Raw genomic sequence first — 43,767 nt, forward strand, 5'->3', positions numbered from 1 at the left:
GTTGCTCGGAGCATCCCTAGACAAGGATCAGCCTGACAACCCGATTAACTATTTTCATCGTATTCCGGCCCATGCTAAACGCTTAACCACCTACCGAACGATGATGAATATTTTCACCGCCTGCCACCCTGAAGACCTTGATACCGCCTACCACTACTTGCTCAAGCACGAAAAAACCAGGCACGACATTATTAATGATGACACCTTTGCGACAGTGATAGAAAAAGCATTTGCATATTATAAAGACGTCATCGCGCCTGCGTATCGTCCGCGCCTGTTGGATACACAGTCAGCCGCCTTACTGCACTCATTTTCAGCGCAATTAAAGCGCCTTGATGTAAAAAACAAGTTCATCACCTGCCTGCTGCTCAACCCGATAGTTGACAGTGTTGGATTTCGCTGTCAACGGGATGCCTACAAAACGATATATGCGTGCCTGTTTGGAGACGAACACGGCCCCCGACTTGCTGAATATATCAACTTTCTGGGGGTGCAGGCTTTTTGTGAAAAACTTGACTCAAGGATTCAACAAGCTGCTCATGATAGGGAGTATGACCCGATGAAAGAAGACACACACGCGAGCCAGGAAGCCTTGCAAATGTCCGATGCAGCGAACCATACGGCCAAATCCGAAACGTTAAACACATCGGATCAAGCGCCGGAAGCTATCGATTTTGACGAGATCAAGGCACGCGCAGAAGCGTATGCACTACACTTAAGAAGCCATAGCGAGTCTATCGCAGAAAGCCTTTCCGGCTTTGAATGCTACAACGTGGCAGTGGATGAAATAGAACGCTGTATCGAGTTCCTGGAAAATATTGAGTTGAACAGATCATTCTTTGAGCGCCGGGTGAACTGTGTCACAAGCTACCTGCCACTCAACCAGCCAATTTACGCAACGACGTGCTTTGGCATTATTCCTTCGCTACTGGCCCGCTCAGCATGGCTTCGGCCTCCAACTGCCATGCACCCGCATTATAAAAAATTGCTGAATCCGTTAAAACTCGACCACTTCTTTCCCAACTTACATGTCTCTTTTGCCGACAAAGATACGTTTGTTAGTCAAACCGCAGCGATCTCGGACGCGGTGATTTTTACCGGCACCCCGGAAAATGCAGCCAAGGTCAGAAAATCTTACTTGAAACGGACGCTCTTCATTCTTAACGGCGCAGGTCATAACCCCTTGGTAGTGGCAGCCGATGCCTGCATCACGACGGCCGTGGAAAGCGCTTTGAGAGTCGTATTATATAACCAAGGCCAGGATTGCGCTGGGCCTAATAGTATTATGGTGCACGTTGAGGCCTACCCTGAATTCATTCGACAGCTGCGCAAAGAACTGACCCGATGTGAAGGCCTTGTAGGCGATTACAAGTGCAAGAAAAATATTGTCGGACCCAACAGTGATCCCGACCATACGCTGAAAGTCATGAAAATGTTCAGAGACTGTCGTGAACACTGCACCTATGGTGGCGAAATAAACCCTGTCAGCGGGTTGATCAGACCGACAATATTCGAGCGACCCTTGTCTTTAGGCGGCAACTACAAAGAGTTTTTTGCACCCGTATTTTTTGTACAACTTTATAGCGACGATGCTGAACTGGCGTCCTATTTTGAACACCCACTTTACTCACCAAACTCTATGTACATCTCCTTGTTTGGCAGCAGCGATTATATCAGCGGCCTCATTGAGCAAGGAAAACACGACCCCTGCACAGTGCTAAGTAATACCGACCTGCACATTGTCGAAAAAGGTTACGCCCCTTATGGTGGACAGGGTGTCGCGGCCTCGTGTCTTTATGTAAACGGCGTGCGCATCGCCAAACCGACCTTACCGCAACGTGATATCCACGAACATCTGGTTGCGCACCCACACCACTAACGTGGCTTTCAATGACCCAGTCAGTCAGAGGCATGAGTGATGAACAGAGTGTTGTTGGCGGCGCTTATCCTCGGCGTCTCCATTGTCGGTTTGAGCATTGGTTCGACCGTACCGGTGGTGGCGTTGCGCCTTTACCAGGCAGGGGCATCAAATGTACACATAGGCATCATGTCTGCGCTGCCGGCGGCGGGGATGATGTTATCAGCATTTATTGTGGAACGGCTCTGCAAACACTTGAGCCGCCGCCATATCTACCTGTATTGCTTCAGCCTTTCCACACTGAGTATTGCTGCACTGGAAGTGCTTCCCTCATCGCTGGCAATTCTGGCAGTCGCCAGGCTGACGATGGGGCTGGCAGCGGGGACCATCATTATTCTGGGAGAGTCATGGGTCAATGAAATTGCCATGGACTCGTACCGGGGGAGGATTGTCGCGATCTACACGACATGCTTCACGGTCTTTCAGCTGCTTGGGCCAGCGATGGTGTCAGTGTTTGGCACTGCCGGAGCGCAGGTGAACGGCGTAGTCATCGCCGGACACTTTGTAGCGCTGGCGGTTATCTGGTTCATTCTACCCAGCCACATGACCGGGCCGGGTGACAGCAAAGACAAAACATTCTCGGTACTTGGCTTTATTCAAGTCGCACCCGCCTTGTGCATGGGAATCATTTTTTTCTCGTTTTTCGACAGCGTCATTCTATCGCTGTTCCCGGTTTATGCTGCTGACCATGGCTATACGATCAAACTCGCGGCATTGATGGTGACCGTTATCCTGCTGGGAGACGCGATGTTTCAGTTTCCACTGGGCTGGCTGTCGGACAAAGTTTCAAGGCCTGCGGTTTATCTTGGATGTGGCGTACTGTCTCTGGTCATCGGAATGAGCATGTCCTGGTTGATGAATTACCCGTTGCTCATATGGCCATGTCTAGCAGTGCTGGGTGCAGTGGCAGGCGGTGTTTATACCTTGGCAATCATTCTCATCGGCGAGAAGTTCACGGGCCGAGACCTGATAACCGCCAATGCAAGTGCCGGCCTCCTATGGGGAGTAGGTAGCTTACTCGGCCCTTTGGTCAGCGGAGTAGTAATGACAGGCAACGCAAATGGCCTGCCATTGACACTATCAGCAGCAGCACTACTGTTCGTCTTCTTTGCGCTGCAGTTGCTGAGGAAAACCGCTCGGGTCAAGGCATTGCCATAAGTGTAAGTACAATGGAGGCCTAACACTCACTGAGGCAATGCACCTGACTCACAGTCAACTCACTGGGCGGTTTTGTGATCCAGAGCGGCGTAAAAGTTGGCGCTTTGCTGCAGGTATTTAGTGGTGTAGGTCTGGGTGGCGTGAGCTTTCTTGTCGCTTACTTCCACACTTGCGCTGGCGGGCAGCACGACGCTTGCCGAAATGGCTGATGCAGCGATGATGGAGAAAAGATTGAAGTTCATGTCGGTCACCCCTCGTTGTCTGTCTGTGCATGGGTTTGAAGCGTTGGCCGTCTTTGGCCGTGACTCAAACTTACGCCCGAGGGGTGGCTCAGCAGAAATCTTTTGTAGCACTAACCCATATCACCAAGAATGATGACGGCTCCAGCCCCTGACTCTGGAGGGCTGAAGCCGACGGGCCTTACTTGTCAGTCAGAAAATACAGATACGACGGTGTATCCACATCGAGTTTCTGCACCGTGTCGCCGAGCATCCCGCTTTGCGGATCGCGGCGTACGGTCACGATCTGGTTGCTCTTCTGATTGGCAAACAGCATGAACTTGCCGGTCGGGTCAAAGGCAAATTCGCGAGGCTCCTTGCCTTCGAGGGAACGACGCTGAATTTCTTCAAGCTTGCCGCTGGCCTGATCGATCCGGAACACCACGACCTGATTGGCTTCACCACGATTAGTCACATACAGAAACTTGCCATCCGGCGAGGTGTGCAAGGCGCCTCCACCGTTTTTCTGCTCAACACCCTTGTTCTTCAAATCGACCAGTTGGGTCTGCTTGAAGGCACCGTCATGGTAGTCAAACACGGCGACCTGGGCGGTCATTTCCAGCACCAGCCAGGCATGTTTGCCATCAGCACTGAACAGGGTATGGCGTGGTCCTGTACCGCCTGGCAACTGCACGAAAGGCTCTTTGGCTGGCTGCAGCGGCTTGGTCTGGCTGGCGTCGTAGCGGTACACGAACAGCTTGTCGGCGCCCAGGTCGGCAGTCACCACATACTTGTCATCCGGGGTCGGCACGGCCAGATGCACATGCGACGACATCTGCCGCTCACTGTCGACCTTGCTTCCAGGCCCCAGCGGCAGGACCTGAACGGCCTCGCTCAACTTGCCGTCCTTGCCCACTGGCACCACTGTCAGCGCGCCACCGGGGTCAGGGTTTACTGCGTAGTTGGCAACGAACAGGTAGCGACCGTCGCGGCTCAGACTGGAGTGCGTGGGTTCTTCGCCACGGCTTTGGACCTGATTGACGGGCGTTATCTGACGGGTTTTCGGGTCGATGGCAAAGCTGCTGACCTTGCCGATCACATCCTTCTGGCCCGGTCCGTTCTCGTTGACCGCGAACAGATAACGCTGGTCTCGAGATAACGTCAGCCAGGAAGGGTTATCGGATTTGACGACCTGCAGCGGCTTGGCGTCGATCATCCCGGTTTCGCTATTGAAGCCAAAACGGTAGATCCCTTCACTCTTTCCTTGTGTGTAGGAACCCATCAGCAACTCAGTGTCGGGCATAGGCTGGGCCTGCAGGGAAAATGCGCTCATGGCACTGGCAATCGCCAGCCATGGCAGAAGTTTATGGGGCATGGGGGCATCCATCTTGTTATCGAATGTAGTGCCTGTTACGGCACTGTCGGGTCTATGACAGCGCCAGCCCGCATTTAATCAATCCTGCGCAGAATCATCTTCGTCCGAAGGGGTGAAAGCGTCGAGGCAGATGATCCGGTGATCGGCATTGCCATCGTTGACGACCCAGCTTTGCAGGGATTCATCGAATGTTGCAGCTTCGACCTGGGCTTTGCTGAAACGCCATACCTTGCGCTCGCGGCCGTCCATGCATTCAACGTTCAGTTCATCACCCAAGGAGAAGTCCCAGGCGTGCAGACCGTCGATTTCCAGCATGGTGGTGGCTTCGAGGGCGGCGAACAGCGTGGTTGGCGAAGTGGTCATGATGGTTATCCTGCCTGCAAAAGCGCGAATGATAGGGCAAAGGCAGGGGGAGATACACCGCTGATCGCCTTGCTACTCGGTCAAGAGCGCACAGAACGGCATGCCAGCGCGGGACGCAGGCATGCCGAAGACCAGCATCACAATTTGCCGATACCGCCTGGCTGAAACACCGCTTCGCTCGGTGCCAGGCCGTTGATCAGCGGCTGACCGAACTCGGCCTGGCTGACCTCGAAGCGATCCCCCGGCTGAGTGCGCACGCCATCGGCAAACGACAGGGTCGCGGTGCCGAAAAAATGCACATGGACGTCGCCGGGCCTGAGGAACTGGGCGTATTTGAAATGGTGGTATTCGAGGTTTTCCAGGCTGTGGCACATGTTCGCTTCGCCGCTGAGAAATTCCTTTTCCCACAGCACCTTGCCGTCACGCCAGATGCGGCTGGTGCCCGTCAGGCTTTGTGGCAAATCGCCCACACGCAACTCCGGCCCGAACGAACAGGCGCGCAGCTTCGAATGCGCCAGATACAGGTAGTTGCGACGTTCCATGACGTGGTCGGAGTACTCGTTGCCAATGGCGAAACCCAGACGATAAGGCTTGCGATCATGGCCGATCACATACAACCCACTCAGCTCCGGTTCCTCGCCGCCATCTTCGGCAAACGGAGGCAGTGAAAACGAGTGGCCCGGACGCACGACAATGCTGCCATCGCCCTTGTAGAACCACTCCGGTTGCACACCGGCCTGCCCCGCCGCTGGCTTGCCGCCTTCAACGCCCCATTTGAAGATGCGCATGGTGTCAGTCATCGACGCCTCATCGCCGGCCTGCTGGTGCATCTTGTCGCGCGCCGACGCGCTGCCGAGGTGAGTCAGCCCGGTGCCACTGACCAACACGTGCGCCGGATCAGGATGGTCTAGCGGCGGCAGGATGCGCAGGTCACTCAGCAGTTGCGAATAATCATGAGTTTCGCCAACGCCACGCTGTTCGACCTGATGCGCCAGCACAGAGCCCGCCTCGATAGCCGCCAATGCCAACTCGCGGACACTCTCGACTCCCTGCACTTCACGCACCTGATCATCGTCGACCAGCCCGACACGGCGCTGACCATTGCTCAATTCAAACTGTACTAACCGCATGAAAATCTCCTTCCAGAATAGTGGGAAGCTGAAAACCTATCTCGCCTTGGCACTGGCCGCGAAGTCGGATACCGGCAGCACATGTTTGCGCTCCAGAACGTGATACACGATGCCGGTCAGCAGCAGCCCGAACACCATAACGCCGGACAGGAAATACAGACCGGACGCCAGGCTGCCGGTCATTTCCTTCAATGCACCGATCACGAACGGCCCGATGTACCCCCCAAGGTTGCCGACCGAGTTGATCAGCGCTATACCGGCTGCCGCACTGGCACCGGCAAAGAAGCGTCCCGGCAAGGTCCAGAACACAGCCGTACAGGAAAACAAAGCGAACGCCACGACACACAGTGCGGCCAGTTGCGCCACAGGTAAAGTCAGCCATGCACTGCAGAACAGGCCGATGGCACCCAGCACATACAGCACCGCCAGATGCCCGTAACGGTCATTGAGCCTGTCCGAACTGCGCGGCACGATCAGCAGGCCGATGATGCCGAAGATGTAGGGCACCGAGGACACGAAGCCAGTGGTCAGGTCACTGCCGCCGAACTGTTTGATCAGCGTCGGCAGCCACAACCCCAGACCGTAGATGCTCAGAGTCACCGGCAAATAGAACAGCGCCAGCAGCAGAACGCGCTTGTCTTTCAAGGCGTGCAACGGGTTGCCGTGACGGGTCTGGCCGTATTCTTCCAGGTCTTTTTTCAGTTCTCCGGTGAGCCAGTCTTTCTCGGCCTGATCCATCCACTTGACCTGTTGCGGACCGTCCGGCAGCCAGCGCAGCACCGGCCAGGTCAGCAGAATCGCTGGCGTGCCGATCACGATGAACAACCACTGCCAACCGTGCAGGCCAAGCACGCCGTCCATGCCCAACAGACCGCCGGAGACAGGTCCGGTGATCATCATGGCGATGGGTTGCGAGAGGATGAACAAGCCGAGGATCTTGCCGCGATGGCCAACCGGAAACCATTGGGTGATGTAGTAAAGCACGCCAGGAAAAAAGCCTGCTTCAGCGGCGCCGAGCAGAAAACGCATCACATAGAAACTGTGAGGCCCCTGCACAAACGCCATGCCAATGGTGATTGCGCCCCAGGTGATCATGATCCGCGCAAACCAGCGACGTGCACCGAAGCGCTCAAGCATCAGGTTGCTGGGAATTTCCAGCAGAAAGTAGCCGATGAAAAACAGCCCGGCGCCCAACCCATAGGCCGCGTCGCCAATACCGATGTCCGCGCCCATGTGCAGCTTGGCGAAACCCACGGCAGAACGGTCCACATAAGCGATCAGGTACAGCAGGATGAGGAATGGAATCAGTTTGAACGTGATGCGGCGTATAAGCCGCAATTCCTGGCTCATGTAGGCGGTCTCCCTTTGTTTTTGTTATGGAACCTGCGGGGATGACCTCTGTGCCTGGGTGCTGAATGACACCGCACGTGCGCCAGGATAATCCCTCGTCTACGAATGACTATATAGTAATACTATTTAAACTGACAACTCTTCCAATACGCGTTTTTTAGGCTTACCTTAGCCAACAGTATCGCCATTAAGTCTTACAATAAGAGAGCCGATCATGTCTGACTCCGATAAAAAACCGCCCCTCCGTTCTGCCCAGTGGTTTGGCACTGCCGACAAGAATGGCTTCATGTACCGCAGTTGGATGAAGAATCAGGGCATTGCCGACCATCAGTTTCAGGGCAAGCCGATCATCGGCATCTGCAACACCTGGTCGGAGCTGACCCCCTGTAACGCACACTTTCGGCAGATCGCCGAGCACGTCAAGCGTGGCGTGATCGAAGCAGGTGGCTGGCCGGTCGAGTTTCCGGTGTTTTCCAATGGCGAATCCAACCTGCGCCCCACTGCGATGTTTACCCGCAACCTGGCAAGCATGGACGTCGAAGAAGCGATTCGCGGCAACCCCATTGATGGCGTCGTACTGCTGACCGGTTGCGACAAGACCACCCCTGCCCTGTTGATGGGTGCCGCCAGCTGCGACATACCCGCCATCGTCGTGACCGGTGGGCCGATGCTAAACGGTAAGCACGAAGGCAAGGACATCGGTGCTGGCACCATCGTCTGGCAGATGCACGAATCCTACAAGGCCGGGACTATAAGCCTGGACGAATTCCTCTCCGCCGAAGCTGGCATGTCGCGCTCGGCGGGCACTTGCAACACGATGGGCACGGCCTCGACCATGGCCTGCATGGCCGAAGCACTGGGCACCTCATTGCCACACAACGCCGCCATCCCTGCTGTGGATTCGCGACGTTACGTGCTGGCCCACATGTCCGGCATGCGCGCAGTCGACATGGTCCGTGAAGACCTGCGTCTGTCGAAGATTCTCACCAAGGCCGCGTTCGAAAACGCCATCCGGGTCAATGCCGCCATTGGCGGGTCGACCAACGCTGTCATCCACTTGAAAGCCATCGCCGGACGCATTGGCGTCGATCTGGATCTGGACGACTGGACCCGCATGGGCCGGGGCATGCCGACCATTGTCGACCTGCAGCCCTCCGGGCGCTTTCTGATGGAAGAGTTCTACTACGCGGGCGGCCTGCCCGCCGTGCTGCGACGCATGAACGAAGCCAGACTGCTGCCTAACCCCGACGCACTCACCGTGAACGGCAAGAGCATCGGCGAGAACACCTGCAATTCGCCAATCTACGGCGATGACCAGGTGATTCGAGCACTCGACAACCCGATCCGCGCCGACGGCGGTATCTGTGTACTGCGTGGCAACCTCGCGCCGCTGGGCGCAGTGCTCAAGCCATCGGCTGCAACACCGGCATTGATGCAGCATCGAGGTCGTGCGGTGGTGTTCGAGAACTTCGAGATGTACAAATCGCGGATCAATGATCCGGATCTGGACATCGACGCCTCCTCGGTCATGGTGCTGAAGAACTGCGGCCCCAAAGGCTACCCGGGCATGGCAGAGGTCGGCAATATGGGCCTGCCAGCCAAACTGCTGGCCCAGGGCGTGACTGACATGGTGCGTATCTCCGACGCACGCATGAGCGGCACGGCTTATGGCACCGTAGTGCTACACGTCGCGCCGGAAGCTGCCGCCGGCGGACCGCTTGCCGTGGTCAAGGAAGGCGACTGGATAGAGCTTGATTGCGCCAGCGGGCGTCTGCATCTGGACATCCCGGAAGCCGAACTGGCTGCGCGTCTGGCCGACTGGCAAGCACCACCGCAACTGCTGCTTGGCGGCTATCGCCAGTTGTATATCGATAAAGTGATGCAGGCCGATCAAGGCTGCGACTTTGACTTCCTGGTCGGTTGCCGGGGTTCAGAAGTGCCTCGTCACTCGCACTAGTCACCCGCATTACTTGCACTAAAAGAAGCGGCGGTCCCTTGTTCTGGCGACCGCCGCAAATCTTGTGCGATGGTATGATGCCCAGCAATCACTGCCAGGACAGACTTGCGTTCCCATGGATTATCGAAAGCCTTCCGACCGAAAAAGCATGCACGCCCGCATCGTCCAGGAACTGGGCATGCAGATCGTATCCGGGCGTTTCAAGCCTGACGAAAAGCTGCCTGCCGAAGCGCTGCTCTGCGAAGAGTATGCCGTCAGCCGACCTGTGTTGCGCGAAGCCACTCGGGTACTGGTCGCCAAAGGGCTGGTCTACTCGCGACCTCGGGTCGGCACGGTGGTCAAGGCTCGCCGTGAGTGGCACCTGTTGGACCCCGACGTACTGCACTGGGTAATGCAGAGCTCACCGCAGAATGAATTCTTCCACCTGCTGACCAGCGTGCGCGCAGTCATCGAACCGGCTGTTGCAGCACTGGCTGCGCAATACGCCACGGACGCAGAAATCGAATCGATCCACGAAGCATACCTGCGTATGGAGGCGGCACCGACTCCGGAAGACCTGCTGCAACCGGACCTCGACTTCCACAGCCGCATCGCCGACGCTACGCACAACGACCTGCTCGCGCACTTGTGCAACATGCTGTCACTGGCACTGCGCGAAGCGCTCAAATACTCCAACAAACGCCCCAACCTGCACGAACTGGCCATGCCGCGCCACAAAGCCATCCTCACTGCCATCCAGAACCGCGACGCCCTTGGCGCGCGGCATGCCTCACTGGTACAACTGGACGATGCGCGCAATGCGCTGAGCGTGGTGCTGAGTGGCGGTTGATCGACTCGACTGAATGGATAACTTCCTTGAACTGTCCATTCGCCGTGTTTATTAATCAGGCACGGCGAACACTGCTGTTCTCTGATACCAGTCTCTATATCTTTTATTTACGTAGGAAACATCTACTTCAGTAGTACGACATTTATCAACCCAGCGTAAGCCCTGTCTTGAATTAGCGCAAACGGCGATCCGCCCTTTCCGAAAATATAAACTAATGCTATCTCTCCCTGCACGTTAATTAAGACATTACGCCTTTCCATATACGTCGATTAAACACATCAGACGTCAGGAAGCTGTGCAGCCTGCAGAAAAAACACCACTCAGGGAGAGTTGCATGAAACTTCTAGCCATTGTCCAGGGTGATACTACAGACCACGGAGGGGTTGTTATAAAGGGTGACCAGACAAAGCGCATCAATGGTTTCCCGGTGGCGCACAGAGGCTGTGACGTCATCTGCCCATTGCATGGCGCCAGCAAAATCATTGGTGAAGAAAACAACCTCCATATCGAAGGGAACACTATCGCCTTGGAGGGCGACCTGACCAGCTGCGGGGCTAAATTGATATCTACACAACAAAGCTTCTTCAGGGTTGGAAGACGGTCGAGTGCTGTTGAGTCTGCGCCGGCTATTTCAGTCGGTAATGATCAGAGTGTAACCAGCGAGTGTGCAGTGGATGAGGTGGAGCAGTCAGCTGATTCATGGGTGGGTCAGCGGGCGTCGCTCGCATGCGATGAGCGTTTTCGTCTATTCGATCAGAAGCGTTCCAGCCTTGGTCATCTCGGCTATGTGGTTATGCAAGACCAACGTTGCACTGCAGTCGGAGTGCTTGACCTGCAAGGCTACAGCCGCAGCCACACAAGTCCTGCGGTCATCGCTCTACAACTCGCAACCACCGCCCCTTGGCCGGTCATGGAGTAACCCCAATGTCCCTGAACGATTTCCAACGCACCAACGCTTTGGGCCCAGACACCTACTACGCTCTGCCGCAAGGAGCCTCACATACCTACGCCCCGACAGACACCCCAGCCAAAGAAGTCATTATCCAGAGCCTGGCCCTCTCCCGCCTACCCGGAGCCATGCGCAACATGGGGTGGGACACGGCAGCGGCGCTGATGCAGCGCTGGTTTGACAGTCCTGCGTGGGAGATGCCGGAGGAATGGAAGGAAGAAAAAACCAAGCCTTCACCCTTGAGCCTACATCCAGCACATTGTGATGATGGCATCGTAAAAATGGATTGGGCGATGAAATTTGAACGGTGCCAGAATGCCTTAGAAGCAGCCAAATTGCTGCTAACCACCCCGAACGGGGTAAAACAGCTAGAAGATAGATTAAAAAAAGCTGGCTGGGATGGGGAAAGTTTTTTTGAGCTAGGCTCTACATCCATGTCAGCTCTACAAATAGATGCATCAACGCAGGTAAACTTTATAAAACTTGGTGAGCCATGGGACGTACTCGATGACATGTACGGCGCCTTAGGGATAGCCACGCTAAAAATTGGTGTGACAGGAAATGCATTTACTAAAAAACACGCGATTACACTAAAATATCACCGTTACTTTCATGTAAAAAACATGGGATTCTACATAAGAGATAACTACGACTTCAATGGTTTTCAATACCTCGGCACATGGACAGAAAATCGGGTGCTTACCAAAACCGAGACCGTTATAGCCATAACTCCACAAGGCCAATTGATAATAAAATTAAAAAATGGACCATTCGCTGCCATTACTAATGGGAATTTTCGAGACTACAGAGAAGAAGTAGGTAAGGGCGGTGATTTCGTAATTTACTCAGACGTATTGTGGGAAAAAGCCGACCAGATGATTGACCTAGGATTATCAATTTGAAAATGCTCCTTAAAAAATATAGATTTTTTTTAGCTTATATCACTATATCAACCGGTCTATTGACTGCCTCTGACTGGTGGGAAAAAGGCTTGGCAGAAAATCTAGGAGATCCCGTCATTAGCCCAAACGGGTGTTATAGAGTGGAAGCATTTAAACCTTTTTGGATTTTGCCAGACATCTTTCACCCAGAACCCGACGTCAATGAGATTAATGCGCCCAAATGGTTTCCGTGGTGGGGATATCCGGCTTTTTTTAAACTTTATGACAATCGCAACGGGCAGTTAATATCCGAGACTACTATTTATGACCTGGAAGTAGCCGGTGGAGAAATAACATGGGGATCCGGGTCCAAAACTGTTTTTATAGGGATGATCCCCGTTGGACCCAACACACCTGATTGTATTGGTGATCAGCCAGACGTGTCGGGATATGATCGATGACGCCAGCGAAGCGACGCGTAACTTTTTTCCTCGCTTACATTACTATCGCAGGCAGTCTCTGGATAGCCTCTGAATGGTGGGAAAAAGGATTGGCTGAAAAATCAAGCGGCCCGCACATAAGTCCGGGCGGATGTTATCGGGTAGATATACTCCAACCATTTTGGGTCTTACCGATGATATTTCATCGAGAACCCGATCCCAACGAAGATCAACCACCCACGTGGTTTCCCTGGTGGGGTTACCCAGCCTTTTTTCGACTTTATGATCACCGCACTGGCGTATTGATTTCAGAGACGAAAATTTACGATCTGGAGTCATCGGGCGGAAAACTGTCATGGGGAAGTGGATCGGGAGATGTGATGTCCGGTTTGATCTCCATAGGACCCAATGCTCCTGATTGCAGGGGTGATCACCCTGCTCGCCTGAAGCCTCAACGACGGGAACACCAAGACGCTGACCGTTTCAATGATCGTTACCACGCGACGCGCTCAGCGTCGTATACAAGCCCGGAACAGCCAGGCAAGCATTGCCTTTCAGGAAGTTAAGACGGCTGCGAAGCGACACTCAAAAAACTGGCTGCCGATTCCCGGCAGATCGTGGACGAGTCCACTCCTACGTGACGAGAGATTGCGGACAAGCGAAGCGTCATCCGTTCCGCTTCATAGGTACCCTTTCTCGGGCTGTTCAGGACTGTGTATGACGCTGAGCGCTCCAGCATGGAAACGCACTTTTCGACACTCTGCGCCGCAAAAGGACGCAGAGTGACAGGCCGCCACGGGCTCAATGCGAAAACAGCGAGTTGCCCACCTTCCCCGCCATCTTCTCCGGTTTGATCAGGAACCGCGCCAGCGCTGGCAGCAGCCACAGGGCGCCGAACATGTTCCACAGCAGCATGAAGGTCAGCATCAGGCCCATGTCGGCCTGGAACTTGATCGCCGAGAAAATCCAGGTGCACACACCAATAGCCAGGCACAGGCCGGTGAACAGCACGGCCTTGCCGGTGGATTTCAGGGTTTGATAATAGGCCTCCTGCAAGGGCAAACCGGCGCGCAGAAAGCTTTCCAGGCGGCTGAATATATAGATGCCGTAATCGACGCCGATGCCTACGCCCAAGGCCACCACCGGCAGGGTCGCGACTTTGACGCCGATGCCCATGAACGCCATCAGTGCGTTGCCCAGCACAGACGTGAGCACCAGCGGCAGGACGATGCACAGGGTGGCGGCCCAGGAACGGAAGGTGATCATGCACATGCCGGCCACGCAGATGTATACCAGTATCAGAATGACCAGCTCGGACTGTTTGATGACCTCGTTGGTCGCCGCTTCGATACCGGCGTTGCCGGCAGCCAGCAGGAATTGCATGTCCGGTTTGTCATTCTGCCTAGCGAAGTCCTGCACGGCGTGTACGGCACGGTCGAGGGTTTCGGCCTTGTGGTCGTTGAGGAAGACCAACAGCGGGGCCAGCGAACAGTCAGTGTTGTACAGGCCATCAGCGCGGGCGATGGAGTTGTTCAGCACGTCCTTGTTACGCGACAGGCTTTCCCACTTCAGGTTGCCCTCGTTCATGCCCTTGATGACCTGTTTGGAAACAGTCACCAGCGAAATGGCCGACTGCACGCCCTGAGTGTTTTCCATTTTCCAGGCCAGTTCGTTGATCGCTGACAGGGTCGAATACGCCGAGCAGCCCTCGGGCGGTGTCTTGACCATGACCACTAGCACGTCGGAACTGGTCGAGTAATGATTGATAATGAACGCGTTGTCCTGGTTGTAGCGCGAGTCTGGGCGCAGCTCGGGCGCACCCTGGTCAAGGTCGCCGATCTTCAGGTTCTGGCTGTACCAGAGGCCCCCGCCGAAGGCCAGCACTGCCAGTGCAATCGAGACCGGCGCGACTTTGACGCTGGCAAAGTTCGACAGCAGTCGCCAGAAAGGATGCTCGGAGACGGCATCCTGCTTGCTGCGGCTGATCGCCCGCTTGCTGATGCCCACGTAGGAAATCGCCACTGGCAGCAGGATCAGGTTGGTGAATACGATTACCGCCACGCCAATGGACGCACCGATTGCCAACTCGCGAATCACACCTATATCGATGATCAGCAAGGTGATGAACCCTACGGCGTCAGCCAGAATCGCGATCATGCCTGGCAAAAACAGCTGGCGAAAGGTACGACGTGCAGCGGTCAGGGCATTGTCTGCCGCGCCGGATTGCAGGGCGATGCCGTTGATTTTTTGTACGCCGTGGGAAATACCGATGGCGAAGATCAGAAACGGCACAAGCATGGAGTACGGATCGATACCGAATCCCACCACATGCATCAAACCTAGCTGCCAGATGACCGCGATCAGTGTGGTGCTCAGGACCGCAACGGTGCTGCGAATGCAGCGTGTAAACCAGATCAGCAGCACCAGCGTGATCAGGAAGGCGATGCCGAAGAACATCACCACCATGAACAGACCATCGATCAGGTCGCCGACCTTCTTCGCGAAGCCGACGATGTGAATCTTGATGGTGGGATTCTGCGCCTGATATTTATCACGAATCTTGTCTTCAAGCTGGTGCGAGAACTGCTGATAGTCCAGCGCCAGTAACTTGCCCTGATCGGCAGGGTCCGGGTAAGACTCCTGCAACGGCACGTCAATGATGCTTGACCTGAAATCATTGGCGACCAGGCGCCCCACCTGCCCGGACTTGAGCACGTTGTTGCGCAGTTGATCCAGACTCGCGTCCGAACCGTCGTAGCTCTGAGGAATGACTTCACCGCCGGCAAATCCCTCCTCTGTCACCTCGGTCCAGCGTACGCTGGGGCTCCACAGCGATTTGAGCCCGGAGCGGTCCACTCCCGGAATGTAAAATACTTCGTCACTGATCTGGCGCAAGGTCTCCATGTAAGCCTTGGAGAAGATGTCCCCATCCACCGCTTCGACGGAAATGCGTACAGTGTTGCCCAGGTTCCCCAGGTCATTGCGGTGCTTCATCATGTTCTGGACGAACGGATGCGACAGCGGGATCATTTTCTCGAAACTGGTGGAAGGCCGAACCTGCAACGCCTGCCAGAACAGAAAGACACTGGTCAGCAGGCAAAGGAAGATCACCGCAGGGCGATGATTGAAAATCAGGCGTTCGAGAAAGGTGGCCTTGTCGTCTGAGTCTGCTGGCTGTCGAAGAGTGCTCATGCCTGAATATTCCCGCCCTGAGGTTCTTATTGTGGGGTCGTCTCGGCGCCTGCTGGCGAGGCGACGCGTACGCCACCCTGCCCTACGAGAATCAGATTGCCCTGAAGGTTGGCGGCGACACCTGCCAGCGAAATACGGTCGGGGCGATTGAAAACCTCGAATGTTTCGCCATCGTCGTGGCTGCGCATGACGCTGCCACCGTTGCCGACCAGCACCAGCGAACCATCGGTCAGCAGAGTGGCGCTGGCCAGGCCGAATTCGACAGGTCCTCGCGCGCCTTTGAGCTCGATGGGTTGCCAGCTATCACCAAAGTCGGTGGAGCGAAACAGGTTGCCGCGCAACCCATAAGCCAGCAGCGTCGAGGGCTGTGCCGTGCCGGTCACACCAAACAATGACCCTTGATAAGGACCTTCGATCTTTTCCCAGGTCTGCCCCTCGTCACCCGAGCGAAACATGCTGCCTGCTTCACCCACGACGAACAGCCCCGCCTCTTTCACCTGAGCGATGGCGTTCAGGTGGTATTGATCTTCGTTGTCCAGACGATCGCTGATGTCCTGCCAATGCTTGCCGCCGTCACCGGTGCTCAGCAAAACGCCGTAAGCACCCACGGCCAAGCCGTTGTTGAGGTCCTTGAACCAGACATCCAGCAACGGTGCTTCGCGTTTCAGGTCCTCGAACTGCTTGCTCCAGCTTTTGCCGCCATCGTTGCTCGCCAGTATCTGGGCGTCGTGCCCCACAGCCCAGCCGTGCTGCTCATCGACGAAAAAAACCGCCGTCAACAGCTGGCGGGTAGGCACGCTGGCCTGCGTCCAGGTTGCGCCCTGATCATCGGAAAACAGGATATGCCCATGATCACCGACGACCACAATGCGTGCCCCGGCATGGACGACATCCAGTAGCAGGCCGCGTGAGGCTTTGGCTGATTCGATAGCGTAAACGGCGTTATTTTCAGTGGATGCTGCAATCGGCACAGAACCGGACTCAGCCGAGGCAAACGCGCATGAAACAAGCGTCATCAACAACAGGCCGGCGCATAGCCGGGTGCGCCGATGGAAAGGCTCACGCATGGACTTCTCCCTTTTCTTATTATCAGAGGGTCGCTAAAACAGCACCGACCAGCCCTTGCAGCCCCACGCCCGTAGCCGTCAGGCCATGCCTTTGCGCAAGCTCGGCCATCCTAGGCAGCTTTGCAAATGCCTGACAATCGCCATGTCGTTATCTTTTGTTAAGCGCTGTGGATGTGATTGATCGAACATCACGAGCAATGATCGACCCGCACCGTCGAAAGACTCGACAGGTGCTCGGTTATCGAACGCCGCTGCGGCGCAAGGCAACCGGTTTGAATGCATTTGCAGGGGGCACGGGTTGTGAAAAATCACTGGTGCCAGATTCTTGATTGTCCAGATTCTGGACGTGATAGCGCCGGGCCTGAAGGTCATGAAAGACGTCCAGCGCAGACCAGGTGGTCGGCAGTTCGTAGTAGTTTTTCAAGTAGGCCATGGAGACCCGCCACAAGTGACCGCGACCGTCATATTGATCAACGATTGCAGCCTGCCAGCTGTCTTCGTCCAGATACAGCGTGCGCCGCGAGTACACATGCCGCGCCGAAGGTTTGAGCGTGCCCTCCACCACCCAGACCCGATGCAGCTCATGCCGCGTGTACGCCGGATTGAGGTGTCCGACCTGCAACAATTGGCGATAGGAGATGTCCGGGCTGGATATCCGGTAATTGTTGTAGGGAATATAGATTTCGCGTTTGCCCAGCAGCTCCCAGTCGTAACGGTCCGGCGAGCCATTGAACATGTCGGTGTCATCCGCCGTACGCAGCCCCTCAGAGGCTGGTATCGGCAGGTCATAGGCCAGGCTCGGCGCCCGCCGTACCCTGCGTTGACCGGTACTGTAGGCCCAGGCCTGACGCGGCTCCTGTACCTGATCGAGCGTTTCGTGAACCAGTACTGCGGAGTCGGTCATCCGTGCCTGGCACTGAGTGAACGACAAGTAGTAGAACAATACGTTATCGAGACTGGCGAAGCTGCCGTACGGGTCATAGAAGCGAAACAGGATTTCCTGTCGCGAGGTGACCGGCTTGAAACTGCCGTCGCGCTGGACGGCGACTTCAGAGGCACGGCGCACCACGTAATGGCCTCGATACCGGGCTATGTGGTTCCACACCGCTTGAATGCCTTTCTTCGGAATGGGAAAAGGAATAGCACCATAGGCATCGGCAAAACCGTTGCCGCCATCGATGAGACGGGCTTTTTTCGCGTTGCGCCGAGCGTTGTCGTATACCCATTGGGGTGCCGACCCGGAGCGCCGGGTCGGGTAGATAGGCATCTGATAACTCTCGGGGTAGGCCTCGAACATCGCCACTTGGCCTGGTGTCAGCCGCGCACGATAAAGATTCAGGTTGGCACGGGTGATGCTGAACAACGGCCTGTCACTGGCATAGGGATCGATGTGCCGCGTGCCGGCCCCTTGATACTCCGGCGGGGGGCGAGTGATTCCGCCGCTCCAGGCCGGTATGCTTCCGGCTGCATTGCCAGCCATTTCGCCTCCAAGTGGCGTCAGCCCCTTGCCCAGCGTCAAGCCATCGCTGGCCGTGCTGATGTTGATCGTAAGCAGCAGCGCCAGCGCGAGCCCTATCCATTGTTTAACGAGCACAGTGGCTCTCCTTGTTTGACTGGCCGGAAAAGCGTGCCTGGCAGTGCGCCCCCAGGGTGGCAGCATGAACGGGTTCAATATGCTTGAGGCATGAGCAACTGTCCGATACACGCCGCCTGTGCAAGCGGCGTATCGGACAACTACACAGTGATCAACTGAACAAATAGAACATGCCGATCTTTTGGGTCGGACACAGACTTACAAAGCACTTGCCTGACTCACCCTTACGCGTGACGGAATAAGCAATCCGGTAGCGGCGAGCAGGCAGAACGGTGCATCCCGATGCAACCTGAATGCCAGAACACCCAAGGCAAACAGATCAGGAACACTATCAAGTACAGTTCAGATCATTCAGTGAATGTTCTTTATCAGCGAGTCTGCAAGTTCAAGAAAGACGGTTTGATTGTCTGACAGCTATTGAAGTCAGCCCGACAATTCTTGCCGGCTGTTATCAGAAACGTACACCGTCCGTAACAGTGAAGTGTTACGCATTCGCGCAAGTAACACGCGAACGGAATATGCAAAGGGATCAATCAATGACCGCATGCGGCAGAAAACGGCTGGTGTCTTTGGTGATCAGGCTGTCGTCCTCGCGTATCCCGATGCCTGAAGCCAGGTCACCGATGACCCAGGAACCGATCAACGTGTAGCTGTCACCGAATTTCGGTAGCGGCGAATATGCCTGGAGAATATAAGGCGCATCCGTGTAGGGGCCGTCGACCGCAATGACCTGATCGCCTGGCGTGCGCATCTGGATGTTGGCGCCTTCGCGGGAAAAGTAGGGTTTGCGCACCCAGCCCTTGGGCACCGGTTTAGTTGCGTCCAGATCGACAGACGACGGCAGCAGGTTCGGATGTCCCTCATTGAATTGCCACAATAATGGCAATATGCCTTTGTTACTGAGAATCGCCTTCCACGCAGGCTCGACGAATTGGGTGCCGCTGGCGGGCACATGTTTGCCAAATTCCTCGTGAAATATGTGTTCCCACGCATGCAGCTTGAACAGGCGTTCGATCCAGCCCCCTTGCAGATCGACAAAACGCCCGTCGGCATCGAGCCCGATGTCTTCGATGTCGATATGCCGGGCGTCAATGCCAACGTGCGCCGCCATGCGCCTCAGGAAATCAGTCGTGCCACGGTCCTCGACAGAGCCGGACATGGCGGAAAAATAGAATGGGGTCTGTGCCGAAAATTCTGCGAAAGCCCGCACCAGGTCTTCTGCGATCGAATTGAACTGGGTGGCACGCACGGGCAGGACCCCGCGCGCCATCTGCTCTTCGAGCCAGAGCAACTGAAATGCTCCGGCCTCCATCAGGCTGGTCGGGGTATCCGCATTGATCTCGTACATCTTTGCCGGCCCTGTACCGTCGTAGGCAAAGTCGAACCGTGCATAGAGATGCGGGTGCCCTTGTTTCCAGGACGTCTGGATCACATCGAAAAACGCTTCCGGAATTGCCAGTTGGCGCAGCAGCTCTTCGCTGTCGACCACCCGTGCCACTGCATCCAGACACATCTGGTGAAGTTGCTGGGTGGGCTCTTCCAGGTCGCGGGTAATCTGCTGTTCGGTGAACAGGTAGTACCCGCGCTCGTCCCAATACCGCTCGCCGTCGATGGTGTGAAAGTTGAAACCTTCACGCTCCGCCGTCTGGCGCCAGTCCGGGCGTTCCTCGATGCTTATCTTCTTCATGGCCCGTTCCGTCAGCCTCCGAAGCTGCTGCCGCCGCTGCTTTTACCGCCCCAGCCGCTGCGTGCCGAAGCCTGGCTGCCGAAGCCACCACGCGAAATGGTCGATGACACCGACGACGAGCCAGAACCCGAGCTGCCCAGATTACGCCCCAGGGTGCTCTTGCCGTAGCTGCGGTCCGGGCTGGATTGAGCCTGGGTCGAACGGCTGAAAGTCTTGCCGCGGTCGATCTGGCTGGGCAAAGAAGAGCTGTAATACCCACCCCGATCATCACGCGTCTGATAGATGGGTTGCGAGTAACGGTTGCCGCCAAAGCCGTTGCTGAGCAAGTTGCCGATCAGCAGACCCGCCATCAGCCCGGTGGTGCCACTCATGCCGGCGGGAGCGGACTGCGTGACTTCCTGATTGGCTCTGTCCAGCGCTTCCTTGGGCACCTGCCCGGAGAAGCCCAGCTCGAAACCGCCCATCTTTGGTACGTATTTGCCGTCGGACGTTACCTGGCAGTAATCCGGCACGAAGTCCGCGTCGCAGGACGCCTTGTCATCATAAGTCGGGGCAATGCGCCGATGGTCGGACAGCGCCTGCATGTAGGCGTCCGAACACACGTCCACCGGCACCTTGGCCTCGACGCATTCCTGCACCGACTTGAAATTGGCCTTGGCTTCGAAATTCTGTTTGCTTTCAGACGGGCCACACCCGGCCAGAGCCAGAGGAAGCGTGCTGGCAAGTACCAGTTTTACTGAACTACGTCTCATCATGAGTCTCCTTGTTCAAGGCTGCTGTCAGACCGATGGGGTCATGCAGGCGGCGTTGAGAAGACCGACGCTGATCGCGACGCTGGCCGAATAGATGGCGGCTGCCAGCTCGCCCCTGGCAATGCGGGCAGACAGGCCCTTGAGCACCAGGCTGGTGACGCCGAACGCCAACAGTTGCACCACGGCAGCAATTACCACCCAAACGATCACGTCCAGAATGCTGATGCTGTAGGTGATGATGTTGCTGGCCGGCAACGCGAAACCGATCAACGAGCCACCCAGTGCCAGTGCAGCGGCGCTGTTGTTCTCGCGGATCAGCGCGAACTCCTTGTGCGGCGTGATCCTGCTGTAGATGAACTGGAACAGCGCGAACAGAATCGCCGCAACCAGGATGTACATGATAAAGCCGAACACGGCAGTGGCATTGAGCGACATACGCAGCGCGTCGATCATGAGGATTTCCTTGTCAAAGAACGTTGATATCAGTGGATTGCAGCGTGATGCCTACCGCCGTGGTCAGCGTGATGCTGCCCTCTTCGTCTTCCTCCACGGAAAACAGCAGAAACTCACGGCGATTGATCAGGCCCGTTTCGCGCGCGTACAGCATGCTCAAGTGTCTGACGCGATAGGCCGCGTCAGGGCTGACGATGTCTTCGTCCAGCGGTGTCAGCTCGGTCTGGCCTGGCGAAGTACCCCACTGGCGTTCGAATACTTCGCCGTCGTGCTCGTAGGTCGGCAGGCCGATCTTCGACGACGGGCCGGTCAGGCGCAGCAATTCGTCCTTGCTGGTGATCGGCTCGGCGCTGTAGTAGCCGAACAGAATGATATCCTGCACGTCTTCCGGATTGGGTCCGTTGCTGACCACTTGCAGGAAGTAGTCCTCGTTATCCAGATAGAAACGATGAATGGCCATCGACTGGCCCAGGTCGACACACCCCACGGCCCAGACTTTTTCGTCGCCGGGGACGACCACCTCTGAATGGCCTTCGAGCAACAGCTTCAATGAGCTGTCCAGGCACAGCATTCGTCCGGACGCCAGCCCGAGCGGGCTGAGCGTGCCGACTGATCGTTCGCCATCACCACCAGATGCCTTGGGTGCTTCCAGCCCCATGGCACGTTTGAACCAACTCATAATCCATTTCCTTGCAGTCGACGGGAGACGATATATAAATCTCTTTAACCGGAACAGGCGCACGGCTCGCGAGACGGGTTCATTTCGGCGCGAGTAATGTTCTGGAATGCATCAGCCACGCCACACAAACACCCGCCAGCGCACCGGCAATGTGTGATTCGAATGACACACCGGCCACCGGCACGAAGCCGAAAACCAGCCCGCTATAAGCGGCCACTACCAGCAGCGCGATCAGCACGCTGGCGATACTGCGCTGGTACCAGCCTCGCGCCAGCAGATAAGCCCACAAACCGAAAATCAGGCCGCTTGCGCCGACATGAATATTGCTGCGTCCAAAGCACCAGACCAGCAGCCCGCCCAGCAGGCAAACCAGCCCGGCGACCCACGCATAGCGCCTGACCCCCTCAGTAGCCACCAGCCAGCTCAGCACAATGAACGGCAACAGATTGCTGATCAAGTGCTGAATCGAGCCATGTATGAAGGGAGCGAAAACAATTCCGCGCAGCCCGGTAAGGCTGCGCGGAATGATACCGAAATGAACCAGAGCGTTGCCGGTGATCGAGTTTATTGCCTGAACCGCAAGCAACACTGCCGACAGTACGAGGATGACCTTGAGCCGTTTGGAGTACTCCATTGACCGTCCCCGCCTGCCTCGTCGCTACGCTTACTGAGCCGGCGTCTGGCTTTTGGCTTTCAAACGCGCGAGCACGTCTTCCGCACCACCGCTATTCGCACCGATCCCGGCATCCTGCAGGCGGCGCTCAAGATCACTGCCGCTGGACTGGCTGGCCAGTTCCTCGGCGGCTTCGAGCTTGGCATCCTGTTCGTCCTGACGCTGCTTGAGGCGCGCCAGCGAACCCACGGCGGTTTCCACTGCGCCACTGGCGCCACCGGTTGCCGTAGCGGTCGCAACCCGGGCGCGCTGCACGGTTTCGCGGGCCTTGGCCATCTCGACCTGTTGCTTGAGGCTCTTGATGCGCGACTCGGCCTTGATCACCTGCTCCTGCAGCAGACTGACCTGCTTGCTGAACTGGTCAGCCAGTTCCTGTTCCTGATCACGCAGGGCCTCGATCTCGGCAATCTTGTTGGCGCATTCAACAGCCAGAGCTTCTTCACCCTTGTTCAGCGCCTGCATGGCGCGGCCTTCCCAGTTCGCGATGCTGGTGGCATGTTCTTCAAGGCGCTGTGCCGACAACTTGTGCTTGGCCTTGATGGTGATCAGGCCGTCACGCGCCTTGACCAACGCGTTCTCTGCGTCGCGGATCTCCTGATCCAGAATGCGGATGGCGTTGGCATCGGCGATCGATTCGCCCACTTCGGAAGCGCCACCACGAACGGCAGTCACCAGTTTTTTCCAGATACTCGTAGTCATGAATGTTCTCCGCCTGACAGCGCTGTTCAGTAGATGAAATGATCTTCAAAAGCGTCGGCCGCACGCATCACGTTATCCGCGAGGGTGAGGATTTCCTGCACGATCACGGTAAGCGACGATGCCGCGCTCAGTGCTCCGAACAGGCAGTAGACTTCCTGATCGCTGCCCAGCTTTTCGATGCCGATCGAGGACAGCGGAAACAGATCGCGACTGCGTAGCACAACGTCGTTGAATGCCTGCACATTCTTGACCTTGTTCACTTCAATCAGCGTCGCGTCGGCCAGAATCTGCTCGCCTTCCACCGCAATGTAGATAGGCAGGTCGCCATGGTCGGCCATCGTTAGCTTGATACCCGATCCATCAGCCTCGGTCACGTCGAGCTCGATCTTTCCGTTCGTCACCAGCTCCAACTCGCTAAGGGCCTTTTGCAGTGAGCTGATGGTCCAGTGGGTATTCTCGGTCATGAAATCCTCCAATTTGATCCTCTCGCCCAGAAAGGGCTGTCTTAATGCTTTTTCGATGCCTCGCAAGGCATCGACATTCTCGGGCCGGATCCAGAATTCCCGCTTGACCAGACCGGCGTCCTTGAGTCGCAGACGCATTTCACGCATGTAATCGGTAGAGCTCTTGGAAACTTTGGCCGGGACGGCTGCCTTGTCGCCTTGGGTTTTACGAGGCATTGGCGCTCCCCTCTGGCTGTTGACCATGAATCAGGTGAGCAACGTATCAGATGTCTTCAAAGATAGATATGTATCACATGTGAGATTTTTTTTAGCGACGGGAGTAGTCGCGCTAGCGCAAGCGTGTTGGCTCGAGATCCAGCCGCTGACAGCTCTGAAGTCTTCGCGGACAAGTCCGCTCCCACAATATTGTGTCGCTGTGCCTCTGTTCACCTATTCCTCAGTACCCCTGTTGACCTGTGCCCTTTAACCCTGTGGGAGCGGACTTGTCCACGAAGGCGGGTCATCAAGCACTGAGTAAGTCAGTACTAAAAACGCAAAAAAGGCGCTACCCACATCAGCAGGTAGCGCCTTTCTTCGGGGTGCCAATCACTCACCCGTCACAGCATAAGCTTTCATTCAGCCAGGCTTTTGCTCACCACTTCATAGACATCCGCCGACAGTTTGCCGGAGGCCAGGATGCGTTCCAGCTCTGCCTTCATCAGCGCCTGACGGGCGCTGTCGTATTTGCGCCAGCGGGTCAGCGGCGCCAGTTGGCGGGAAGCAATCTGCGGGTTCAACGCGTTCAGTTCTATGACCAGATCCGCCAGGAAGCGGTAGCCGGAACCATCCGCTGCATGGAAGTTGATCAGGTTCTGCCCGGCGAATGCGCCGATCAGGGCGCGGACCTTGTTCGGGTTCCTGATGCTGAAGGCAGGGTGCTTCATCAGTTCCTGAACGCGTTGCAGCCCGCCCGGCTGTGTGCTGGCGGCCTGCACACTGAACCACTGATCCATGACCAGCGCGTTGTTCTTGAAGTTCTCGGCGAACACGGCAAGTGCCTTATCGCGCTCTTCAGTGAATGGCGAGTTGACCAGCACGGCCAGCGCAGTCAGGCGCTCGGTCATGTTATCGCTGGTGTCGAACTGGTCGATGGTCGCCGCCAGCACTTCAGGTTTGCCGCTGAGCATCAGGTACGACAGCGCGATGTTCTGCAGCGCGCGACGGGCGAAATGCACAGATTCGGCAACGTATGGCGTGGCCTTGGAAAGCTCGCGGTTGGCTTTGTAGCGCGCCAGCAGGCTGTCAAACAGGCCATCGGCCAGTTGTTGGCGAGCAAACTCGCGAGCGGCGTGAATGGCATCGACATCGGCCACCTCGCTGATCTCGGCCAGATAAGCCTCGCCCGGCAGCGACAGCATCTCCGCAACCATCGCCTGATCCAGTTGTTCATCCGCCAGTACGGTACCCAGCGCAGTGATCAGCCGCTGGTCCATGACCAATGGCTGACCCTGCTGGTGCTGACCGATCAGTTCCTGCAACACCTGAACCGACAGTTGCTGACCCGCATCCCAGCGATTGAAGCCATCGCTGTCGTGCTGCATCAGGAACATCAGCTGATCGCGGTCGTACGGGAAGCTCAGCTTCACGGGTGCAGAGAAGCCGCGCAACAATGAAGGCAGCGGCTTGTCGGCAATATCAGCGAAGGTGAAGGTCTGTTCGGCTTCGGTCACCGCCAGCACGCGAGTGGTGCCGGCAGCAGCGCCTTCATCCGCAAGTCGCAAGGCAATCTCGCCGCCGTTGCTGTCCAGCAGGCCCAGCTCGACCGGGATCACGAATGGTTGCTTCTGATCGCCAGGCTGGCCCGGTGTGGTCGGGCAGCTCTGGCGGAAAGTAAGGCTGTAGGTTTTTGCAGCGGCATCATAAGACTCGCTGACCACCAGACGCGGCGTTCCGGCCTGGCTGTACCAGCGCTTGAACTGGGTCAGATCGACGCCATTGGCGTCTTCCATGGCCTTGATGAAATCGTCGCAGGTCACGGCCTGGCCATCGTGGCGCTCGAAATACAGATCGCTACCCTTGCGGAAGCCCTGGGCGCCCAGCAAGGTATGCAGCATGCCGACCACTTCCGAACCCTTTTCATAAACGGTCAGGGTGTAAAAGTTGGAGATCTCGATAAAGCTGTCCGGGCGTACGGCATGGGCCATAGGGCCTGCATCTTCGGCGAACTGGTGGGTGCGCAGGTAGGCGACGTCCTGAATACGCTTGACCGTGGCCGAGTTCATGTCAGCCGAGAAACCAGCGTCGCGGTACACCGTGAAGCCTTCCTTGAGCGACAACTGGAACCAGTCACGGCAGGTCACGCGGTTGCCCGACCAGTTGTGGAAGTATTCGTGGGCGACGATCGCTTCGACACGCTGGTGCGCCGCGTCGGTGGCGGTTTCAGCGCGGGCCAGCACAGCACTGGAATTGAAGATGTTGAGGCCCTTGTTCTCCATTGCCCCCATGTTGAAGTCGTTGACCGCAACGATCATGAAGATGTCCAGGTCGTATTCGCGGCCGTAGGTTTCTTCGTCCCAGCGCATGGACTTCTTCAGGCTGGTCATGGCGTGCTGGCATTTGTCGACGTTTTCCGGCTCGACGTAAATGCGCAGGGTCACTTCGCGCTGGCTCATGGTGGTGAATGTGTCTTCGATGCACCACAAATCACCGGCCACCAGCGCAAACAGGTAAGCCGGTTTCATGAACGGGTCTTCCCACGTCGCCCAGTGTCGTCCGCCCTCTTCTTCACCGCTGGCGACCGGGTTGCCGTTGGACAGCAGAATCGGGAAGCCTTGCTTGTCGGCGCTGAGCGTGGTGGTGAACTTGCTCATGACGTCGGGGCGGTCAAGGTAGTACGTGATCTTGCGGAAGCCTTCGGCCTCGCATTGGGTGCAAAACATGCCGCTGGATTTGTAAAGGCCTTCCAGCGCGGTATTGGTTTCAGGATGGATGCGCACGGTGCTGTCGACCGTAAAGCTGGCAGCCTGTGGATGCAAAGTCAGGTGATCTTCCGTCAACTGATAATCCGCAGCACCCAGCTCGACGTCGCTCAGTTTTACCGACAGCAATTCCAGATGCTGACCGTCCAGCACCAGCGGCGGCAGGCCTGCGCCGCGCTCAGGGTTACGACGCATGACCAGTTGGGCGTGGACCAGCGAGTGATCGTCGAACAGCTCGAAGGTCAGGTTCGTCTCATCGATGAGGTACTCGGGAGCCTGGTAATCCTTCAGGTAGATCATTTTCGGTTGTTCGGTGCGCATGCGGGGATCCTTTTACTGATGCACGGCCAGCTGATAAGCCGTGTATTTGCGAATATTGATCACGCCGGTATCGAAAATCAGGTATTGGCCCTTGATCCCCAGCAGCGTGCCCTCGGCAATCGGGTTCTTGTCCAGATTGAAGCTGACAATCTTGGTCGGATACGCCTCGACCGGATAACGAAACTCGACCGGTTCGGCATCGTGTAGCAGTTGGATGGCCTGCAGACCGAATCGTTCTTGCAATCCGAGCAACCCTGCGCCACAGCTGTCGAACAGTTCCTGGCGAATAGCCTTGAGATCGACGGGTTGGGCGTCTCCTTTGAGCAAGGCACGCCAGTTGGTGCGGTCCGCCACCTGACTGCGCAACAGGTCTTCGACAAAGCCCGACTGCTGGCGAGTTGCGACGCGGATAATCGGCAGTGCCTGACTGGCACCTTGATCCAGCCAGCGAGTCGGCAACTGCGTCGCACGAGTGATACCGACCTTGACGCCAGAAGAGTTAGCTAGGTACACAATGTGGTCAGTCATGCAGAACTGCTCGCCCCATGACGGGTCGCGGCAGGTGCCCTGATCGTGATGGCATCTTTCCGGACTCATGATGCACAGATCGCACTGCGCCAGCTTGAGCATGCACGGGTAGCAGTAGCCCTGACTGTAGCTGGACTTGGTCTTGCGCCCGCAATGACTGCAGTGAATCGCCCCCAGAAACTCGAGACGCACGGTCTTGCCGATCAGAGGGTTGACCGCAATCTCGGTATCACCAAGGCGAAAAGCATATTGCACGAACGGCGTGTCATCCTGACGCGCCGACATTTTGTTGACAGCTCCGCGACCAATTTCGATCAATGAATAGCATCCGATTTGAACAGGATATTGGGCACCGGCGCAGACTTGGAGGCGCATTCCTGCGGCCCCATGTAGCCAGTGCGCTGGTCTTCGGGCAGGTGCTGCGCTTCCCAGGCGATCAACGCCTGCAATGACAGTTCACGCTGCTCCTGGGTCAGTTTGCGACCATCGGACCATTTGCCGATCTCTACGGCCAGTTTCAGGCTTTCGTAGATGTCCGGGGTGATGTTTTCGATCATTTCTATAAAAGACGACATGGGGCACTCCAGAAAGTAGCCAGTGATTCTAGGCTTTGCGGCGTGCAACCACACCACCAAGCAAGCCGGTAACACAACCGATGATCAACCCGCCGACATGAGCTCCGTTGGCGATTTCGCCGAAGCCGAGCATGCTCACGAAACCAGACAGGCACAGCGCCAGCCAGACCAGCATCATGATCAATACACCACGCGGCAAGCGGTAGACCGGGTTGGGCGCCAGCATTTGAAAGATCCAGCAGTGGCCGAGCAACCCGTACAGCACGCCAGACAACCCGCCAAACAGGCTCGGACCGCTGAACAGGTATTGCACATAATTTGAAACCGCTGAAAACAGCAGAGTGAGCAGCAATAACGGAAAACTGCCCTGGCGAATTTCGATGCGTCGACCTAACTCCCAGAACCACATGCCATTCATGGCCAGGTGCAGGATGCCGAAGTGGATCAACATCGGCGAGACGATTCGCCACCATTGCCCGGAAGCCAGGGTTTCGGACAATGGCAGAAACATCGCGTATTCACCATTGATGCGGAAATCCTGAAAAGTCAGCCAGCGGATGGCTTCCAGGTTGTCGCCCAACAGTGTCAGCCCTGCAACCAGCAAGGTGACCAGCAGCACCAAAGCTGTCACCGGACTGTTGCGCAACTGTTCGATCAGGCCAGGCGCCTTGTACCTGGGCGCCTGAGACGCGTCTGCCAGTTGAACATGCTCGTCGCCCTCGGGGTAGCGCGTGTACAGCTCGCGCACCTCATCGGCCAGGCGCTCGGCATCAGGCACCCACAGCACCTGTTCTCCGACCTCTTCGCTGACCCGATGAGGGATCTGCAAGCGCTGTAGCAAACGAACGAACCCGCTCAAATCGGTCGTCAAAGGCAAGCGCAGAACGGCAACGGGACTCATTGTGAAACCTCGGGACGCTGAACATCGACCCAGACGAATTTATCCGGATCGATCTGTGTTTCGTGATCAAGCCGGTAGGCGACCAGTTTACCGTAGAGCACAGCGCTGTAATCCAGACAGGCCAGATTCGGCCGTATGGGTGCCGGCGGCCCGCTGCGCCAGTAATGACCGACGAACAGCAGCGGCTCGTTGATGCCATAGCGCAGCAATGCATTTTTTTCGGACGTGGACAACGGCGTCTTGGCCACACCTTCCGGCAATGCGTCGGGCTGAAAAACCACGTCGCCGTAAGTCTGTGGGTCATCTTCCCAGAACTTGGTCCTGAAGAACTCGCGGGTCAGTCCATCGCCGCCAGTCAGGGTAAGGCCGTGAGGAAGACGCATGTCGGTGCCGCGCAGCAGGCGGTTGAAGACATTGCTGGCGAAACTGCCGGGGACTGCCGAGGCCTGAACAAATGGCCTGTCGATGCAACCGTTGCCATACAGGCTGCGCAACGGGTCGATGAGGGTCGAATCCCAGCAGGCATGCACCACCCGGAAACGTCCGGCATCAATGTACAACGGCAGCTCATAGAACCAGTTGACGAACTCGCTCCACTCATCAGGATAATTTTCGAACTGAGCCAGTGTTTCGCCGATCAGCCGGGAATGACGCGTGGTGTGTTCACGCACAAACTGATGTCCGCTTTCGGGCAGCGCCGGTGTCACCCAGCCCAGCGCGTTGAATTCATGGTTGCCCATGATGCAGTGAGCCTGACCCGCCTGAACCATATCGCGCACGATATGCAGCGACTCGCGAATCAGCGGGCCACGGTCGATGATATCGCCGAGAAATATGACGATGCGTTCAGGGTGGCGCCAGACGCCAGCCTGCAGACGGTAACCGAGAAGCTCCAGCAAGTGCTCGAGGGTATGGGCACACCCGTGCACGTCACCGATCAGATCGTAGCCACGCGCAGGATCGAGCATTAATCTCCCCCGCCGCCGAGCTTGCTGCCCCAGCCGAGCTTGGTGCGACAGACCTCGTAATAATTATGGTCCAGCGGATGGATCAAGCGCAGTTTCTGCGGCTTCTTGCTGACGGTGATGGTGTCGCCGGGGGCGCAGGTAAAGTGATTCTGACCGTCGCAGGACACCTGCGGGTAAATGGTCATGTCCTTGGACACCACGATTTTCAGCTCGCTGTTGCCATCAACCACGATGGGCCGACCGGACAGCGTGTGCGGGTACATCGGCACGATGACAATGGCATCGAGCTTGGGGTGCATGATCGGCCCGCCGGCCGACAGCGCGTAGGCGGTGGATCCGGTCGGCGTGGCGACAATCAGGCCGTCGGCCTTCTGGCTGCACACGAACTGGCCGTCGATGTATATCTCGAACTCGATCATTCGCGTGGACTTACCAGGGTGCAGCACCACATCGTTGAGCGCATCGCCCTGGCCAATGGCCTCGCCATGACGGCGTACTTCGGCCTGCAGCAGGAAGCGGTTTTCGACCAGGTAATGCCCGTCGAGCACTTCGGCGCATTTGACCTCGAGTTCGTCCGGCCGGATGTCAGTCAGAAAGCCCAGGCTGCCACGGTTGATACCCAGCACCGGCACATTGTGCCGGGCCAGCGCACGCGCGGCACCCAGCAGACTGCCATCGCCACCGACCACAATAACCATGTCACAGACTTCGCCGAGCATCTTGCGCGACGAGGTCTGCAGACCGTGACCGGGCAAAACCTCGGCGATGGTCTCTTCTAGAATGACGTGCAGATGCCGGTCCAGCAGGAATCTCTTGAGTCGGCGAACAGTATCGAGCACCTGAACACTGCCCAGGCGACCGATGATGCCGATATTTCGAAATTGCTCCATGAGGCTCCTGCTGCGGTTCGAGACGACTTAAAACGCGATTATGGGCGAAACGGCCCGGCAGCAGCAAACCGAGTGTAAAAGGATGACCAGCGCGCAAGCGTGCGGTACCTGCACACTGCGAGCAAATTCCTTTCCGGCGAGGCTACGGCGTCAGCGGTCGAACCTTCTCACAACCATTTGCAGAACCTTGCACGGCCCCTTCGGCAATCGGCGCACCCTTCCAGAACGCCTGGTCCTTGCCACCTCGCTTGGCCTGATAAAGATTGACGTCGGCCGTCTTGAGCACTTGCAGGCTGCTTGAGCCCGCGTCGATATTCGCCAGGCCTGCGCTGCAGGTCAACTTGCTGACGGCCTGCGTGGCTCTGATGGTGTCCAGCAGGCGCATCACGTAATCACTGGCGGCTTCTTCACTGGAGGCAGGCAGGATCACACCGAACTCCTCCCCCCCCATACGACCGAACGCAAGGCTGCCCCGAGTCTTTTGCAGGCAGGTAGCCATGAGGCGCAGGACATCATCGCCGGCATCGTGTCCGAACCGGTCATTGATATGTTTGAAGTTATCAATGTCGAGCATCAGAAAATAACCGGCACTGTTATGTGCCACGTGTTCATCCAGTGCCTGCATCAATGCACGACGGTTCAGTATATCGGTGAGGTCATCGGTCAACGACAGTTCGCGAAAACGGCTTTCCAGGGACAATACCTTGCGCAGGGTTCGGGTATAGGTGTGATTGAGTAATACCCCCAGGCTGATCGATGAAATAAAGAAAAGTATCATGAACACGTACGTCACACTGTCCTTGTCGACACCCTGCGCCGGAGACAGAATGACCCAGGAGAGTATCGACACCAGCAGATAATCGCGGGTATACACCACCAATAATGTCGAGCACAGGATAATCATGATTGCGATCGGCAATGACCAATTGATTCCCAGGTCATTATTCAACCGAGTGACCTGCGAAAAGCACAGGGCCACGGTGACCACCGACGCCATGCCTGCGCCGCGCCAGACTCTGAAATCGGCAGCGCGATACTGCCATACGCACGTCACCATCATGGCGGCGGTCAGCAGCACCTCACGAACACCGCATTCGACATCGGGCGTCACAGTTAAAACAGCCAGCCAACAGACCAGTGCAATACATTGCACACGCGCTATCGCCGGTGAGAGCAGATGTTTTATACGTGTCTGCATTTCACCATTCATGGACCACTCCAGGCATTCCGTTTCCCGAGCACAATCGCTTTAAAAAGACTGCGTATGAACGCCGTCACCCTGTCCAGATGACGATATATAAACAGCGGCCCGATTTGAACACACTTGAAACAGTACGGGTGAATAAACATGATTGCACAGGCGACCGGTCTTTCATGCGAAAACATACAAAACCTGTTTGCCGCCTCGCGAATATCATTTATATCAGACATTGCCCCACCGGCAGGCGTGCATAATAAACACCCTCCGGCTCAGGGTAATATCTGTTTTCTTTCTTCAGTGCCGACCGCCTGAAACCTTTCATTCAGACTGTCTGTCGGCAGCGACTCACGCTATCCTCGGCACATGACTCTATTCCCCACGCTCATCGATCTGCCCCGCCAGTTGCGACACTCAGAAGTGCGCGACCTTGCCTGGGTGATCCTTGCGCCGCCCATGCTCGAAGCCACACCTTGGCCGCAGCGTCATCCACTGGCAGGCAGCGACTGGGTACAGGCCCCAGAGCAACTGGCGGCCTTTCTCTGGCAACTCGATCGGGACAGTGGCCCGCTGGAGAACTGGCTGGCACAGGCGACCACGCGGCGCTTGGGGCGCTATTACGAGCGGCTTTGGCAATTTGCGGTACAGCACGCGCCGGGGGTGGAGATCATTGCCGCCAACCTGCCGATCAGGCTGGGCAGCCAGACGCTGGGCGAACTGGACATGCTGTTACGTGATCACGACGGTGTGCATCACGTCGAGCTGGCAATCAAGCTTTACCTCGGGCCACAGGATGGAGACGGATGCCCGCCGGAGCACTGGCTGGGGCCTGGCTGCAATGACCGGCTGGATCGCAAGCTTGCCCACCTGAGCCTGCATCAGTTGCCCATGTCTGCGCGCCCGGAAAGCCGCGCGACGCTGGCCGCGCTGGGTGTCGAAGCGTTCAATGCGGAGTTGTGGCTGGGCGGCTATCTGCTGTATCCGTGGCCGGGACCGTGTGAATCCCCGGAAGGTGCTCACCCCCAGCACCTCAAGGGACACTGGCTGCATCAGCGAGACTGGAGAGCATTTCATGTGCAAAGCCGGCCAGGCCGCTGGCAGCCTTTGCCTCGTCACGCCTGGCTGGCGCCAGCGCTATATACCGAGGCCTGGACTGGACAACAACTTGAAGACTGGCTGACTGAGCTCGACCCGATGGCCCCGGCGCAATTGCTGGTCCGACTGAGCCAGGATGCGGCGGGCCATTGGCAGGAAGCCGAGCGGCTGTTTCTGGTGTCGGACATGTGGCCCAACCTGGCCGACACCAGTCATGCACTCAACCCAGTCGCAGTGCCAGCGCCGCCAGCGTGATGAGCAGCACGGGCACCGTCAGCACTATGCCGACCTTGAAGTAATAGCCCCAGCTGATGGTAATACCCTTGCGCTCCAGGACGTGCAGCCAGAGCAGCGTCGCCAGGCTGCCAATCGGCGTGATCTTCGGCCCCAGATCGCTGCCGATCACGTTGGCGTAGATCATCGCTTCCTGGATCGCGCCGCTGGCATGGCTAGCGTCGATGGACAGCAACCCGATCAGCACCGTCGGCATGTTGTTCATGATCGACGACAGAAACGCCGTCATCACCCCAGTGCCCATTGCCGCGCCCCAGATACCGTAGCCCGCGAACCAGTCCAGCAGACGGGCCAGATAATCTGTCAGACCGGCATTGCGCAGCCCGTAGACCACCAGGTACATGCCCAGCGAAAACACCACGATGTGCCACGGCGCTTCCTTCATCACTTTGCGTGTTTTGATGGTGTGGCCTTTGGCAGCGATGGCCAGCAACAGCAAGGCACACACCGACGAGATCGCGCTGATCGGAATGCCCAGCGGTTCAAGCGCAAAGCAGCCCACCAGCAAAATCACCAGCACGGCCCAGCCAGCCATGAACGTGGCCCGGTCGTGGATGACAGTCTCGGGCTTGTCCAGCTGCTCTGGCTCGAACTCGCGAGGAATATCGCGGCGGAAATACCACATCAGCACTGCGAGGGTGGCGGCGACGCTGGCCAGGTTGACCGGGACCATCACTGCGGCGTAACGATTGAAGCCGATCTTGAAATAGTCAGCCGAAACGATATTGACCAGGTTCGACACTACCAGCGGCAAGCTCGCCGTATCGGCAATGAAGCCGGCAGCCATTACAAATGCCAGGGTCGATGCCGCCGAAAAGCGCAGCGCCAGCATCATCGCGATGACGATGGGCGTCAGGATCAACACCGCGCCGTCGTTGGCGAACAACGCCGACACCAATGCACCAAAAAGCACGAACAGGGCGAACAGGCGTCGCCCGTTCCCCTTGCCCCAGCGCGCCACATGCAGCGCTGCCCATGCAAAGAAGCCCGCTTCGTCCAGCAACAGCGTGATGATGATCAGTGAAATGAACGTCGCGGTGGCGTTCCAGATGATGCCCCACACCACGGCGATATCACTGACCTGAACAACCCCGGTCAGCAACGCCAGAACGGCCCCCAGCACCGCACTCCAACCTACACCTAGCCCTTTGGGCTGCCAGATAACCAGTGTGATGGTGAACAGAAAGATCAGCGTTGCGATCAGCATTATTTGGTCCGTGGCAGAAGAATGGCGAGGATGCCGAGCAGCGGCAGGTAAGAACACAGCGTGTAGACGAACAGAATGCCCTGGCTGTCAGCCAGATAACCGAGCAAGGCGGCGCCGATGCCGCCAAAGCCAAACATCAGGCCGAAAAAGATCCCGGCGATCATGCCGACATTGCCGGGCACCAGTTCCTGGGCGTAGACCACGATGGCGGAGAACGCCGAGGCCAGCACGACGCCGATGATCACGCTGAGCACGCTGGTCCAGAACAGGTCTGCGTAAGGCAGTGCCAGGGTGAACGGCGCAGCGCCGAGGATCGAAAACCAGATGACCGCCTTACGCCCGATTCGGTCACCGATCGGACCGCCAAAAAAGGTCCCCGCCGCTACTGCTCCCAGAAACAGGAACAGGTGAAGCTGGGAACTTGCGACGGACAGGTCGAACTTCTCGATCAGGTAGAACGTGAAGTAGCTGGTCAGGCTGGTCATGTAGAAAAACTTGGAAAACACCAGAAATGCCAGCACGGCCAGCGAGGCAATCACCCGGTTTCTCGACAGACCGTGGGTAGCTGTCTGACCGGCCTTGAGCTTGAACAGATCAAGGTGGGCGCGATACCAGCGGCTGATGGCATACAGCAAGCCGAGCGAGGACAGGGCAAACAGCCCGATCCAGGCCACATTGCCTTGCCCGAACGGGATGATGATCGCCGCCGCCAGCAATGGACCGAACGCAGTGCCTGTGTTGCCCCCAACCTGAAAGGTCGACTGCGCAAGGCCGAAGCGCCCACCGGAGGCCAGCCGCGCAATACGCGAGGCTTCCGGGTGAAAGGTCGAAGAGCCGATGCCTATCAACGCCGCCGCCAGCAGAATCAAGGGAAAGCTGCCCACCAGCGACATCATGACAATGCCGATCAGGGTGCAGATCGAGCCGACCGGCAATACCAGCGGGTTGGGATGGCGGTCTGTGTAATAACCGACCCAAGGCTGCAGCAGCGATGCGGTGATCTGAAATGTGAGCGTAATCAGGCCGATCTGGGTAAAGCTCAGGTCGTAGCTTTCCTTCAGCATCGGGTAGATGGAAGGAAGGATGGCCTGGATCAGGTCGTTGATCAGGTGCGCCAGTGCAACGGCGCCGATAATGCGCATTACCAGCGGACTGGACTGAGAAGTTGTCGAGGCCTTCGCCGTCGTCGGCTGAGCACTGGTGGCCATGAGTTTCATCCGTAAAAAGGTTTTCGAGTCTCCCCGGACGGATGATTACAAAATGTGTCACGCGTACCCGGGCGCGCCAATGTGCCATTTTTCGGGGCGACTGTGCCACGTTTTGTTGCGTTTTTGCAGAGGGGCCGAGAAGTGCTTCAGGAAGCCTCTTGTCTGCAACGCAGGAATGCAGATGACTCTCGCGCCGCTTCGCTGGCCATATGGTTCTGCACACCGCGCGGTGCAGATGTGTAACGCGGGGCGGCACAGGATGCATGCCAGCCGCGACCCTCAAGCAATCGAACCCAGCGCCGCTCCCTTGCCTGCAACCGGCACGTCGTGCAGCGAAATCTTCGAGGTCTCCGGCAGTGCCAGACCGCCCGCCAGTGCCAGCACTGCCACGGCCATCAGGTAAAACGCCGGCGGCAGGTTGCTGCCGGTGATGCTGATCAGCCAGGTTGCCATCAGGGGCGCGGTGCCACCGAACAGGGTGTAGGCCATGTTGTAGGTGATAGCAGAAGCGGTATAGCGGGTACGGGTCGGGAAGGTTTCCGACAGCAACGCCGCCGTCACCACGCCGCACAGTACGGCGCCCACGGCCAGCAGCATGACGCCGATGATAGAAGCCAGGAAGGAGCCGGAGCTGGCCATCAGGAATGACGGATAGACCACCACCATCAACAGAATGCAGGCAGTCGCCATCGTGGCACGACGCCCCACCCGATCCGAATACGCGCCGGCCACTGGACACAGCACAGCCGCGAAAGCCAGCGCGATCAGCGATACCAGCAACGCCATTGCCCTGCTCAAACCTCCAGCCACTTGCAGATAAGTCGCAAAATAGGTGGTGAACATGTAGAACGACAGCGCCGTGAGCGACACGAACGCCCCCAGACAGCATATGGCCCCCGCATGATGACGAAGGGTTTCGCTAAGCGGCGAGTGAGCCACCGCGTGCTCTTGAGTCACCGCCTGAAAAGCCGGGGTTTCGTCGAGCTTCCAGCGCAGGTAAAGCCCCACGAGCCCCAAAGGCGCAGCAATCAGAAACGGCAAACGCCAGCCCCAACTGCCCATGGCCTCAGCCGACAACGAAAACTCCAGTGCATAGGCCACAACGGCAGCAGCAGCGAAGGCGGAAAAGGTCGAGACCGGGACGAAGCTGCCATACCAGGCTCGCTGTGTGCGCGGCGCATGTTCCATGAGGTAGGCGCAGGCACCGGCGTATTCCCCTCCGGCTGAAAAGCCCTGCGCACAACGAATGAGGGTCAGCAGCACCGGCGCCATCACCCCTATTGCCGCATACGTCGGCAACAGGCCGATCAGTGTCGTCGCGCCAGCCATCAGCAGGATGGTCATGGCGAGGGTCTTCTTGCGCCCTATCCGGTCACCCAACATGCCAAAGAAAATCCCGCCCAGTGGACGAAACGCGAAGGCAACGGCAAACACGGCGAAGGTTTTCAGCAGTGCGACGCTGCTGTCGCCACTGGGGAAGAATTGCAGGGCGATGGTGGTGGCCAGAAAGCCGTAGACGGCGAAATCGAACCACTCGACAAAATTACCAATGGCTGCGGCAACAATGACTTTCTTCAGCGTGGCAGGATCGACGTGCTCTGGAATGGTAGTTGTCATGCTGACCTCGGCGTCTTGATCTGGAAGGGGTCGATTATCGAGACAGTGCCCCGTACGCCTTACTCCAGATGTGTCATCCACGTAGTCAGGGCCGACCTCTTGCCACCTATTCGGGCATGATCCATGCCAAAGGCTCTGGAACGACGCCTACAGCCGCATCGCCCGCCGCCCCTGCAGGCCTCCGGTATGAATGAAGATCAGACGCGCGCCTGGCTCGAAACGACCGGCCAGCACCTCGTTACGCAACGCCAGCAACGCCTTGCCGGTGTACAGCGGCTCGAGAGGCACGCCGCTCTGCGCTTCACTGCTGGCGATGAAGTCGAGCAACACCGCATCGGTTTTGGCGAACCCGCCCCGGCTGGCATCCAGCAGAACGCAGCCTGGTGGCGGGTCCGAAAAGGCTTTTGCCTGCGGCCCTGCCGCTTCGTTCAGCACAGACACAATATTTTCAGCGACTCCGTGATCGTCAGGTACCGCCATCGCACCATAAACCGGGTGAGCGCCCGCCTCGGCCAGCAGCAGGCCGGCCACGGTCGTGCCAGTCCCGGCAGCAAGCCACCAGCTGTGGTAATCGGCCCAGCCCAGTTGCCCAAGCTGGCTTTTGACCATTTTCTGCAGCGCTGCACAGCCCAGAGCCCCGGCAAGCCCGCTGCCGCCTTCGGGAATCGGGTAGAACTCGGGATAGCGTTCCTGCCACGGCTGCCAGAAATCTGCAGCATGCCGCTGTCGATAGCCGGCGTAACCCAGCCAGTGCAACTGCATGCCGAAGGCTTGCAGGTCCTGCACCGTCGGCGTCTGCCCGGCATGGCCACGCAACAGGCCAACCGTTGGAAAACCGAAGCGCTTGCCCGCTGCAGCCAAGGCATGCAGATGATTGGAGTGCGCTCCGCCGAGGCTGATCACGCCTTGCACGCCGACCTTGGCGGCTTGCGTCAGGTGCTTGCTGAGCTTGAACCATTTGTTGCCGCTGATCAGCGGGTCGATCCGGTCCAGGCGCAGTATCGCCACCTCGACCCCGGCGTCTTGCAGCCAAGGCAGGTCAAGGCGTTGCAGCGGAGCAGTGGGTTGCCAGCCGAGAGCGTCAAAAATCATCCGCGTAGTTTACAGACAAGCTTTGTCAGAGCGCAGCAGCCAGACGTGATCCCTGGTCGATGGCGCGCTTGGCGTCCAGCTCGGCGGCCACATCCGCGCCGCCGATCAGATGCACGCTCTGGCCGCCCGCGGCGAGGTCGTCATACAGCTCGCGCAACGGGTCCTGGCCCGCGCAGATGACGATGTTGTCCACCGCCAGGAGTTTTTCTTCACCGTCTTCGCCAATACGGATGTGCAGCCCGGCGTCATCGATTTTCAGGTACTCGACACTGTTGAGCATCTGCACCTGTTTGTTTTTCAGCCCGGTGCGATGAATCCAGCCGGTGGTCTTGCCAAGGCCATCTCCGACCTTGGAGCTCTTGCGTTGCAACAGGAACACCTGGCGGGCCGGGGCGTGTACCTCGGGCTTGATCCCGGCGACACCGCCACGTGCCTCAAGCGTCGTATCGATGCCCCATTCTTTCCAGAACGCCTCACAATCCAGGCTGGTGGCCACGCCCTGTTGCACGAGAAATTCCGACACATCAAAACCGATACCACCCGCACCGATCACCGCCACGCTGTGACCGACCGGCTTGCGCTGCAGGATCACGTCCAGATAACTCAACACCTTCGGATGCTCGATACCGGGAATGGCCGGAGTGCGCGGCGCAATGCCAGTGGCCAGAATCACCTCATCAAAGCCCGCGCCCAGCAGGTCCTGAGCCTTGACCCGCATGCCCAGGCGCAACCGCACGCTGGTGTCCTGAAGCTTGTTGCGGAAATAACGGAGGGTTTCGGAAAATTCCTCCTTGCCCGGTACACGCTTGGCAATGTTGAACTGGCCGCCTATTTCACTGGCCGAGTCGAACAGGGTCACCTCATGGCCACGCTGCGCAGCGACCGTCGCAGCGGCCAGACCGGCAGGACCGGCACCCACTACGGCAATTTTCTTGATCTGCAAAGCTGGCAAGTAGTTGAGTTCAGTTTCGTGACAGGCACGCGGGTTGACCAGACAACTGGTCAACTTGCCGCCGAAGGTATGGTCCAGACAGGCCTGATTGCAGCCGATGCACGTATTGATGCGGTCACCCTGGCCTGCCGCGGCCTTGTTGACGAATTCGGGGTCGGCCAGAAACGGGCGCGCCATCGAGACCATATCGGCATCGCCCTCGCTGAGGATGCGTTCGGCGACTTCCGGTGTGTTGATCCGGTTGGTGGTGATCAACGGAATACTCACCGAGCCCCGTAACCTGGCGGTAACCTTGCTGAATGCAGCGCGCGGCACCTTGGTGGCGATGGTCGGAATACGGGCTTCGTGCCAACCGATGCCGGTATTGATCAGCGTTGCGCCCGCCCGCTCGATCGCCTTGGCCAACTGGACGATTTCTTCCCAAGTACTGCCGCCCTCGACCAGATCCAGCATCGACAGACGAAAGATAATGATGAAATCGGCCCCGACCGCCTCACGCACGCGCGTCACGATCTCGACCGCCAGACGCATGCGGTTTTCGTAGCTGCCCCCCCAGCGATCGGTCCGGTGGTTGGTGTGGGCGGCGAGGAACTGGTTGATGAAATAGCCTTCCGACCCCATGATTTCGACGCCGTCGTACCCGGCACTACGGGCCAGGGTCGCACAGTTCACAAAATCGCTGATCTGCTTTTCAATGCCTTCTTCGTCCAGTTCACGGGGTGTGAACGGGTTGATCGGTGCCTGAATGGCACTCGGCGCGACCTGCTTGCGGCTATAGGCGTAGCGACCGGCATGCAGGATCTGCAGGCAGATCTTGCCACCGGCATCGTGAACTGCCCGGGTGACCGTGCGATGCTGCTCCGCCTCTTCAGCATTGGTGAGCCTGGCTGCGCCATCGTAGACCCCGCCCTCTTCGTTTGGCGCTATGCCGCCCGTGACCATCAGACCGACCCCGCCACGTGCGCGCTCGGCAAAATACACGGCCATACGCTCGAAGCCACCCGGACGTTCTTCAAGACCGGTGTGCATCGAACCCATCAGGGTGCGGTTGCGCAACGTCGTGAACCCCAGGTCCAGCGGGGCCAGCAGGTGGGGATAAGGGGCAGCAGTCATGGCGAAGCTCCATCGAGTCAATCACGGAAAAACAGAAACCTCTGCGGGTTCTCTGATGTATCAAGCCACAGTAAACAGCCCGTCAAGGCCACTCAATGACCGAAAGTGACAAGTTATTGATCCAAACGCGCAGCGGCACTTGGCAAGCGCTCAACGTAGTCCTACCCTAGTCGACAATTTCCCGATGGCAGCCATCCGGCCTATTTATGCGCAAACTTTTCGCCATCTGTCTGATCCTCCTGGGCGCAATCAGTCTGGGCAGCTACCTGATCTGGACCGAACAACGCCCGGCGGGTCACTACCTGTCCGACCTGCGCATTCGACTGGCAGTCAATGAAGGCGACCCGAGCGAACGCGGAAACCTTCTGGGCATCGAGCCAGAGCTGTTCCCCACGGACTATCAAAACATCGACCATTTGCATCGCAAGCTGGCCGCCTACCTGCAACAGGCTCGTGATTACGGGCTGATCAATGCCAGAACGGTAGTGGTCATGCCGGAACATATTGGCACTTGGCTGTTTGCCAGCGGCGAAAAGGATCAGCTCTATCAGGCCGCCACGGTAGACGATGCAATGGAATGGCTGGCCTGGAGTAACCCGCTGCAATTCATCACGGCCCTGCTCGGCGCCGAAGGCAATAACCGTCTGGACGACGCGCACCTGCGCACTAAAGCCAGCGATATGGCCCGCGACTACCAGACACTGTTCGGCGGTCTGGCGAAAGAGTTCGGCGTGACGCTGGTGGCAGGCTCGATTGTGCTGCCGGACCCAAGCGTCGAAGGTGGTCAGTTGAAGATCGGCCAAGGCGCCCTGTATAACAGCAGCGTGACTTTCGACAGTGACGGCCACCCACTCGGGCAGCCGCAGCGTCAGCTTTACCCGGAGCGGCACCAGAAACGTTATGTGCGCGCAGCGAGCGAGGCACCGCTGAACGTGATCGATACGCCCGCCGGGCGCCTGGGTGTTCTGATTGGCAGCGACAGCTGGTATCCGGACAACTACGCCCGCCTCAACCAGAGCGGTGCTGAACTGATCGCCGTGCCGGCCTTCGTGATCGGCAAGGCCAGTTGGTCGCAACCATGGCGCAAGCCTGCACATTCAGGCATCGAAATGGCCACTGATCATCCGAGTACGGGCGAAGTGTGGCGTCGGCTGACACTGATCAGTCGCCCTCCGCAAAGCTCGGCAAAGGCTGGAATAAGCGTGTTCATGCGCGGGCAGTTCTGGAATCAGGGAGTTGCCGGGCAGAGCTTTGCCAGCCACGACGGCCAGACCATTGCCGAACCCCAGCCTGACAGCAGCGCAGGCGGCGCTCGCCTGATCAACCTCTGGCTTTGACAATGCCGACATCGCCCTTGCGCCTCGGCGACCTGTCGGTGGGGTTCATCCAGAGCCTCACCGATGCCGTCCACAGCTTCGACAAGGACCCCGCCCCGCTGCTGGAACAGTACGGCCTTGACCCTGCGCGCCTGAGCCAGGCCGGCGCTCGCCTGTCGATCCCGCGCTACATGCGCCTTGGCCATGCCGCGATCCAGCTCACCGGCCAGCCCGATCTGGGCTTGCGCATGGGAGAACTCAGCCGCTTCGCTCAGGCAGGCCTGGCGGGAGTGACCGCAGCGCAGGCCCCTACCGTGCGAGAAGCGGCACGCACCCTTACCCGTTTCGAACCGCTGTACGGCTCCAACTACCGTGGCCAGTCAAGCCTTCATGAGGATGCCGACGGTGCCTGGATGCGTTTTTATTCGATAAGCCCCTATAACGCCTACAACCGTTTCGTGGTGGACTCCATCCTTGGCGGCTGGCTCGCTCAACTCTCGGCGCTGGCGGGCACCGAGCTGCGCGCGCAACGGGTCGAAATCGAATTCGACGCGCCTGGGTACGCACACCGATACGTCAGCCTTAGCGATCATCCGGTGATATTCGGCGCGGCCACCAATCAGTTGCGTCTGGATCAGGCCAGCCTGGCGTTGCGCAACCCGGAGCATTGCCCGAGTACCTGGCGGCACCTGCTGCAGCTATGCGAAAGAGAACTGGAGCAACAGACCCGCACGCGCAGCCTGCGTGAGCGCATCATTCAGTTGCTCGGGCCATTGTTGAGCGGCGGTAGAGAACCGGATCTGGAAGAAGTGGCGGCAAGACTCAAGCTGCCGACATGGACGCTGCGCCGCAAACTGGCCGAGGAAGGCACACGCTTTCGCGCCGTGCTCAATGACACGCGGCGTGACTTGGCAATGACGTACATTCGAGACACTGAACTGGCGTTCGGGGAGATAGCGTATCTGCTGGGGTTTGCTTCGGCAGAAGCCTTTCAACGCGCCTTTAAGCGCTGGAACGGACAGACTCCGGGAGAGTTCCGCCGCAGCCAGCGCCAAAGCGCCTGAAGCCCTTCATAACTCGGTAGCGTCGTCGGCAGGTTCTACAGGGTCCAGTTCCGATGCACGGTATTCGAGTAGTTCTTCCTGGTATTCGTCCATTTCTTCGCCCTCTTGGCTGATTGAGTGTGCTTGACCATCAAGCTGAAATAACTGACCGCAAGATCAACATTAAAGTGCCAATGTGAAATAAAAATGTTGATTCCCGTCAAACAGACGAAAAACACCCAGACAGATTCACCAGCCGTACTGATACGTTTGCTGCAAGCGCGCTATTGACTTGCCGGCCTGTGTCGACCTAACCTCCAGCCCATGAACCGCATAAAGCAAAACGTCTGCCAGATTATTATTACCGTCATTCCAGTCATGGCGGGTTAGCCGACGTTTGCAAAAAACCCGCCCTGGAGGCGGGTTTCTTCTGTCTCCCGGGCCACATCATTCAGCCAGGAGTCAGACATGATCGCCACCCTTCGCTCTATCGCCCCTATCGCATCCTTGAACCTGATGATCGGTTTGCCGCCTTCTGTCGCACTGCGCACGCCTGAAGGATCGACACGATGAGCCAAGGCCAAGCCGATCTGCTCAACTATTACGCTCGCAAGATCCTCACCTCCCGCGTCTACGACGTTGCTATCGAAACGCCGCTGCAAGG

37 protein-coding genes and 3 pseudogenes (1 of these 40 only partly in view) are annotated in these 43,767 nt (G+C 57.7%); 13 read left to right on the plus strand and 27 right to left on the minus strand.

The genetic code is table 11. The features are described 5' to 3' along the window. The 3 genes and pseudogenes from ALO43_RS03615 to ALO43_RS32015 form a co-directional block, all read left to right on the plus strand. A partial coding sequence (locus tag ALO43_RS03615; RefSeq protein WP_054997119.1) for an aldehyde dehydrogenase family protein occupies positions 1-1,879 on the plus strand: 1,879 nt, incomplete at its 5' end. 39 nt (positions 1,880-1,918) lie between these two features. Continuing rightward, positions 1,919-2,449 (plus strand): annotated as a pseudogene (locus ALO43_RS32010) (MFS transporter); the annotation flags it as partial. Positions 2,450-2,536: 87 nt separating this feature from the next. Further along, the gene (locus ALO43_RS32015; RefSeq protein WP_371906420.1) at positions 2,537-3,076 is read left to right on the plus strand and encodes an MFS transporter; all 540 of its coding nucleotides are present in this window, start codon (positions 2,537-2,539) and stop codon (positions 3,074-3,076) included. 59 nt (positions 3,077-3,135) lie between these two features. Here the strand turns inward: ALO43_RS32015 and ALO43_RS03625 are convergent, their stop codons facing one another. The 5 genes from ALO43_RS03625 to ALO43_RS03645 all read right to left on the minus strand — a co-directional run bounded on the left by ALO43_RS03625 (position 3,136) and on the right by ALO43_RS03645 (position 7,512). After that, positions 3,136-3,318 carry a hypothetical protein gene (locus ALO43_RS03625; protein WP_005892360.1) on the minus strand — a complete coding sequence of 61 codons (183 nt, stop codon included), beginning with the start codon at positions 3,316-3,318 and terminating at the stop codon, positions 3,136-3,138. A 178-nt stretch (positions 3,319-3,496) separates the two neighbouring features. After that, positions 3,497-4,669, minus strand: coding sequence for a lactonase family protein (locus ALO43_RS03630; protein ID WP_024669738.1), 1,173 nt, complete (start codon positions 4,667-4,669; stop codon positions 3,497-3,499). Positions 4,670-4,747: 78 nt separating this feature from the next. Then, on the minus strand, positions 4,748-5,032 hold the full coding sequence (locus ALO43_RS03635; RefSeq protein WP_005892356.1) for a DUF5629 family protein: 285 nt from the start codon (positions 5,030-5,032) through the stop codon (positions 4,748-4,750). Between the two features lie 137 nt (positions 5,033-5,169). Beyond that, positions 5,170-6,162, minus strand: coding sequence for an AraD1 family protein (gene araD1 / locus ALO43_RS03640; RefSeq protein ID WP_024669736.1), 993 nt, complete (start codon positions 6,160-6,162; stop codon positions 5,170-5,172). A 36-nt stretch (positions 6,163-6,198) separates the two neighbouring features. Beyond that, on the minus strand, positions 6,199-7,512 hold the full coding sequence (locus ALO43_RS03645) for an MFS transporter (RefSeq protein ID WP_024689845.1): 1,314 nt from the start codon (positions 7,510-7,512) through the stop codon (positions 6,199-6,201). 214 nt (positions 7,513-7,726) lie between these two features. On the opposite strand from ALO43_RS03645, the gene ALO43_RS03650 reads away from it, so the two are divergent. The 6 genes and pseudogenes from ALO43_RS03650 to ALO43_RS31290 all read left to right on the plus strand — a co-directional run. Beyond that, entirely contained in the window at positions 7,727-9,469 is a 1,743-nt protein-coding gene (locus ALO43_RS03650) for an IlvD/Edd family dehydratase (protein ID WP_024689844.1), read from the plus strand. A gap of 115 nt (positions 9,470-9,584) precedes the next feature. Beyond that, entirely contained in the window at positions 9,585-10,298 is a 714-nt protein-coding gene (locus tag ALO43_RS03655; RefSeq protein ID WP_024669733.1) for a FadR/GntR family transcriptional regulator, read from the plus strand. A gap of 334 nt (positions 10,299-10,632) precedes the next feature. Then, on the plus strand, positions 10,633-11,217 hold the full coding sequence (locus ALO43_RS03660) for a PAAR domain-containing protein (RefSeq protein WP_054997120.1): 585 nt from the start codon (positions 10,633-10,635) through the stop codon (positions 11,215-11,217). A 5-nt stretch (positions 11,218-11,222) separates the two neighbouring features. Next, a complete protein-coding gene (locus tag ALO43_RS03665) occupies positions 11,223-12,149 on the plus strand; it encodes a DUF6402 family protein (protein WP_054997121.1) in 927 nt (308 codons plus the stop codon). Beyond that, entirely contained in the window at positions 12,146-12,589 is a 444-nt protein-coding gene (locus ALO43_RS28210; RefSeq protein ID WP_053486685.1) for a hypothetical protein, read from the plus strand. The genes ALO43_RS03665 and ALO43_RS28210 overlap by 4 nt, the downstream gene beginning before the upstream one ends. Then, a pseudogene (locus tag ALO43_RS31290) lies at positions 12,586-13,023 on the plus strand (hypothetical protein); the annotation flags it as partial. The gene ALO43_RS28210 and the pseudogene ALO43_RS31290, both read left to right, overlap by 4 nt. 346 nt (positions 13,024-13,369) lie before the next feature. On the opposite strand, the gene ALO43_RS03670 reads toward ALO43_RS31290, so the two are convergent. The 17 genes from ALO43_RS03670 to ALO43_RS03750 form a co-directional block, all read right to left on the minus strand. Beyond that, positions 13,370-15,760, minus strand: a complete 2,391-nt coding sequence (locus tag ALO43_RS03670) for an efflux RND transporter permease subunit (protein WP_054997122.1) — start codon at positions 15,758-15,760, stop codon at positions 13,370-13,372. Between the two features lie 26 nt (positions 15,761-15,786). Further along, complete coding sequence (locus tag ALO43_RS03675) at positions 15,787-16,827, minus strand: WD40/YVTN/BNR-like repeat-containing protein (protein ID WP_054997123.1); 1,041 nt, start codon at positions 16,825-16,827, stop codon at positions 15,787-15,789. Positions 16,828-17,065: 238 nt separating this feature from the next. Then, positions 17,066-18,421, minus strand: coding sequence for a DUF1329 domain-containing protein (locus ALO43_RS03680; protein ID WP_054997124.1), 1,356 nt, complete (start codon positions 18,419-18,421; stop codon positions 17,066-17,068). Between the two features lie 529 nt (positions 18,422-18,950). Continuing rightward, a complete protein-coding gene (locus tag ALO43_RS03685) occupies positions 18,951-20,108 on the minus strand; it encodes a glutathionylspermidine synthase family protein (RefSeq protein WP_054997125.1) in 1,158 nt (385 codons plus the stop codon). A gap of 11 nt (positions 20,109-20,119) precedes the next feature. Beyond that, complete coding sequence (locus tag ALO43_RS03690) at positions 20,120-20,860, minus strand: DUF1190 domain-containing protein (RefSeq protein WP_024669728.1); 741 nt, start codon at positions 20,858-20,860, stop codon at positions 20,120-20,122. Between the two features lie 27 nt (positions 20,861-20,887). Beyond that, positions 20,888-21,313, minus strand: coding sequence for a DUF350 domain-containing protein (locus tag ALO43_RS03695; RefSeq protein ID WP_024669727.1), 426 nt, complete (start codon positions 21,311-21,313; stop codon positions 20,888-20,890). Between the two features lie 13 nt (positions 21,314-21,326). Further along, positions 21,327-21,992 carry a YjfK family protein gene (locus tag ALO43_RS03700; RefSeq protein WP_024669726.1) on the minus strand — a complete coding sequence of 222 codons (666 nt, stop codon included), beginning with the start codon at positions 21,990-21,992 and terminating at the stop codon, positions 21,327-21,329. A 79-nt stretch (positions 21,993-22,071) separates the two neighbouring features. Further along, positions 22,072-22,626 (minus strand): rhomboid family intramembrane serine protease, encoded by a 555-nt coding sequence (locus tag ALO43_RS03705; protein WP_024669725.1) that lies wholly within the window; start codon positions 22,624-22,626, stop codon positions 22,072-22,074. 30 nt (positions 22,627-22,656) lie between these two features. After that, positions 22,657-23,364, minus strand: a complete 708-nt coding sequence (locus ALO43_RS03710; RefSeq protein ID WP_054997126.1) for a PspA/IM30 family protein — start codon at positions 23,362-23,364, stop codon at positions 22,657-22,659. A 26-nt stretch (positions 23,365-23,390) separates the two neighbouring features. Then, a complete protein-coding gene (locus tag ALO43_RS03715; protein ID WP_005892318.1) occupies positions 23,391-24,044 on the minus strand; it encodes a YjfI family protein in 654 nt (217 codons plus the stop codon). A gap of 395 nt (positions 24,045-24,439) precedes the next feature. Continuing rightward, positions 24,440-27,106, minus strand: coding sequence for an aminopeptidase N (pepN, locus tag ALO43_RS03720; RefSeq protein WP_054997127.1), 2,667 nt, complete (start codon positions 27,104-27,106; stop codon positions 24,440-24,442). Between the two features lie 12 nt (positions 27,107-27,118). Continuing rightward, positions 27,119-27,952 carry a DUF2797 domain-containing protein gene (locus ALO43_RS03725; RefSeq protein ID WP_054997128.1) on the minus strand — a complete coding sequence of 278 codons (834 nt, stop codon included), beginning with the start codon at positions 27,950-27,952 and terminating at the stop codon, positions 27,119-27,121. Further along, the gene (locus tag ALO43_RS03730) at positions 27,949-28,209 is read right to left on the minus strand and encodes a YeaC family protein (RefSeq protein ID WP_005892310.1); all 261 of its coding nucleotides are present in this window, start codon (positions 28,207-28,209) and stop codon (positions 27,949-27,951) included. Before ALO43_RS03730 ends, ALO43_RS03725 begins: the two co-directional genes overlap by 4 nt. 28 nt (positions 28,210-28,237) lie before the next feature. Beyond that, positions 28,238-29,110, minus strand: coding sequence for a rhomboid family intramembrane serine protease (locus ALO43_RS03735; protein ID WP_005892306.1), 873 nt, complete (start codon positions 29,108-29,110; stop codon positions 28,238-28,240). Next, entirely contained in the window at positions 29,107-30,078 is a 972-nt protein-coding gene (locus ALO43_RS03740; protein ID WP_005892304.1) for a metallophosphoesterase, read from the minus strand. Before ALO43_RS03740 ends, ALO43_RS03735 begins: the two co-directional genes overlap by 4 nt. Next, positions 30,078-30,968, minus strand: a complete 891-nt coding sequence (locus ALO43_RS03745; RefSeq protein WP_002554505.1) for an NAD(+) kinase — start codon at positions 30,966-30,968, stop codon at positions 30,078-30,080. Before ALO43_RS03745 ends, ALO43_RS03740 begins: the two co-directional genes overlap by 1 nt. Positions 30,969-31,110: 142 nt before the next feature. After that, complete coding sequence (locus tag ALO43_RS03750; protein WP_024669721.1) at positions 31,111-32,178, minus strand: GGDEF domain-containing protein; 1,068 nt, start codon at positions 32,176-32,178, stop codon at positions 31,111-31,113. Between the two features lie 354 nt (positions 32,179-32,532). Between ALO43_RS03750 and ALO43_RS03755 the strand changes: the two genes are divergently transcribed. Then, positions 32,533-33,516: a DUF1853 family protein gene (locus ALO43_RS03755; RefSeq protein WP_054997129.1), complete on the plus strand. Its 984-nt coding sequence runs from the start codon at positions 32,533-32,535 to the stop codon at positions 33,514-33,516. On the opposite strand, the gene ALO43_RS03760 is transcribed toward ALO43_RS03755, so the two are convergent. The 5 genes from ALO43_RS03760 to ALO43_RS03780 all read right to left on the minus strand — a co-directional run bounded on the left by ALO43_RS03760 (position 33,482) and on the right by ALO43_RS03780 (position 40,744). Beyond that, positions 33,482-34,762, minus strand: a complete 1,281-nt coding sequence (locus ALO43_RS03760) for an arsenic transporter (protein WP_053480836.1) — start codon at positions 34,760-34,762, stop codon at positions 33,482-33,484. The two genes, ALO43_RS03755 and ALO43_RS03760, sit on opposite strands and share 35 nt — an antisense overlap. Then, positions 34,762-35,970: an MFS transporter gene (locus tag ALO43_RS03765; protein ID WP_054997130.1), complete on the minus strand. Its 1,209-nt coding sequence runs from the start codon at positions 35,968-35,970 to the stop codon at positions 34,762-34,764. The genes ALO43_RS03760 and ALO43_RS03765 overlap by 1 nt, the downstream gene beginning before the upstream one ends. A 279-nt stretch (positions 35,971-36,249) precedes the next feature. Beyond that, complete coding sequence (locus tag ALO43_RS03770) at positions 36,250-37,587, minus strand: MFS transporter (RefSeq protein WP_054997131.1); 1,338 nt, start codon at positions 37,585-37,587, stop codon at positions 36,250-36,252. A gap of 147 nt (positions 37,588-37,734) precedes the next feature. Further along, positions 37,735-38,679 carry a 1-aminocyclopropane-1-carboxylate deaminase/D-cysteine desulfhydrase gene (locus tag ALO43_RS03775; RefSeq protein ID WP_024669717.1) on the minus strand — a complete coding sequence of 315 codons (945 nt, stop codon included), beginning with the start codon at positions 38,677-38,679 and terminating at the stop codon, positions 37,735-37,737. Positions 38,680-38,704: 25 nt separating this feature from the next. Continuing rightward, positions 38,705-40,744, minus strand: a complete 2,040-nt coding sequence (locus tag ALO43_RS03780; RefSeq protein WP_054997132.1) for an NADPH-dependent 2,4-dienoyl-CoA reductase — start codon at positions 40,742-40,744, stop codon at positions 38,705-38,707. 206 nt (positions 40,745-40,950) lie between these two features. Here ALO43_RS03780 and ALO43_RS03785 point away from each other — a divergent pair, with 206 nt between their 5' ends. The 3 genes and pseudogenes from ALO43_RS03785 to ALO43_RS03800 all read left to right on the plus strand — a co-directional run. Then, a complete protein-coding gene (locus ALO43_RS03785; RefSeq protein WP_054997133.1) occupies positions 40,951-42,081 on the plus strand; it encodes a carbon-nitrogen hydrolase family protein in 1,131 nt (376 codons plus the stop codon). A gap of 2 nt (positions 42,082-42,083) precedes the next feature. Then, the gene (locus ALO43_RS03790; RefSeq protein ID WP_053480831.1) at positions 42,084-43,124 is read left to right on the plus strand and encodes an AraC family transcriptional regulator; all 1,041 of its coding nucleotides are present in this window, start codon (positions 42,084-42,086) and stop codon (positions 43,122-43,124) included. A 569-nt stretch (positions 43,125-43,693) separates the two neighbouring features. After that, positions 43,694-43,767: pseudogene (locus ALO43_RS03800) on the plus strand (pyridoxal-phosphate dependent enzyme) (its annotated part continues 503 nt past the right edge of the window); the annotation flags it as partial.

This window comes from Pseudomonas tremae (assembly GCF_001401155.1).
In the GTDB taxonomy this organism is placed as follows: domain Bacteria; phylum Pseudomonadota; class Gammaproteobacteria; order Pseudomonadales; family Pseudomonadaceae; genus Aquipseudomonas; species Aquipseudomonas tremae.

Excerpts from the sequence above, each read along its gene's own strand:
- ALO43_RS03695 (WP_024669727.1), bottom strand. The coding sequence starts at position 21,313 with ATGATCGACGCGCTGCGTATGTCGCTCAATGCCACTGCCGTGTTCGGC.
- ALO43_RS03740 (WP_005892304.1), bottom strand. The coding sequence starts at position 30,078 with ATGCTCGATCCTGCGCGTGGCTACGATCTGATCGGTGACGTGCACGGG.
- ALO43_RS03660 (WP_054997120.1), top strand. The coding sequence starts at position 10,633 with ATGAAACTTCTAGCCATTGTCCAGGGTGATACTACAGACCACGGAGGG.
- ALO43_RS03770 (WP_054997131.1), bottom strand. The coding sequence starts at position 37,587 with ATGACAACTACCATTCCAGAGCACGTCGATCCTGCCACGCTGAAGAAA.
- ALO43_RS03755 (WP_054997129.1), top strand. The coding sequence starts at position 32,533 with ATGACTCTATTCCCCACGCTCATCGATCTGCCCCGCCAGTTGCGACAC.
- ALO43_RS03690 (WP_024669728.1), bottom strand. The coding sequence starts at position 20,860 with ATGAGACGTAGTTCAGTAAAACTGGTACTTGCCAGCACGCTTCCTCTG.
- ALO43_RS03670 (WP_054997122.1), bottom strand. The coding sequence starts at position 15,760 with ATGAGCACTCTTCGACAGCCAGCAGACTCAGACGACAAGGCCACCTTT.
- ALO43_RS03635 (WP_005892356.1), bottom strand. The coding sequence starts at position 5,032 with ATGACCACTTCGCCAACCACGCTGTTCGCCGCCCTCGAAGCCACCACC.
- ALO43_RS03705 (WP_024669725.1), bottom strand. The coding sequence starts at position 22,626 with ATGGAGTACTCCAAACGGCTCAAGGTCATCCTCGTACTGTCGGCAGTG.
- ALO43_RS03700 (WP_024669726.1), bottom strand. The coding sequence starts at position 21,992 with ATGAGTTGGTTCAAACGTGCCATGGGGCTGGAAGCACCCAAGGCATCT.
- ALO43_RS03765 (WP_054997130.1), bottom strand. The coding sequence starts at position 35,970 with ATGGCCACCAGTGCTCAGCCGACGACGGCGAAGGCCTCGACAACTTCT.
- ALO43_RS03630 (WP_024669738.1), bottom strand. The coding sequence starts at position 4,669 with ATGCCCCATAAACTTCTGCCATGGCTGGCGATTGCCAGTGCCATGAGC.
- araD1 (WP_024669736.1), bottom strand. The coding sequence starts at position 6,162 with ATGCGGTTAGTACAGTTTGAATTGAGCAATGGTCAGCGCCGTGTCGGG.
- ALO43_RS03655 (WP_024669733.1), top strand. The coding sequence starts at position 9,585 with ATGGATTATCGAAAGCCTTCCGACCGAAAAAGCATGCACGCCCGCATC.
- ALO43_RS03625 (WP_005892360.1), bottom strand. The coding sequence starts at position 3,318 with ATGAACTTCAATCTTTTCTCCATCATCGCTGCATCAGCCATTTCGGCA.
- ALO43_RS03790 (WP_053480831.1), top strand. The coding sequence starts at position 42,084 with ATGCCGACATCGCCCTTGCGCCTCGGCGACCTGTCGGTGGGGTTCATC.
- ALO43_RS03685 (WP_054997125.1), bottom strand. The coding sequence starts at position 20,108 with ATGAAGAAGATAAGCATCGAGGAACGCCCGGACTGGCGCCAGACGGCG.
- ALO43_RS03650 (WP_024689844.1), top strand. The coding sequence starts at position 7,727 with ATGTCTGACTCCGATAAAAAACCGCCCCTCCGTTCTGCCCAGTGGTTT.
- ALO43_RS03730 (WP_005892310.1), bottom strand. The coding sequence starts at position 28,209 with ATGTCGTCTTTTATAGAAATGATCGAAAACATCACCCCGGACATCTAC.
- ALO43_RS03715 (WP_005892318.1), bottom strand. The coding sequence starts at position 24,044 with ATGCCTCGTAAAACCCAAGGCGACAAGGCAGCCGTCCCGGCCAAAGTT.
- ALO43_RS03735 (WP_005892306.1), bottom strand. The coding sequence starts at position 29,110 with ATGAGTCCCGTTGCCGTTCTGCGCTTGCCTTTGACGACCGATTTGAGC.
- ALO43_RS03775 (WP_024669717.1), bottom strand. The coding sequence starts at position 38,679 with ATGATTTTTGACGCTCTCGGCTGGCAACCCACTGCTCCGCTGCAACGC.
- ALO43_RS03785 (WP_054997133.1), top strand. The coding sequence starts at position 40,951 with ATGCGCAAACTTTTCGCCATCTGTCTGATCCTCCTGGGCGCAATCAGT.
- ALO43_RS03665 (WP_054997121.1), top strand. The coding sequence starts at position 11,223 with ATGTCCCTGAACGATTTCCAACGCACCAACGCTTTGGGCCCAGACACC.
- ALO43_RS03645 (WP_024689845.1), bottom strand. The coding sequence starts at position 7,512 with ATGAGCCAGGAATTGCGGCTTATACGCCGCATCACGTTCAAACTGATT.
- ALO43_RS32015 (WP_371906420.1), top strand. The coding sequence starts at position 2,537 with ATGGGAATCATTTTTTTCTCGTTTTTCGACAGCGTCATTCTATCGCTG.
- ALO43_RS03750 (WP_024669721.1), bottom strand. The coding sequence starts at position 32,178 with ATGAATGGTGAAATGCAGACACGTATAAAACATCTGCTCTCACCGGCG.
- ALO43_RS03745 (WP_002554505.1), bottom strand. The coding sequence starts at position 30,968 with ATGGAGCAATTTCGAAATATCGGCATCATCGGTCGCCTGGGCAGTGTT.
- pepN (WP_054997127.1), bottom strand. The coding sequence starts at position 27,106 with ATGCGCACCGAACAACCGAAAATGATCTACCTGAAGGATTACCAGGCT.
- ALO43_RS03780 (WP_054997132.1), bottom strand. The coding sequence starts at position 40,744 with ATGACTGCTGCCCCTTATCCCCACCTGCTGGCCCCGCTGGACCTGGGG.
- ALO43_RS03675 (WP_054997123.1), bottom strand. The coding sequence starts at position 16,827 with ATGCGTGAGCCTTTCCATCGGCGCACCCGGCTATGCGCCGGCCTGTTG.
- ALO43_RS03760 (WP_053480836.1), bottom strand. The coding sequence starts at position 34,762 with ATGCTGATCGCAACGCTGATCTTTCTGTTCACCATCACACTGGTTATC.
- ALO43_RS03710 (WP_054997126.1), bottom strand. The coding sequence starts at position 23,364 with ATGACTACGAGTATCTGGAAAAAACTGGTGACTGCCGTTCGTGGTGGC.